This window comes from Microcoleus sp. N9_A1 (assembly GCF_036701795.1).
Classification (GTDB): Bacteria; Cyanobacteriota; Cyanobacteriia; order Cyanobacteriales; family Microcoleaceae; genus Microcoleus.
Genome location: NZ_JAUBRI010000005.1, coordinates 115,343 through 172,846, shown reverse-complemented (window position 1 = coordinate 172,846; position 57,504 = coordinate 115,343). Strand labels below are relative to the sequence as shown.

The following is a 57,504-nucleotide window of genomic DNA, read 5'->3' as shown; positions in this document are numbered from 1 at the left end:
AACTAAAGCCAAGATTTCCTGTTCCCGCTTCGTCAGCGGATTGTCTAAAACTTCCGATTTCCCCCCGACTTTTACAGGTTCAACATGAGTAAAAACTGCCCTAATTTCCGCAGTTGCACCCTTATCCCACCAAGAAGCGCCCGACGCTACGGATCGAATTGCCAAAACCAAAGTTTCCGCCGCAATTCCCTTGAGACAATATCCGTGAGCTCCCGCAGCCATCAATCTTTCAATTAACGATTTTTGGGAATGGGATGTTAAAATTAAAATGGGAATTTCTGGATGTCGCTGTTTAATTTGGCGGCACGCTTCAATACCACCAATTCCCGGCAAACCTACATCCAAAACCACCACATCCGGCAAGTATTCTTGAGTCAATTCAACCGCAGTTTCGCCATCTTCCGCCTCGGCAATTATTTGCAAGCAACTTTCCTGCTGCAATCGAGTTTGCAGTCCCAACCGAAACAGTTCGTCGTCTTCAACTAGCAGAATTCGTAAGGGAGAATTAGGTTTCATTGGCGGAGATTGCTGGTAGTCGGAATCCAAACAAAGCACCGTGGGGTAATTTGTTTTCTGCCCAAATTATACCGCCGTGCGCGTCAATAATTTGGCGAGATAAGTATAATCCCAATCCCGATCCTTTAGCTTGTCGATCGCTATTTCCTTGATAAAAACGCTCGAATAGGTGCGAGAGTTCCCCTGCGGTAATTCCCAACCCGCTATCGCTCACTTTCACTACCTGATAATTTGAATGAGATGCCATCACAATTTCTACTTTGCCGCCTCGGGGAGAATGGTTGAGCGCGTTTGTTAGCAAATTAACAAAAACGCGCTGGAGTTGGACTGCATCGCCGTTTACCCACAAAGAGCGACGGAAATCTGACTCTCCGTAACTCGTACTAATATAAACTCGACGCGCCGCCGATAAATCTGCGAGTGTGGCAATTACCTCTGTTGCTAAAGCTACTAAATTTACAGGAGCAAGTTGCAGTTTCAAACCTTCAGTATCGTTGCGGTAAATATCTAACAGGGTTTCTACTAATTGTAGCGACATTTTGTGCGATCGCGCCATTGTTTCGAGAACCTTTTGCTGACTGGGAGTAACATCGCCAAATTTTGCCGATTTAAAAGCTTTAATTGTTTCTATCGCCCCCAGCATCGGCGTTTTCAAGTCGTGAGTCAAAGTAGAGACAAAATCCTCTCGGATGCTGGCTAGCTGCTGCTGCGACTGCAACTGAGCTTTAGCAAGAGCGATCGCTTCTTGGTACTGCTGGTTGCGATCGCTCAAATATCCCGTCACTCCCAAAGCCATAACTGCGATCGCTCTATTTGCAAAAGTTGCTAGGGCGATCGTTTCTCCAGGAGGGATAAACACATTCAACAGAGTCAAAGCTGCCGCTATCAGCGTAATTTGTAATTTCCCCAACCGACTCAAGCGCGAATTGGCCAGTATAATCGGCCCCGTGTATAAGTATCCAAACAGATACTCAGAGGGAGTGCTAAATTCCAGCGCGATCACAATAGCAAACAAAATGGCGATCGACCATCTTCCGCGCAAATACTTCTCTTGAAGTAGTACATTTTTGGGGATTTTTAATAAGCTTTTAAACATTCCTAATCAATCCATTTTAAAATGACCAGTCCCGAAAGAATTGACCCTCAAAAAACCTGGCTTTTTACGAAAAAACTCAATTTTAGCCTCTAATTGCGCTAAAAACCCGATTTTTTGAGTCGGAGTGCGTAATATCAATTCCGGTTGCACTCATACATGATGTTAACAGCCAACAGTCAACAGTCAACAGTCAACAGTCAACAGCCAACAGCCAACAGCCAACAGTTAACAGCCAACAGTCAACAGTCAACAGTGAATTTACTATTCCGATGAAGAGAGGATTTGATATAAATCCTGAAATATTCAATACATTGTCCCCCCAAAAATAGCGTTTACACAGCATCTATACCTGCAAGTATAGATTTCAAACATCATCTAAACATTCGCCTATTAGTAAAAGTATATAGCAGACCAGCATAAATCCTAAACAGTAACTTATATCTTAAGACTAATTATCAAATACCCCAAACTTCTGTAGAGTAATCAATATAAAGTAAACCTAACCTTGCGGCCTACGGGAGTCGTTCATGAGCTTTGCAGAACCAAAACTCATTCAAGTACCGATCCAATTCAACAGCAGTTATTGCGGCCTAGCACTAAGTGCCATACAATTGCCCGACAACTGCTATTGCTTGGGATTAACAAGAGAAAACCGATTAATTATAGCCAGCGAAATTCCAACGATTTTCTGCGGAGATCGTATTTTAGCAGTAGCAATTAATCGGGCGATAGGCTGCGAACTAGAAGTAACCTTAAAGAAAACTCACCCCGTTTTGTGGACTTCTTTCCGAAGCCATTTTCCGAGAAGTGAAGCGCATTTATTCAACAACGAGGATTTTTTAACTAAGTTATGCTGCAAGGATTAACTCAAATCGGATTAACCCTAATCATTTTAATAGCGATCACGCCCGTCTTCGGCAACTACATGGCGCGGGTGTACATGGGAGAACCAACCATCCTCGATCCCGCCATTAAACCAGTAGAACAACTCATCTATAAAGCCGGCAACATCCGTGTTGTAGATTCCATGACAGGCTGGCAATATGCGCGATCGCTATTATACAGCAATGTAGCAATGGGCATATTTGTTTTTCTAATCTTCATGCTTCAGGGAGTGCTGCCTTTAAATCCCACCAGCCTCAGCGCACCAACCTGGGATACCGCCCTGCATACAACAATTTCATTCCTCACAAATACTGACCAACAGCATTACTCCGGCGAGACAACATATAGTTATCTATCCCAATTAACGCTGGGTTTTTTAATGTTTACCTCAGCCGCCACAGGTTTAGCAGTAGGAATCGCCTTTATTCGGGGACTGACTGGCCGCCCGTTAGGTAACTTTTACATCGATTTAATTCAATCAATTACCAGAATTCTCCTGCCATTATCTTTAATAATCGCCTTGCTCTTGCTAATTTCAGGAGTACCCGAAACCCTAGCAGGGCCACAAGTTGCCACCACCTTAGAAGGCAGCACCCAAGTTATTGCCCGCGGCCCAGTAGCTCACTTTGAAAGCATCAAACAACTAGGAGAAAACGGCGGCGGATTTTTCGGGGTTAACTCTGCTCACCCCTTTGAAAATCCCAACCCTTTTACTAACCTGCTGGCAACCCTAGCAATGGTTTCAATTCCTGCAGCATTCATTCATACCTACGGCAGATTTGCCAACAACAAAAAACAGGGATGGCTGATTTTTTGGATGGTATTTATAATTTATGTTGCCTTAATTGGCATTGCAGCAGTTGGCGAATACCAAGGAAATCCTCAAGTCAATAATTTACTGGGTTCCGTACAACCAAATTTAGAAGGAAAAGAAGTTAGGTTTGGCTGGGCAGAAACTGCACTTTGGGCAGTGACTACAACTGGTACAATGTGCGGGGCTGTGAACGGAATGCACGATTCTTTAATGCCTCCCGCAGGTTTTGCTACTCTGTCTAACTTGTTTCTGCAAATCGTTTGGGGCGGACAAGGAACCGGAACAGCTTACTTATTTATTTACCTGATTTTGAGCGTGTTTCTCACCGGACTGATGGTGGGTAGAACACCAGAATTTTTGGGACGCAAAATTGAAAAACAGGAAATAGTTTTAGCCAGTGTAGTTTTGTTAGTTCACCCGATCGCAGTTTTAATCCCTGGCGCGATTACCCTCGCCTTTACCGACAGCTTGAGCGGCATCAGCAACCCCGGATTCCACGGCATTTCGCAAGTGATGTACGAATACGCTTCAGCCGCAGCTAACAACGGTTCAGGCTTTGAAGGATTAGGAGATTCTCAACCCGCAGCAACAGGACTTTGGTGGAATTTAAGCACCTGTTTTAGTTTACTTTTAGGGCGCTACGTTCCAATTGTTGCAATGCTGTTGCTAGCTGACAGCATGACAAACAAACAACTGGTTCCCGAAACAACCGGAACACTAAGAACCGATTCCATTTTATTCACCAGCGTAACCGCAGGAGTAATCATAATTCTGGGCGCGCTGACATTTTTCCCTGTCCTAGCTTTGGGGCCAATTGCAGAAGGATTTGAAATTAGCAGCGCTAAGTTGGAACCAGCACCGATAACTGCGCCACCTTTAGCAACGCCTTCGCCTTTCACAACGCCTTTAGCAACGCCTTCGCCTTGAGTAACACCAACACCAGAAGCGACAACACCCGAAGCAACACCAACTCCTCCACCTCAATAGCAAAAAATTGTCAATCTCACCCTCCTCTTTCTCCGTGTTCTCTGTGTCCTCTGCGGTTCATTAAAAATCCAAATTATGGCTTCTTCCAATACCCCTAATTCTCAAAAGAATTCCCGTTCCAGAGGCCCTCGCGAGTCTCGCAAACATACGCCCAAAGCAAATACAAAAGGGCTTTATCAAAGAGCTTTCAAAGAAGCTTTTGTCAAGCTAAACCCGCGGGTGATGCTGAAAAATCCAGTAATGTTTGTGGTGTGGGTAGGCACAATTGTGACTGCACTTTTGACGATCGACCCCACGCTGTTCGGCCCGGTTCCCGGCGAAAATCAGAGAGTTTTCAACGGTTTAGTCACATTTATTTTGTTCTTCACTTTGGTATTTGCTAATTTTGCCGAAGCGGTAGCAGAAGGGCGCGGCAAAGCGCAAGCAGACGCGCTGCGATCGACCAAAGCCGACACCACAGCCCGCAAACTCTTACCAGACGGTTCAATTCAAGAAGTAAGTTCGACAGCCCTGAGACGCGGCGATCAAATTAAAGTGATCGCAGGCGATGTCATTCCCGCTGACGGCGAAGTGATCGCAGGTGTCGCGTCGGTGGACGAATCTGCGATCACCGGCGAATCCGCCCCGGTGCTCAAGGAACCGGGTTCGGACATCGCCAGTTCCGTTACCGGCGGGACGCGCATCCTTTCCGACGAACTGACGCTGCGGGTGATGGCAGACCCCGGTAAGGGCTTTTTGGACAGGATGATCGCGCTGGTAGAGGGCGCAGAACGATCGAAAACACCGAACGAGATCGCGCTGACGGTGCTGCTAGCCGTGCTGACTCTGGTGTTTTTGATTGTGGTGTCAACGATTCCGCCGATCGGCAATTATGTGAAAACTCCTGTGGGCGTGGTGACGCTGATTTCGCTGCTGGTGGCGCTGATTCCAACAACCATTGGCGGTTTGTTGAGCGCGATCGGCATTGCGGGGATGGATCGCGTCGCTCAGTTTAACGTCATAGCGACCTCTGGACGCGCCGTTGAGGCTTGCGGTGACGTGAATACGCTGATTTTGGACAAAACGGGGACGATCACGCTGGGCAACCGTTTAGCCGAGGAATTCATTCCGGTCAACGGTCACTCGCTGGATCAGGTTGCGAGTGTGGCGCTGGCTGCTAGCGTGTTTGACGAGACTCCAGAGGGAAAGTCGATCGTCCGTTTGGCGGAAAAATTGGGCGCTACAGCAAAATTCGATCGCACCAGCGCCACCGGCCTAGATTTTTCCGCCAAAACCCGGATGTCTGGCACGGATTTGCCCGACGGGACGGAGGTTCGCAAGGGTGCGGTGGATGCGGTGAAGGGTTTTGTGCGATCGCGCGGCGGCAATATCGGCGCGGATCTCGATGAAGCTTACGAGCGAGTTTCGCGCTTGGGAGGCACGCCGTTAGCTGTTTGTCAAGGCAGCGACACCTACGGAATTATCTATTTGAAAGATGTGATTAAACCGGGAATTCGCGATCGGTTTGACCAACTCCGAAAAATGGGAATTCGCACCATCATGCTCACCGGAGATAACCGAATTACCGCCTCAGTAATTGCCGACGAAGCCGGCGTTGACGACTTCATTGCCGAAGCAACTCCAGAGGACAAAATCGAAGTAATTCGCAAGCAACAAGCAGAAGGCAAATTAGTAGCAATGACGGGAGACGGAACCAACGACGCACCCGCCCTAGCCCAAGCAAACGTTGGACTCGCGATGAATTCTGGAACCCAAGCCGCCAAAGAAGCCGCAAACATGGTGGACTTAGATTCTGACCCCACAAAACTCATTGACTTAGTGACAATTGGCAAACAATTGCTAATTACTCGCGGCGCGCTGACTACATTTTCCCTGGCCAACGACATCGCCAAATATTTTGCCATTATTCCGGCAATGTTTGCCCCAGTTGGCGCTTTAAATATCATGGGTTTAGCGAGCGGTCAATCAGCAATTTTATCCGCATTAGTTTACAATGCTTTAATTATTCCCGCATTAATTCCCCTAGCATTAACCGGGGTAAAGTTTCGACCGCTGACAGCAAATCAACTATTGCAGCGGAACATTTTAATCTACGGATTGGGCGGAGCAGTTGCGCCGTTTATCGCCATCAAAATAATCGATGTGTTGATTACCGCAGTCGGGCTAGCATAGAGGTTCGGTAGCGAGCAGAGTACGAGATTTAATGGATAGAATAGATTTAGAGGTTCTGCCTCGACGCTCATCTGAAAACCACTCATTGCAAAATGACCTATGAATCCTCAACTTTTGGATAAACCAGTCAGTGAAAGCAACCAGTGCCTCACGCTTTATGATGTTAGCTGGGAGAAATTGGAAGCAATAGAAGCAGCTTTAGAAGATTTTCCAAATGTGCGGCTAGCCTACCTCTATGGAACCTTAGATATTATGTCTCCTCTTTCAGAAGAACATGAAGATTGTAAAAGCACTATCAGTCTCTTACTGCTGGCTTATTTTCAACACGCAAACATCCGATTTTACAAGCGTGGTAGCAAGACTCTCGGCAGTATCCAACTAGGAGGAAGGAAAGAGCCTGATGAATCATTCAATCTGGAAACTAAGAAAGAGATTCCCGACATTGTAATAGAAGTAGTTGTCACCAGCGGCGGAGTAAATACTCTGGAAATCTACAGGCGAGTCAAGGTTCCCGAAGTGTGGTTTTGGAGAAAAGGCAAGCTAGCCCTGTACCGTTTGCAAGACGAAGAATACAAACAAGTCGATCGCAGTGAATTGCTACCTGATTTGGATTTAACATTGTTCGTTCGTTGTGCAAATATCCCCGATCAATACGATGCTGTAGTTGAGTTTCGCAATGCACTGCGCGATCGACCAGAGCAAGCTTAACAGACTCGTTCCCAGGCTCTGCCTCGTCGATGCTCATTTCAAATTGTCAAGCAATTTAATGTAAAAAAAAGGAAAAATCATGAAACGAAACGCTTTGCTGAATGATGTTTTGCCTAGAGATTTTCAAGACACCGTTGAGTTAGGAGAAATGCTGTGTAAACGCCACCCAATCCCGGTGCAGCTATTTCTAGTAATGTGCTTTAACTTGATAATAGCTCCCGCTGTGTATGCCGCTACGGATGAAGGTTTAACTAAAAAAGCTGCATGGGGTTTAAGCCTTTTGGGTTTAGTAATCATCGGACTCGCAGTTTATTTGTTTACTGTAATTTTCCAACCGGAAAGATTTTAAGCAAACATCCATTACACCCCTTACAAAATCCGTTACATCCGTTACATCCGTTACATCCGTTACATAATCCGTTGCCGAACTTCCTTCTTCCTTCATTGAGGTAATTTATGAGAGAATTAATCAGAGCGATTCGCGTAACCTTAGTCTTGTGGGGAATCACGGCTATTATTTATCCCTTGATAATGCTAGCAATCGGTCAACTCGCTTTCAACTCGCAGGCAAACGGGAGCTTAATTACTAAGCAGGGAGTTGTAGTCGGTTCATCCTTAATCGGTCAATCATTCAGTTCGGATAAATATTTTTGGAGCCGCCCCACCACCACCAATTACAGCAGCTTTGCACCTACTGATTTCGATCCTACCAAGGCAGATAATTTAGCTCAAAGAACGGGGGTTTCGGGAGCTAGCAACCTTGCTCCCAGTAACTCGGATTTGCTGAATCGAGGCAATGAAAAAGATGGTTTTCAAGGCGTGCAAGTAGAATTAGCCCGCCTCAACCAAGCTGGCATCAAACCGACTGCTGATTTAGTCTACACCTCCGGTTCTAGCCTCGATCCGCACATTAGTGTAGAATCAGCTAGGGCGCAAATTGAGCGGATAGCACAAGTGCGATCGCTCAATCTCAATCAAGTAGAAATTTTGGTGTCTAAAAATACAGACGGCAGATTTCTCGGAATTTTCGGCGAACCGGGAGTTAACGTCCTCAAACTAAATTTAGCTCTCGACAGTTTACAATAATTTAGAGTCAGTAGTCAGTAGTCAGTAGTCATTGGTCATCAGTCATCAGTCATTAGTCATTAGGGAATTGTTAGCTGTTGACTGTTAACTGTTGACTGTTGACTGTTAACTACTGGCAACTGCCAACTGGCAACTGCCAACTGCCAACTGGCAACTGCCAACTGCCAACTGGCAACTGCCAACTGCCAACTGGCAACTGCCAACTGCCAACTGTCAACTGCCAACTGTCAACTGCCAACTGGCAACTGCCAACTGCCAACTTATCTATTAAGCTATGATTCACTCTAGCGAACTCACAAACAATTCAGATGAGGTTTACGCCCAACCTAACCGCACTTACGATCGGACCCGCCGCCGGGGAAAGCACAAAATATTTATCGGGATGGCCCCCGGTGTCGGCAAAACTTTCCGAATGGTGGAAGAAGGCCACAGACTCAAATCTGAAGGCATAGATGTCGCCGTCGGACTGTTAGAAACCCACGGGCGGAAAGAGACAGCAGCTAAAGCTGAAGGACTGGAAATAGTGCCGCGCAAACAAATGCTGCGCGGCGAAAAAATGCTCGCAGAAATGGATACTGAGGCGGTGATAGCACGCCGCCCTCAACTAGCATTGGTAGACGAACTGGCTCATACAAATATTCCCGGTTCTCTGCGAGAAAAACGATATCAAGATGTCGAAGAAATTCTCAATGCTGGAATTGATGTTTTTTCCACACTCAACATTCAGCACATAGAAAGTCTCAACGATTTAGTAGCTCGAATTACCGGAGTTGTCGTGCGAGAGCGAGTGCCCGATAGCGTCCTCGAAGCTGCTGACGAAATACTCGTTGTCGATGTCACGCCGGAAACTTTAGAAGAACGATTGCTAGAAGGCAAAATTTATGCTCCCGAAAAAATTGAACAATCATTAAAAAACTTTTTTCAGCGCCGTCATTTAATTGCTTTGCGAGAACTCGCCCTGCGAGAAGTCGCAGACAGTGTTGAAGACGATGCAGCAACTTTAAAAGGTCAAGTTTGCAACATTCACGAACGAGTTTTAGTATGCGTTTCGACTTATCCTAATTCCTTGCAATTGCTGCGGCGCGGCGCGAGGCTTGCTAACTACATGAGTGCCCCGTTTTATGCTGTGTTTGTCCACGATCCAGACCGATTTTTGACAAAAGTAGAAAGCTTGCACGTTGAAACTTGTGAGAAATTATGTAAAGAATTTAACGGGCATTTTTTGCGGGTAAACGGCACAAAAATAGCCAAAGCGATTTCGGACGTAGCGAAACAGTATCGGATTACTCAAATTGTGATCGGCGAAAGCCAGCAATCCCGCTGGACATTGCTGCTGCGCGGTTCTTTGACTCAACATTTAGTGCGATCGCTCAAACACGTAGATTTGCATATCATCGCTACTGACAAAAGTGGGGTTTCTAATTAGTCAGTTGACAGTTGACAGTTGTCAGTTGGTAGTTGTATCAGTAAGTCCACCTAATTAAACGTAAACGTAAAATACGGATCGCTCTCCAGCTTGCTGTGTATATCTTCTTCCTTCTACTTAACAACTGTAACTTTCGGAGGAGAGCAGACTCTAGCTGGCGGCGGATGCGCCCGAAGCTTTTACCTGTCAAGATCGCACGTGTTAAACCTGATTAAAAGTGCGATCGTCATGGTAGATCCTTACATTCTCAACTTGCTAGCAATTGGCATCCTCCTGCTGACAGTCACCTTGGGTTCGGGATGGATTTCGCGATTGCCACTGTCTTATGCCTTAATTTATTTAATTGTCGGTATCGGATTGGGGCCCTACGGTGTCAAGCTGATTGAATTGCGCCCGGAAGCTATATTTTTAGAAAGACTTACAGAATTTGTAGTGATTGTTTCTCTGTTCAGTTGCGGCTTAAAAATGAATCGCCCGCTGCAACTTTGGGCTTGGAATTCCACAGCACGGCTGATCGGTTTTTTAATGCCAATTTCGATTTTTGCTGTGGCTGCGATCGCTCATTGGTTTGTGAAATTAGATTGGGGGCCGGCTATTTTATTAGGAGCAATTCTCGCTCCCACTGACCCTGTTTTAGCCTCAGAAGTTCAATTAGCTAATATAGACGATAGCGATGAATTGCGTTTTGGTTTAACATCGGAAGGTGGTTTAAACGATGCTTTAGCTTTTCCCTTTGTTTACTTCGGCATTTATGCGATGAAAGATGACAATTTGTCGAACTGGTTTTCGCAATGGGCAGCAGTTGACTTAATTTGGGCGATCGCAGCAGGTATCGTTATGGGCATTTTAGTAGCTAAAGCCGTCACCTGGATCGATCGCAAACTCCAACGCTACAGACCGGCCGACGAATTAATGGAAGATTTCATCGCTCTGAGCACAATTCTGCTCACCTATTCCCTCACAGAAGTAATCAACGGCTACGGATTCCTCGGAGTTTTTGTAGCAGGAATTGTGGTGCAGCGGAGTTACCGAAACCCAGAAAAGCCGCTTTCCCAACTGCACTTTACCGAGCGCATTGAAAAGTTAACGGAAGTAGCAACTCTTTTACTATTAGGTTCGCTCCTGCGCCTAGAACCCATGCTCACATTTGGAGGCTACTCGCTCTTAGTAGGTGGATTGTTAATTTTTTTAATTCGGCCTGTGGGAGCTTGGATTAGTACGATCGGCAGTCCTTTGCATCCCGCCAGCCGATTGCTGTGCGGTTGGTTCGGCATTCGCGGCGTCGGTTCTATCTATTATCTTACCTATGCTTTAGGTCAAGGTTTGAAAGGCGAAACCGCTGAAAAAATAGCGTGGATAACCTTTACAACTATCGTAATTTCTGTGATAGCGCACGGCATTAGTGCCACCCCGTTAATGAACTGGTACGAGCGCCGAATTAAACCTCAAGTACCGGATTTAATTTAATTTATTCACGCACCCTATACAGATTGTATGTGATATTGGTAGGGACACGGCAGTGCCTTGTCCTTACCCGGATATACGAATTTCACGAAACGATCTAAACTGGTTTCACCCCAACTAACAAAGCGAGTTCCCGCCACTTCCAATAACAATCTACATCTGTAAAACCAATTTCTCTAAACCAGCGCAATTGCGTTTCCACATCGAGCAATTTATTAGACGGATCGTCCGGCGAATCGCTAATACCCAGCGCCTCTCGAAACTTCTCGTGTAAAGCCTTTGTTGGGGACGCTACGTGTTCCAAATTGCCAAAAATGCCTCCGGGTTCCAAAAGCTCGAAAATCTCGGTGTAGAGGGCAAATTTGCGATCGTCCTTTACGTGATGAATCGCAAAACTAGAAACGATCGCATCAAACTTGCCCAAATCCGGCAGCGGTTCGTCAAAATTGTGCTCGATTACCGTGACATTCTGGTCATCAGCAAAGCGAATTCTGGCTTTTTCCAGCATTGTCGGCGAAAAGTCGATCGCCACACACTCAACATTCGGGCGATCGCACTTAAGCAGGCCCAACAACCGTCCATCACCCGTACCCACATCCAGAATACGGCGCACAGTTTTCGGCACCTCCTCCAACAAAACCGCCTCACCTTCCGTGCGGTGAGGAATACCATCAGCCTTAGCCAGATACCACAAAGCGTGTTCCGCCGAACCCCAAAGATTGACTTGACTCATAAACTTTCAACCCTGATAAATTTCGCCATTTTTGCGAGTAAAAATCCAGCTATTACCGTCAGCTTTAGCAATTAGATCATCATCCGGATAATTTGCTGAATCTCCCGGAGTGCGATCACCAACTTCCAGATAAACAACAACAGCATTCGTGCGGTTAACCAAACGATGCCCATCAGCATCACCCGCCCGAAAACCCGCCGCCATACCCGGTTGCAGCACTTCCTCACCCGCATTAGAAATCAGAGTAATCTCCCCTTCCAGAACATACACTAACTCATCTTGACGAGAGTGCCAATGTCTCAGAGCAGAACAACTTCCCGGCGCAAGTCTCACCAAATTTACCCCAAAATTCTGCAATCCGGCAGCATCGCCCAAGCGTTTTTTCACCCTTCCCGCCACCGCAGATTGAAATTGCAGGGGATATTTAGAGCCTGTAATATCCGGCACATTTTCAGGATTCACAATCATAAAATACTCCTTTCAGTATTTGTGACATCTCTTTCTTTTCTTGCTTCGCGTACTTCGCGTCTTCGCGGTTAATTATTCCAAAAATTTCAAAGTAGTAGAATTTTCCCGAATTAGTCCGCACAAAACAATTACCCCGATCCGTTAAAATCCGCAGCCAAGGCTTACCCGGAAAATCAGCAATCATAATTTGCTCGGCATGATTTCCCGTCACCGCTTGCAGGCCTTCTCCCCTGCGAAAAGTAATCACCACAGGCCACTGAAAAACCTTATTTTTGTTTCTTTCAAACAAATCAGCAGGCGCATCAACGCCATCTACAGAAACCGATCGAAATCCCTGAGCCATAAAGCTAAATTAGCCCCCAATCCTCAAACCAAAACCACAGCCAGAGAGACAATTCTAATTTCTGCTTTCATCGATCGCAAAAAGTCCTTAAATCCAGGCTCATCACAATTTTATACCCGCTTGCAGTCGCTCCTCACCCTAACATCCCACCTCCGACAGTTTCCGCAACCCATTAAGAATGTGTTATATAATATTTAGATTCATTAAGAAATATTGCAAAAATGCTTCTTTCACCCTCTGGCGCCAGCAAACTCAAAGAATCTTTAAAAGAAAAAGTATTCTTTGGGAATGAGCCAACCCCCGAACTCATAGCCATCTTACTGATTTACTTCGTCCAAGGCATTCTCGGACTAGCTCGCTTAGCCGTCAGCTTCTTCCTGAAAGACGATCTTGGCATGACTCCGGCCGAAGTATCAGCAATGATGGGTGTTGTCGCCCTACCTTGGATTATCAAACCCTTGTTCGGCTTCATGTCGGACGGTTTGCCCATATTCGGCTACCGCAGACGACCTTACATCGTCCTCTCCGGGCTCTTGGGCACGTCAGCATGGGTGAGCCTCGCAACAATTGTACACACGCCACTGGCCGCCACAGGGGCGATCGCCCTAAGTTCCCTCTCCCTCGCCGTCAGCGACGTAATCGCCGACTCCCTAATAGTCGAAAGAGCTAGAAAAGAATCCGTCGCCGACGCAGGTTCCCTACAATCCTTATCCTGGGGCGCATCAGCCCTCGGCGGACTAATCACCGCCTACCTCAGCGGTTCTTTGCTGCAACACTTCAGCACCCATACCATATTTTTAATCACCGCATCTTTCCCCCTAATCGTATCAGCAACAGCTTGGTTAATTGCCGAAGAAAAAGTCAACAAAAAAACCGACTTTGCCACAGTCAAAGACCAACTAAAACAATTGCGGCAAGCTGTTACCCAAAAAACAATTTGGTTGCCCACCGCCTTTCTCTTCCTGTGGCAAGCCACCCCAAGCTCGGACTCAGCCTTCTTCTTCTTTACCACAAACGAACTAGGCTTTCAACCAGAATTTCTCGGTCGAGTACGCCTCGTCACCAGCATTGCCTCCCTCCTCGGCATTTGGCTGTTTCAGCGATTCCTCAAAACAGTTCCATTTCGAGTAATTTTCGGCTGGTCAACCGTCATTGCGGCTGCATTGGGCATGACTACATTATTATTAGTAACTCATGCCAACCGAGCTTTAGGAATTGACGATCAATGGTTCAGCATCGGAGACAGCCTGATCCTGACAGTAATCGGACAAATTGCCTATATGCCAGTGCTGGTACTCTCAGCGCGATTGTGTCCTCCCGGTGTCGAAGCTACATTATTTGCCGTGTTAATGTCAGTCACCAACTTAGCCGGACTTTTGTCCCACGAAGGCGGTGCACTTTTGACCCACTTACTCGGAATTACCGATCGCAATTTCGACAACCTCTGGCTGCTAATAGTCATCACCAACCTCTCCACACTGCTACCCCTGCCATTCCTAAGTTGGCTTCCCGCAGAAAATGCAGAAATCAGCGACGAAAACAATCAACAATCACTCCCCCTATTACAACCAGAACTAGGAGGTGCCAAACAAAGCGGACAGAACTTCATACCCGAATACTTTCCCGACTTAGTACCGACAGTAAGGTCAGAAAGTCGCCGATCCGACTAACGCAAATGAAGGAAGAAGGAAGAAGGAAGAAGGAACAAAATTGACTGCGAATATCTTTCTAGTTTGATTTAATCTCCTTTCATCTCCTTTTTTCTTACTTTCTTTCTTTCTCTCTGCGCCCTCTGCGCCCTCTGCGGTTAAATCAATAAAAACTTATTCTACCCATGCAAAACTTACAAACTTCCCAACCCCAAACACCCGCCCAAAAACCATCATACACGCGCAAAGACTGGCAGCGCGGCTACGAATCCCAACCCAGCGAATCCGACTACTGGATTGACGACATCGAAGGCGAAATCCCAGAAGGCTTGCAAGGCACATTCTTTCGCAACGGGCCCGGTTTGCTAGATGTCAACGGCCAGCGCATCCATCACCCGTTTGACGGCGACGGGATGGTTTGTGCGATCGCAATATCCGAAGGCCGCGCCCACTTCCGCAACAGATTCGTCCGCACCGAAGGCTACCTCGCCGAACAAAAATCCGGAAAAATCCTGCACCGAGGCGTTTTCGGCACACAGAAACCGGGTGGCTGGCTAGCCAACATCTTTGATGTCAAAATCAAAAACATAGCCAACACCAACATCATTTATTGGGGCGACAAACTGCTAGCACTCTGGGAAGCAGCACAGCCCTACAGACTAGACCCCCACAGCCTAGAAACACTCGGATTAGACACCCTAGACGGCATCTTAGAACCAGGTGAAGCCTTCGCAGCCCACCCCAGAATTGAAAAAGGCAAAAATGGAGCCGGAGACAGATTAGTCAACTTTTCCGTCAAGCCCGGTTTGTCAAGTACAATTACCATTTACGAACTCGATGCAAGCGGCAAATTATTGCAGAAACACGCCCATGCAATACCGGGTTTTGCCTTCCTGCACGACATGGTAATTACCCCGAATTACTGCATATTCTTCCAAAATCCCGTCAGCTTTAATCCCCTACTTTTCCTGTTAGGATTTCGGAGTGCGGCCCAGTGCATTCAATTTTCCCCAAACAAGCCAACCCAAGCAATTTTAATTCCCCGCAACGGCACTGACGAGGTGAAGATATTAGAAACCGAACCTTGTTTTGTCTTCCACCACTGCAACGCCTGGGAAGAAAACGGCGAAATTTTTGTTGACTCAGTTTGCTACGACTCATTCCCAACCGTAGAAGCGGACGGCGATTTTCGCGAGCTTGATTTTGACAGTATTCCAGCGGGGGAATTGTGGCGGTTTAAGTTAAATTTGAACGAAAAAACTGTCAACCATCAAGTAATTGAAACTCGGTGCTGTGAGTTTCCGACATTGCATCCCAACAACGTCGGACAGCCTTATCGATATCTTTATATCGGCGCTGCGGATGCTCCGACAGGAAATGCTCCTTTGCAAGCTATTCTTAAAATGGATTTCCAGACAGGAGAGCAGCAAATTTGGAGTGCTGCGCCGCGCGGTTTTGCGGGGGAACCTGTGTTTGTTCCCCGTCCCGATGCTATGGCGGAGGATGACGGCTGGCTGCTAGTTTTGATGTATGATGCGGCTAATCATCGATCGACCTTAGCGATTCTAGATGCTAGTGACATCACCAAAGGGCCAGTAGCGCGCCTGCATTTAAAACAGCACATTCCCTACGGTTTGCACGGAAGTTTTACACCCAACGTACTGCTTCCTATCGGTTCCTAGTAGGTTCATAATAGTAGTCGGCGATTGAATTTGCTGCTAGACAAACCAAGTCCGTCAACGCGGACTAACAGTCGCCGATTGAAATCGCTGCTAGACAAACCAAGTCCGCCGACGCGGACTAAGAAATAAACGGGTATTTAAGCCGGATTTGGTATAACTCCCGATTGATTATTTATCAAGTTTCTTCAGTCGGTTTTAACCGACTTTAGCTATGAGACAGGGGTTTAAACCCCTGCCGGACTTGCGAACTACTGGACTGCGGGGAAGGCTAACAACAATTCAAAATCTAAAATATCCATCATAAATGCAAACTGTCAACAAATTCAATCTCAAAAAAATACTTATTTTAATTTGCAGCATCGCCGTAAGCTTGGCAATTATCTTATCTATTTACTCTCACAATGCTAATGCCCAAGAACCTTACAAACCCGCTCCAAAAAGCACTGTAGCCCCCAAAGGCTTGGTTGAGGTGAAAATGACGGTAATTGGGGTAGACCCGATTAAAAACGAATTAGAAACCCGCTTGCAGTTTGAACTCAAAGGTATCTATAAAAAAGGGCCGACTTACCCGGCTCAAGACTTGTTAATGACAGTTAACGGCGCAAATGTAGAGGGTTCGGAAATTACCTTTAAAGAAGGCAAACCGATGATTGTCCCTGCATTAAAGTTTAACTTAGTCAAGGGAAAAATTAATAATTATCCGTTTGATACGCACATTGCTAAAGTGGCTATTTCAATCGACCCGCTGGCTTCGATTGGCAAAAAATTTGCTCCCTTTGAACTGAATCCCGTGCCGCTGGAATTTAAGTTTAATGCCGATGTTCCCGGTTTTGACATCAGTTATAAGCCGATGGAAGAGAATTCGTCAATCTTTATTTATATTGATGTTTCTGCAACTCGCTCGATTCCGGTGAAATTTTTTGCTTTAGTGATTATTGTGATCATGTGGGTGCTGTCAAGTATGGCGCTGTTGCTAGCATTAAAAGTGATGAAATCTGGGAAGTTGCCGGAAGTGGGAATGCTGAGTTGGACTGCTGTGATGCTGTTTGCTTTTCCCGCTATTCGCAACGCCCAACCGGGAGTGCCACCTGTGGGAACTGCTAGTGATTTCCTGTCGTTTTTTTGGACGGAAATTATTGTGGTGGTGGCATTGGTAATTATTGGTAGCTGTTGGTTGAAGCGGTATCATCCGCCGATTGAGTGATAACGGCAATTGGGAATAAGTAATTGGTAATTGGTAATTGCTAATTGCTAATTGGGAAGAATCAACCGGGCATCACATCACAACGAATGACTAATGACTACTGACTAATGACTACTGACTACTGACTACTGACTAATGACTACTGACTACTGACTAATCTCAATTTTTCACCTGCAAATTTTCAATATCCTTAGCGGGGACACCCAAACCGCGCAAGATAGTAAAAGCAATAATTCGATATCCCGATGGATTGGGGTGAACTCCATCGGCTGCTAACAAATTTAAAGTTTTGCCGGCGTGTTTTTGATAGGTGCCGATCACTTCCCGAAAAGGTGCATTCAAATCGATAAATAAACACTGGTTTTGCTTGGCAATTTCTCGCATCGCTACTACGTATTCTTGCAGTCTGCGATTTTCTGGGCCGTCCAAAATTTCGCGGATGGGAGTAGGAGAAAGCAGGACGACTCTAATTCCTGCGGCTTTGGCTGCCTGCACCATTTGGGTTATTTTGTCTATGTATTCTGCCAGCGGTACTCCTGATGCTAAGTTGCCTTGCGGATTAAACTGGAGGTTTTGGAAGTCGAAGAAAGCGTGCCAAACGTCGTTAACTCCGGCGTTAATCATGACTAAATCTGGCTTTTTGTCGATCGCATCTTTCTGAAAACGCGCCTGCATATCACTGGCTTTGTTACCGGAGATTCCGGCATTGACGATTTCGATTTTACGATCGGGATACAGGGCATTCAGATAGCGTTGCAGCAGCCAAACGTAACCTCCGGGGTATTTCCCGGCTTCGGTGATGCTGTCGCCTACTGTGACAATTCTGCCCTTGCCGGCGAGGAGGTTTTGGATTTCTGGCGGCGGGGTTGCTTGGGATAGGGATTCTGTAAACACGGGAAGTAAGGAGTGAGGAATGTTGAAGATGATAACAGCCGCAATTATGGCGAGGGCTAGTCTGATTAATGCTTGCTGTTTCGGGGGTTTGGGATGGGGCGATTCCCTACGGAATAGCTTCGCCGCGCGTACATTTTGAGACATTACGCAGTTTGTATTAAATTGATGCTTGAGGAAATTGTATGATGAAACTACAACAGTTATTACAATCCAAGCGCGAGGATATCCTGCAGGTGGCGCTGCGACATGGGACGTTTAATGTACGGGTGTTTGGTTCGGTGGCGCGGGGTGTTGTCGATGAGATTGGTGATATTGACCTTTTGGTGGATTATGATTTACAGAAAATTTCGCCTTGGTTCCCAGGCGATGCTCTTGATGGATTTGCAAGATCTACTAGGTTGTAAGGTAGATATTATGACGGAAAAAGGATTAAGCCGTTTGATTAAGGATCGGGTTTTGGCGGTGGCGAAATATTTCGTTGATTTTAGTTTATAGGAGATTGTATGATGACTTTACAGGAAATTATCGCTCAGGTCGAAAGTTTATCAATAGAAGATCAGGATCAGTTGTTTGAGTTAATCCGTAAGCGACGGATCGAGAATCGGCGGGCTGAAATTTTGGCGAATGCTCAGGAAGTGATGGAAGCTTTTAAGAATGGGACAGCAAAGAGGGGAAGCGTTGATGATTTGATCGCAGATTTACTAGGAGATGATGATGGAAGTTGTCTGGAGTAGTGGATTTAATCGGTCTTTTAACAAGATTACAAAGAAAAATCCACAATTAAAGGATCAAATTGCTAAGGTGTTAAGGCTATTGGTAGATGATCCATTTACGCCATCTTTGAAGTCTCACAAGTTAGGAGGGGAGTTGGCCGGATTATGGTCTTGTTCTGTTGCATATGATTGCAGAATAATTTTTAATTTCTCGGAAAATGAGGAATTATTAGAAATGGTGATTCTATTGGTTGATATTGGAAGCCATGATGAGGTTTATTAATATGTAGCTGCGCCTTGATCCTATGCATTACGGCTCCAAGCCCCTTGATTTCGATTACGATAGAAACAGGACTTACGCATTTCAAAGTAATTCTTTTTTGGCCCATGAGTTCCGACTTAGTTCCCTTGCTTCCGAAAGTATCGATCGGCCGCCGCGCTGCTGCCTTCTGCATCGACGTGAGTGCAGTTGGGTTGCCCAGCTTGCTTCTTGGCACTAATTTTATCGTTAAAGCAATAATTTTTGTCCTGCTGTGGATGATAATGCGCGTAGCCATCGTCAGGAAAAACCAAGGTCAAAGTCTCGGGCGCTGGCTATTGGGGATGAGAGTTGTTGATACCAAATACCAACGGACTCCTGCAGTGCAACAACTCTGCAAGCGTGAGGCATTGCTGGGCCTTTGCACGGCATCATGCTTGGTAGGTTTGTGGGCAAACTCACATTACAACGAATATATCGATCGCCCGGTTATGCTGCTAATGCCCTTGCAGTTTGATGCTATGTTTGCCTCCGTCTCCCAAAGCAAAAGGTTTCCCCGAGCTTTGCACGATCGACTCGGCGGGACGATTGTAGTCGGAACCCGCCGCGGCTACTGTCTCCACCTCAAAGTTAGAAGATTGCTTAACCAACAGCAGAGTAATATAAGCAAATAAGAGATTGTGTTCAAATTAGTCTTAGTCAAAATTTATTGAGAATTATGGCTAAAGGTGTCCGCATCATCATTACTTTATAGTTTACTGAGTGCTTAGCAAACACTCAAAAAGCGTGTCTTGCTACAACACAAAAAGTCTAATTATTTTTGAGGTAAAGCAATTATATCCGTTTTTTATGGTCTTTTTTACTTGATTAAAAATTGCGAAAAACCAGATTTTTCAGAGAAACAAGAAGTTTGGCATTCTATCTATAGGCTGCAGACTCCGCACCTTGGACATCTAAGTCGCGCGTCCAACCATTTTTTCGTAATTCCTGAGTAAAAGCGGGTTTTGACGTTGATTTAGACCGATCGACCGGCTCCACAGTTTAAGATTGAAAAGTAGCTAATGGCGATCGCGCTTTTGACCCATGAGTTCCGACCTAGTTCCTCTCCTGCCCAAAGTATCGATCGGCCGTCGCGCTGCTGCTTTCTGCATCGACGCGATCGCAGTTGGGCTGCCCAGTTTGCTTCTCGGCGCAAATCCGATCGTCCAAACCATCTTTTTTTTCCTGCTGTGGATAATCCTGCGCGTACCCATTGTCAGGAAAAACCACGGTCAAAGTCTTGGGCGCTGGGCGTTGGACATGAAAATTATCGATGTTAGACTCGAACGGATTCCCGGAGTGCAGAAACTTTGCAAGCGCGAGGGATTGCTGGGCATTTGCGCCGCCCTAGCCTTTGCGGGTGTAGGCGGGCTCACATCTACCAACGCGGCCGTCTTGCTGCTGATTCTGCCGCTGGCGATCGACTGTAGCACTGCCTTCATCGACACCGCCCGCTTTCCCCAAGCTTTTCACGATCGACTCAGCGGGACGATGGTCATCGGAACCAAGCGCGGCTACTCCCTCGACATCAAAGTTAGAAGATTGCTTGACCAAGTGCAGAGCAATGTGAGAAGATAATAAATTGTGTTTAAATTAGTCGAAATTTATTTAGAATTATGGCTAAAGGCGTCCGCATCATAATTACCCTAGAGTGTACTGAGTGCCGAACCAACGCGAGCAAACGCTCCAAAGGCGTGTCTCGGTACACCACGACCAAGAACCGTCGCAACACGACGGCGCGGCTGGAACTCAAAAAGTTCTGCCCGCATTGCAACAAGCACACTGGCCACAAAGAGATCAAATAGTCATTAGTCATTAGTCATTAGTCATCAGTCATCAGTAGTTGGCAATTGATATTGACCCGCGAACAGCAGATAACTAACAAATGCTTTCCTGACGGCTAGCAACTAACGGCTAATAACTAGGAACTAACAGTTAACAGTAGTCAACAGTCAACAAAGAACAAACCATGACTTACTTTCGCCGGCGCGTTTCGCCAATCAAACCAGGAGACCCGATCGACTACAAAGATGTCGATTTGCTCAAAAAATACGTCACAGAACGCGGTAAAATTTTGCCCCGCCGGATTACCGGTTTGACGGCAAGACAGCAACGCGACCTGACTCGTAGCATCAAAAGAGCAAGAATTGTAGCTTTGATGCCCTTCGTAAACCAAGAAGGTTAACTGGATTTTGGATTTTAGATTTTAGATTTTGGACTGGAAATAAGACTTACGCGAAAACAACGTCTTTTTGTCGCCAGCGATGGTCGCTAATCGATCGCAATATTTTGTATTTAGTCGCTGCTGCGTAAGTCTTAGTCAAAATCTCAAAAGTTAAAGATTAAAGGATGAAAAGCATAACTTTTTAGATGTTATTTTTAACAATTGATGTAAAAAATGTCAACATCCAAAATCTAAAATCCCACATCGTAACCAGATAAATGGTAATAGTAAAAATATCAAATATAAAATAATAAAGCTGCCAAGTGGAGAAGGGAACGTTAGTAGAATTTAGAGTGCACGGCGACCGTCGTCTGGCAGTTGCCGATCGCCCCGACGGCAAGAAAAACTGGGTTGTCGTAGACGAAAACGGTCAACCGCACAGCATACCGCCCAAACAAATCAGCTACGAAACAGTCGGAGAAACTTACAAACCCTCCGACATTTCCAAATTTCTTAAAGAAGTAGAAGGTTACTCAGATCCATCGAGTCTTGAAGTGGCTTGGGAACTGCTAGTGGATGACGGAGAAAATACAGACCCCGAAGCCCTGGCAATGTTACTATTTTCAGATCGCACTCCGGCGCAATGTTATGCAGCTTACTGTTTGCTGTCAACTGATAAACTGTATTTCAAACAAAAGGGCGATCGCTACGAACCGCGATCGGCAGCCCAAGTAGCCGAAATCCAACACCAGCAAGAAGTAGAACAGCAGCGACACCAAGAATCCCAAGGATTTTGGGATCGAGTCAAACAGCGACTGGCTGGGGAAAATAATGTAGATTGGCTTCCTAGCGATCGAACTCGCCTCGATGCCCTAGAACGCTTTGCCACCCTCGGAGAAGAAGCAACCCATCGCACGCCGGCATTAGAAACTTTAGCCAGCTTACAACGTCCCGAAAACCCCGAAGCAGCATTTGGACTCCTAGTCGATCTCGGCCTGTGGAGTCACCACGAAAACCTGTTTTTGCGACGCAGCCAAATTCCCCTACAGTTACCTGCCAAGGTATTAGAAGAAGTTCAACGCTGTCTAGAAAATCTCCCAAGCGACTCCGACAAAAATCGTCTAGATTTGACTCACCTCAAGGTTTACACGATCGACGATGAAAGCACTACCGAAATAGACGACGGACTCAGCTTAGAATTCCTCGAAAACGGCCAGCAGCGCCTCTGGATACACATCGCCGATCCCACCCGCTTGCTTTCCCCCGGAGACGAACTCGACCTGGAAGCTAGAAAGCGCACCACCACAGTTTACCTACCCACGGGGATGATACCGATGTTTCCCCCGGAGTTGGCAACTGGGCCGATGAGCTTGATTCAAGGTAAAGAGTGCAGCGCTCTCAGCTTTAGCATTATTTTAGATGAGACTGGTGCAGTCCAAGATTACAGCATTCACATCAGCACGGTGAAACCTACCTACCGCTTAACCTACGATGACGTAGACGAGATGTTGGAGTTGGGAATTGAAGCAGAACCGGAAATAAGTGCGATCGCCACACTCGCAAAACTCCGGCAAAAATGGCGGGAAACCCAAGGTGCAATCAGCATTTTCATGCCCGAATCCGTCATCAAAGTCCAGGGCGACGAAATCAAAATTCACGTCATCGACGACTCGACAGCCCGAATGCTAGTAGCTGAAATGATGATCCTAGCCGGGGAAGTCGCCGCCCGCTACGGTCAAACACACGGTCTAGCCATACCCTACCGCCATCAGCCCCAGCCGGAACTCCCACCAGAAGAAGAACTCCTGGCTGTACCCGCAGGCCCCGCCCGCGCTTGCGCTGTGCGTCGCTGTATGCCTCGTAGTGAGATGAATTTGACTCCTGGAAGGCACTCTAGTTTGGGTTTGGAAGCATACACTCAAGTGACTTCTCCGATTCGTCGTTATACTGATTTGCTGACTCATTTCCAAATCAAAGCTCATTTGCGCGATGAACCGCAGCCTTTTTCTCCTGAAGAAATGCAGGACATTGTGATGTGTCTCGGTACAGCAGTCAGAGAGGCTTCTAGTGTCGAACGTCAAACCAATCGCTATTGGGGATTGGAGTATTTGCGTCGCAACCCGGAGGAAGTCTGGGAGGCTTTGATGTTGCGCTGGCTACGGGAAGATAGCAATCTGGGATTAATTTTGTTGGAAGAGTTGGGTTTGGAATTGGCGATGCGGTTTGGTCGATCAGTCGAAATAGGCGATCGGCTAGAAGTCAAAGTCACTCACTGCGATCCGCGATCGGATGTGATTAACTTCCAAGAAGTGATTCTGGAAGCCGCACAATAGGATTTTAGATTTTAGATTTTAGATTTTGGATTGCAAAAATCTGTGTTGAAGGCTGAAACTGAGGATAAATCTCGTTTTTAGTCGAGTTCCTGACCCCCTCGCATCCCCCTTGTCAAGGGCAGGGGGGTAAAAAATATCATGGTTTCATATCTAGTCCTGTAAAATAATCGTAATTCTTGTCAGGGCTAGTTCAGCCCCGATCTGTAATATAAGCCAGAAATCCCGTAAACCCGCCCCGACCAAAATATTGTGGTCGATCGACTGGACATGATATCCGATCCAAGACGGGTAATACTTTTGACATTAAGTTGACACGCTTTGCTATCTCCTCTGTGTCCTCTGTGTCCTCTGCGGTTAATAAAAAAAACTTCAGCATTGTAAAAAAAATTGGAAGTTTTTACCGCAGCCTAGTAATCTAAAATTTAAAATCGCAAAATGCCCAATTCAATTAGCCAAGTTCAGCCGCCGCTGGAATTCATCCCCCCAGCCTACAACCCGCTAGTCGTCCAGGGTTGTCAGCAAATACTCCCTTGGTGGCTGCGATTTAAGACGAGTATCAGCCACGTTCAAGCCGAAAATGTCGAAACCCTCGCCGAACTATTCCACCAATTTCAAAATCAGAAAGTTCGCTTCTTGCTAGCCTTCCGCCACCCCAACTCAGACGATCCCTACTGTTTGGGACAACTAATTTGGAAACTCGTTCCCCAGGCAGCGCGCGTCAAAGGCATTCCCCTGCAATTCCCCGTACATTCCCACTTTATTTACGATCGCGGAATTCCCCTGTGGGCCGGTTCTGGCGTCGGCTGGCTGTATTCTCGCCTCGGTGGTACTCCGATTGTGCGCGGTAAGATCGATCGCGCCGGATTGCGATCGGCCCGCAATTTATTTGCCAACAGCCAATTCCCGATCGCCGCCGCCCCAGAAGGCGCTACCAACGGTCACAATGAAATAGTTAGTCCCCTCGAACCGGGAATTGCTCAAATGGGCTTCTGGTGCGTTGAAGACTTGCTCAAAGCCGGACGTACTGAGGAAAAAGTGTTAATTGTGCCGATCGGCATTCAATACCGCTATGTCAACCCACCTTGGCAACCCCTAGAAAAACTTTTAACTCAATTAGAAATTGATTGCGGACTGCCACCTTTAGAACGCACCGAGATCGCTAATTTAGAGACTGCAAATCCCGATTCCGAAAACCAAAATCACAAATTCCAATATCTGCGCCTGATTCGACTGGGCAGCCATTTGCTAGCAGTAATGGAAGAGTTTTACAGCCGTTTTTATCATAAAAATTTACCCCAAAAGATATCTATTTTACCATCATCAGTTTCCGAAAAAACGACAAATAATTTTGACAATGAAGTAATGATAGCTCGACTGAAAGCACTGTTAGATGTGGGCTTGCAAGTAGCAGAAGAATATTTTAACTTAAAGCCCAAAGGCAGTTTAATAGACCGCTGCCGCCGTCTGGAACAAGCAGGCTGGGACTATATTTATCGAGAAGATATCAAAGATATTGCAGCACTTTCTCCCTTAGAAAGAGGATTAGCCGATCGCCTCGCTGAAGAAGCAAGTCTTCGGATGTGGCACATGAGACTTGTAGAAAGTTTCGTGTCCGTCACAGGCAGGTATGTCGCAGAACAACTGACAGCAGAACGTTTGGCAGAAACAACTTTGCTGCTGTGGGACGTACTGGCTCGCATCAAAGGGGGAAATCCTTTCGGCAGACCGAAGTTGGGCAAACAGCAGGTACAAATGACCGTGGGCGAACCCATATCAGTGAGCGATCGTTGGGATCGATATCAAACCAGTCGCAGGTTAGCAGTTGCCGAACTCACTCAAGACTTGCAATCAGCTTTAGAAGCAATGATTAAATCTTAATTACTCAGATAAACAAGAGCTTCTAGGGAAGAAGGAATATATATTTTTCTTGATTACTTTTTTTGTGGTGAATTATAAACAGATTGTTATAGACTTTTGGAATAGGTCTAATGAACCGCCAACCCTCGCTCGACAATGAACCCATAAAAATTAGCGATGACTAACAAACCTATCGATTTGTCTACTAACTCAATTAAGGTAAAACTGCTGAATTATTTAGCGCAGGAATTGCTCACACCGCTCACTTCTGTCCTCGGCATGGCAAGCGTGTTGAAACAAGAAATTTATGGCCCCTTAACGAGCAAGCAAAAAGAATATATTGACGTAATCCAAGACAGCAGCCGCTCTTTGCGATCGCTAGTTGAAGAAATTTTGGAACTCGCAGAACTAGATAATTCCGCTTTCACCTTGAAGCGAACCGCAGTCGATATAGAAACTTTGTGCCAGCAGGTGGTGACAATCCTGTCGTCGGCAGCAAGTAGACGAGAGCAAGAAATTAATTTATCGATGGGGCCCGGGTCGCGCATCTGGTTGGTGGATAAAGATAAGGTTCAGCAAATGCTGCACCACTTAATTTTTAGCATTATTCAATCTGCTGGGGCAGGCAGCGTGATTCGAGTCCACGTTTCTCGGAAAGAAGACGGTATCAACATCGCAGTTTGGGTTTTTCATCCTTGGTTAGGGGAAAGTTTGCCCCATGCTAAACTCTACACCGACTACTTGTTGAAGGCCGGATCTGTTAGCGGTTCGCCATCGAACTCCGAAACCGACTCCCTCGGAGTCGAAGCGCAACTCCCGACACAGGGTTCGCAGCGATTAACGCTGGCGTTTTCGGAGTTGGCGGCTTTGGTGGCCGAGAATGCCGAGGATACCGCACCGGTGTTAGCTGGTTACGGGGCGCGGGAACGCTTGGGGCTGCTGCTTTGCTGCCAATTGGTGGAAATTCAAGGCGGTCAACTCTCAATTCAAGGCGCCCCGGAACCTGGATATCGCTACGTGCTCTGGCTGCCCTGCACAAATGCTACGGAATTGTTGGAAGGATGAAGTTAGTTGACGGTTGACTGTTGACGGTTGACTGTTGACGGTTGACTGTTGACGGTTGACTGTTGACGGTTGTTGGTTGTTAAGGGATGAAGTTAGTTGACTGTTGACTGTTGTTATTAGTTGTTAGTTGTTAGTTGTTTTATAATAAAATAACTAACAACTAACAAATTTCCAATAACTAATAACCAATGCCAAATTCACAATAATAACTAATAACCAATAACCAATAACCAATGCCCAATGCCCGATTACTAAGTACAAATCTAAAATAGCAATGAATTCAGTTTGGCAACAGTTAACTCTGGCAAATTTGCCGCTCTCTCAGTGGCAAAGTAGAAGTTATTTATTCAATTTGGCGATCGGCTCTTTACGCAGTTGGCGGCAGAGTAGCTGGCTGATGCAGTGGGCGGAACCCTTGGGTTTTGTTTTGCTGGCCTTGACTTTCGGTTTGGCGCCGTTTGTAAACAATGCCTTGGTGGGGGTGTTGATGGCGGCTAGCGCTGCATTTTGGGTGCTGCTGACTGTTTCGGACGATCGCGAGATCCCCTTGACGCCCATTCACTTGCTGGTTCTGCTGTACTGGGGCATTGCCACCGTCGCAACCGCCATGTCGCCGGTGAAAGTCGCCGCTGCTACTGGTTGGAGCAAGCTAACGCTGTATTTGCTGTTTTTTGCGCTGATGGCGCGGATCTTGCGATCGCCCCGTTGGCGATCGTGGTTAATTGCCGTATTTTTGAACGTCGCTCTAGTTGTCAGTTTCTACGGCGTGCGGCAGTGGATTGACAAAGTGCCACCATTAGCTACTTGGAACGATCCGACTTCTACTCAAGCCAATGTCACGCGAGTTTACAGCTTTTTGGGGAATCCAAACTTGCTTGGTTCCTATTTACTGCCGGCCATTGCATTGAGCGCTGCCGCGCTTTTTGTGTGGAAGGGATGGGGAACAAAACTTTTAGCGCTGACGATGTTGGTGGTGAATTTAGCGTGTTTGCGCTACACAGACAGCCGGGGTGCTTGGATCGGTTTTGTGGCTCTGCTTGTGGTATTTTTAGTGCTGCTGTGGTACTGGTACAGCCCTTTGATGCCTCGGTTATGGCGAACTTGGGCCCTGCCGTTAGGGTTAGGAGGTTTGGCTGGAGCCTTAATTTTGGGAGTGGCTTTAGTGGAGCCGCTGCGCGATCGAGTTTCGAGTATGTTTATCGGCCGAGGTGACAGCAGCAACAATTTTCGGATTAATGTTTGGACGGCGGTGATTGACATGATTCGCGATCGGCCAATTCTCGGAATTGGGCCGGGAAACACTGCTTTTAATAAAGTTTATCCACTTTATATGAAGCCGAAATTCACTGCTTTGAGCGCTTATTCCGTGCTCCTGGAAATTGCGGTGGAAACCGGTTTTATCGGTTTAATGTGTTTCCTGTGGCTGATGACTGTCACCGTCAATCAAGGTTTGTTGCGGATAAAAAATCTGCGGGATTTACAATCTAACATCTCTAATTTAGAGGAAGAATCCCGAAATCCAAAATCTAAAATCCAAAATCTAAAATCGAATCAGGGGTTTTGGTTGATTGGGGCGATCGCAACTTTAGCCGGCATGATGGCCCACGGTTTTGTCGATACAGTTTGGTACCGGCCAGAAGTTAATATGCTGTGGTGGTTGATGGTGGCGATTATTGCTAGTTTTTACAGCAACTCGCACCACCAGCAAGATTCAGCTTTGACCGAGGGCGAGTAGATAGAATTGGTGGCGGGGATTTTCTCCCCGCCCAGTGCGGATTCCAGCAATAGTCCATACAGCAATGATTAGGAGTTATACCAGTGCAAAAAAAGAATGCAGCTTGTATAAAGCTGCAAACCATTATAGCCATAAGTTATTTCCAATTGTTCAAATCTTAATCTCAAATCTCAAATGCTATAAGGTGCGGACGGCGCACATTGCATACTACTGTTACTACTACACACTACATACCTGTTGCTGTAAAGTGGTGATGGTACACTCTACAAAATTTATTGAAAATAACTCTTATTGTTCGCTCTCAGAAGGCATGACGAATCCCGGACACTGATAAGAACGACCTCTATCTGTGCACCGCGACCGCGACCGCGACCTCTTCGCTTGATTGGAGTCGAACGGCGTTTCGACTGATTGATTAACTGTAATTTTAACAGTCGCAGGAGTTGGCAGTGCTGTTGAGGCTTGACTTAGCTCCAGTACCGTGATAATTGCCAGTATGGTTGATGAAAGCAAAACTGTGCGTTTCATTTATTTGTTTTTTCCTCTTTTACTCGTTGACGTGCCATTCCTATCCATATATCCTCATCGAATTCTTGAGAATCCGCATACTTTTGACAAATTGTCCACTGCGGTAGCGCTTCCTTCGTCTTTTTCATCCCTTCTAGGGCTTGCGCTTTTAAGCAGTAACTTGCTGGTATTTCACTATCAAGTTTAATCGCTGCATCCAAATGTTGCAATGCTTCTGAATATCGACCCTGTTCTAGGCGAGCCCATCCCAAATTTTTGAGTAAAGAATATTTTACTGGCTCGTCCTTAGCAAATTTCAGGCCTTGCAACAGCAAGTGAACGGCAGCAGGATAGTTTTTCTTCTCAACTATATACAATCGAGCCAGATTGCTGTAAGCAGCCGGCATACCTAGTTTGGCAGCTTGCAGATATTTTCCTTTGGCGCATTCTAAATCTTGCACCTCTTCGCAAAGCCATCCCAAATTGTAAAGAGCTGTTCGGCTTTTGGGGTCTATGGAGAGCGCTAAATCATAGGCTTGTTGAGCATCAGCCAATCGATTGGCTTTGTAGTTTTCAAAGCCCTTATTGTTAAAAAGTGATGCGAGTTCCGGTAGCCCAAATTGCCAGCCGGCAAAGCCTACTGCTAGCATCAGCAAGAAGGCTCCCCACTTGGAGTTCTGATGCTTTTTTACTGGCTCTTTCATGGCATTGAAAATGTTAGCTAATGGTGTGATTTTTAGCATTTTTGAACTTGAGAGTTTGGCGATATATTGTTTGCCAGATTTAATTGCCACCCTAATGGCATCATAATCTTACGAAATGACTCAGATTTGAACCCATTTCTCATAAGAGTTTGTTAGTCCACAGCCGAATGCTTGGGTAATGCTCCCACTACCCAGATGTATTCGAGCATAGGTTAATCATTCATGAGGCTCCACAAGCAATCCGGATATTTTCAGAAAAAAGGAAGCGGGAAGCAGCAAGAAGGTAGAACTGTTGCTTTTTCTAAGTAATAATACTTAGTCAGCGGTCAGTTGATCGACTGTATGCGACTGCATGAGGAGATACAGCGTATTCCAGGTTTATGAAGTGTAGGGACTTACCCTGGGCTCTTTCCCTACGGGGATGGAACGAGCTGGGGTTTAGTTCCTCAACATAGAATCTGCTGTAAGATGGGCTCCGGTGAAATAACTCTCATTAAGTTTGTAGTGACGATGGAATTCCTCAAAATCCTCAAAGGAGGATTTTGAAAAATCTTATGATGAGTAATTAACCCAACTCGATTTAAAATAGCCAATCATTAATGAGCAATCACCAATCATGAATCACTAATGACTCCTGACTAATAAACATCTCCATAAATTAACTTTCAACCTTCGAGTAGCAAAGGTTTTAGTTTATTGTTCGGAGATGTTTAATGACTAATGACTCTGACTAAAATTGCTTCATCGCTCTTTCCATATCCCGCTTGTCTTCGCGTTTCTTCAAATCTTCGCGCTTGTCGTACAGTTTTTTCCCTTTACCCAAACCGATATCAAGTTTTACCCAGCCACCTTTCAAATACATTTTTAATGGCACTAAAGTCAAACCTTTTTCTTCGACTTTGCCTATCAACTTACGAATTTCCTGCTTGTGCATCAGCAATTTACGGGTGCGGCGGGGTTCGTGATTAAAATAGTTGCTAGCACTTCTCCAGGGCGAAATGTGAACGTTGATCAGCCACAGTTCCCCGTTCCGAACTAAACCATATCCGTCCCGCAAATTGGCTTTTCCTTCCCGAATTGATTTGACTTCGGTGCCCTTCAACTCGATTCCCACTTGGTATGTCTCTATAATTTCATAGAGATGGCGCGCTTGTCGGTTATCGCTAACAATTTTGTATCCTGGGCTTTTTTCGCTCATTTTTACCTCCGATAAAATTAATTATTATAACGCTAGCTTTTCTGTAGAGAAAATCGAAGCTTGACAAAACTTAAATAATCGGTCTGGACATTACCAATTTGGCTGAGCTAAGATGTCACCAACGTGAATGTCAAGCGGTATCATGCAGCGCACCAATATCACTGATTCTGCAATTCCAGATTCTGTTACTCCTCATCCTGCGGTTAATTTGGTTTGGCTGGCTCCTTTTTTGCTGGCGCTTGCTTGGTTTTGGGCCAATATCTCGGCTGTTAAGTGGCTGTTATCCTCGTTTGTTGAGATACCCACACTGTACAAGATACTAATTGGCTTTCTGATTGTAGCATTAGTAGTGCGATCGACTGGGAAGTGCGTTAGCGCAGCCTTCGAAGAGGATCGCCCGCCGGGATTTTCGCCAAATTTCGTTTTGAGGCGATATCCGCTGCTGTTGATGTTGGGTGCGGGTATTTGCTCGATCGCCCTTCAGTGCATAATTGATATCAAACAAATTACTGTCCTGCTGTTTATCCTCGGAACTTACGGGCTGTGCGGCTTATTAGTGGAGCCGAACTTTTGGCGAAAAAACTTACCAGTTGCGGGCTTGCTGGCTTGTATTTTACCATTTAACAGTCAGTTGAATAGCGGCTTAGGTTTGCCGGCGCGAGTGCTCACTGCTCAGGTAGTAGAACAGTTGCTCTCTCTGCTGCACATTGGGGCTATTTCTTCTTACGATATTATCGTTTTGGAAAACGGCATCGCTCACGTTGACGTGCCTTGTAGCGGCATTAAAACCCTCTTAGTCGGAACGCTATTTTTGCTTGCCGCTACCTGGCTAGAATGCCGCAAATTGAGTTTAAAATGGCTGGCAGTATGCGCTGCTAACTTCTTAATGTTAGTGTCTGCTAACGCTTTGCGAGTTGCCGTGCTAGTGCTGGTTGCCCAAGTTTTTCAACAGCCAACTTATGCAGCAATGCTGCACGTACCCCTAGGAATTGTGGGTTTAATCGGCGCTTGCTTTTTAAGTTGGTTAATGCTGCAAAAAGTTCCGAAATTTAAAGAAACAAAACAAATTGATTTTAACTCGCAACGGGATTTAGAAATACTCAAAAATCAGCCTTTTGCCAAACCGGGACTAATTATGGCGGTGGCTGTTTTGGCCCTAATTTCTCAATTGTATCATGTAGAAAGTGAAAAATTAGCGATCGCCCCCCTGAAATTTCCCGAACCGATTGTGTCCGAATCAATCCCGCTGAATCCCAGCGAACAAAAATTCTTTGGCAATTACCCAAGCACGCAAACAGAAAAAAAGAGATTTGTGTCAGGCAACTTGCGCGGTTCCATGCTCACAGTAGCCAGCACATCTTGGCAGACTTATCACGCCCCAGAGTTGTGTTTTGTAGCCAGCGGCATTCCCGTCAATCGCATAGAAAAAAAACAACTAACTCCTGAAATAACAGCGCGCTGGCTGTCTCTCAAAGACAACCAATTATCAGCAGTATACTGGCTGCAATCTGCACAGCTAACTACAGATAACTTCATGTCCCGTATCGGCAGCGACCTCACCAACAAAAACCATACTTGGGTGCTAGTTTCCATTTTATTTGACAGTTCGCTACAAGCAGAAAATCATGAAGTAAAAGAGTTTGCTGGTAACGTCTACGATACCGTTAAACAAAGCTTACAAGGAGAAATCAATGAAAATTAAACAGGTATTTGATGGAATTTTTCAAACAATTTTTTGGGTCTGGAATTTGACATTCTTATCGATTGTTTACTTGGGAATTTTGCCAATTATAGGAGTGCCATTAGTTATGGCGACAATCGATGGCATCATCCCGCTAGAGTTTTCTTTGACGATGGCAGCTACGATCGCAGTACCCACGGTATGTACAGTAATAGGAGCTAGGCGTTTTAGCAAGCAACCCCTAGAGCTAATGCGTTGGTTTTACGGCGTAGAAGCACCGCTATTTTTGCTGTGTTTGCTCCGCTTGTTCCTGCTGCGAGAACTCACCCCAGCTAGTTATCAAATCATCGCTACTATTGCTTTGTGCATTGCAGCATTTTCAGTGGAAATGCTGTACGGCTATCTGGGTAAAAAAGAAAATGTTCAAAATATCTCAGGTTCTCAAACTTCCCATAATAAACAGCATCGTTTTTTAAGCTTAATCCGAGAAAAACGAAGTCCGTGGCTGCAATTAGGATGCCACAGTTTAATGCTAGTAGTTGGCATTTGGGCGGCAACATTGCTGATGTATTACGCTGTACCTGTGGCATTGTTTACACTTTATGGATTCTTTACTATAGTCATTGAATTTGTCAAGTTTACATGGGTATCAGGATTTTGGGAGATATTTAGATACGGGGAGTGGGTCTGGGGTTTAATTTGGATACCGCTATCCTTTATATTGTTTGGTTTAACCTGTAGCTTGTTCGTTGTCATGCCTTCGCTGTACGGCTTTCTCTACATTCATTCCGGGCGGAAAATATGGCAGAGTTTTGCTGCACAATACGGGAAAAATAAAGCGCTAATTGGAAGTTTGGGAGTCATAGCAGCTTGGCTGGCTATTTTCTCGGCTTTGCAGCAGCAGCCACAAGTTGCAGCACTGAAAATGCTGGCGACTCCGCCCCCAAATGACACGGTTCGCCAAACTTTATTAGCCAAGTCTGATATGATTCGCTCCGGCTTAGTCAATGCTTATTTGTCCCCTTACCGATACCTCAGCACTGTGGGAGAAAATAACCACATTTATGAGATATACAAAAATAGTTTGAATTTGCCTGACGGAGCGGCTCAAACTGTGCAGAACAGCTATAATTTTTTAATGTCGCCGTTTTTGTATCAAGGCTCTAGTGCTGATGTAGAAAAAGCCGAAAAACTCTACGGCGAATTCTTCGATACGGAACTGCAAAAAGGCGACACAGAAGCAGTAAAACACGCGGTACAGTCAACATCAAATCGCGAAGAAGCAAAAGCCGGTTTGCTGAATGTCAATCAGGAAAAAGTATGGTTGCAGTCGCAAGAAGTGACAGTCAAAGAAAACGGCGACTGGGCTGACGTTCAGCTCTACGAAGTTTACAAAAATCAAACGCCGAACTTGCAAGAAGTATTCTACTACTTTTCGCTGCCGGAAAGCGCCGCAGTTACAGGAGTTTGGCTGGGAGATACTGGGGATTTAAACAAACGTTTTGTATTTACGGTATCGCCTAGAGGTGCCGCCCAGCAAGTCTACAATCAACAGGTAGCAGAAAGAGTAGATCCGGCTTTGCTAGAACAAATTGGCCCCAAACAATACCGCTTGCGGGCTTTTCCCATCCCGGCTAAACGAGAATTCACCCAAACTGACGGGCCAAAGGAAATGCACCTGTGGCTTACTTACAAAGTCATGCGTCAGCCACAGGGTTGGGCGATGCCTGTTTTGGCTGAGAAACGCAACATTTTTTGGAACCAAAATACTCGTCGCACGATCGCCGGAAAAGAGGTCAAATACAGCGGTAAAGAAGCAAGAGAAACTTGGCTGCCACCGTTTTTGCCCGCAGCCGCACAGCAACCGCTAACAGCGCAGCAGGCGGTTCTACCGGGAGGAAATATCATTTCTGCTAAGCCGTTGGCTGATGCAAATTACTCGCTACCGCAAGGCAAGAAGTTTGCAGTAATTCTCGATACTTCCCGCAGCATGGTTGCCCAAAATAAGCAAGTAAAAGAGACTTTTGAATGGTTGAAAGCTAATGCAGCAAGCAAAAATGCTGTTGATTTGTATGTAGCCAGCGCTGCGGGAATGCCACCTAAGTTTGTGGAAGATGTACGCAATTTCGATGAGGCAAAGGTGACATTTTACGGTACGATCCAGCTCAAAGATATGCTGCAACAGTTTGCACAGTTGCGGGGCGATAAAAGTTACGATACTGTATTTTTGGTGAGCGATCGCCACAGTTACGAATTATCGGACGATCGCAAACCTAAACTTTCCATCTCTGCACCCCTATGGACAGTGCATTTGGGTGCTTTGCCCCCCGGCTACGACGACGCAACTTTGAAGGTAATTCAAGATAGCGGCGGCGGAGTTGCTACGGATATGAAAGAGGCGATGCAGCGAGTAGCAACGACAGCAGCTTCCGGCAAATCTACAGTTAGCGTTGTTGACGGCTATGCTTGGAGTTATGCCCAAACGCCGCAGCCGAAAAAAACCGCAAAATCGGCGGCAGTCGCAGAGTCTAAAAATGCCGAAAATCAAGGCTTTAAACCGATAGCGGCGCGGCAGTTGATAACTGCACTTAGCAAGCAGAAAAGTTCAAATCAATTGACGCAACTGGATGCGATGCACGCAGTCGCTAAAAATTTCAAAGTGGTGACGCCGTATTCTTCGATGATTGTGTTAGTTAATGACGCGCAAAGGGAGCAACTAAAACAAGCGGAAGCTAAAAACGATCGATTTGAACGCGAGGTAGAATCGGGTAAGGAGGAGTTAACTAAGCCGAGCAATCCTTTGAATGTTTCGGGGGTTCCTGAACCGGAAGAATGGCTGCTTTTGACGGTTGGGGCGATCGGGCTTTTGGCGATTTTCCTCCACCAGCGGCGCGCGAAAATGGTAGGTTGAAAGTTAAAAGTGCGATCGCGCAAAGACTCAGAAACCGGGTTTCTTAACCCAATCTCGGTAAGGATGCCCAAATTCTCGCAGAAACCCGGTTTCTTGCCATCGCGCCAAGACTCAGAAACCGGGTTTCTTAACCAAATCTCGGTAAGGATGCCCAAATTCTCGCAGAAACCCGGTTTCTTGCCATCGCGCCAAGACTCAGAAAATAAGTAAATTATGACTAATCTATGTCCACAAAAACGCGATCGCCCTCAATCTTTACCGGATAAGATTCCAGGGAATCGCTGGGTGCATTCAAGCATTTACCAGTATCTAACTTGTACTGATATTTGTGAAAGGGACAGGTAATGATGCCGTTATTTACCTTACCCATGTCGATCGGATATTCTAAATGAGTGCAAGCATTGCGGTAACAAGTTACATTCATGCCTTGACGATTCAAAATCACTGAAGTTTCGTCAACTTTTACCTTCAACACACCCCATTCGGGAACTTGATTGAGCCCTGTTATCTCTACCCACATAAAATATTTTTCCTCTGAAAAAACCTGAGCGGGACTTACGCAGAACCTAATTATGTAGGGCGCGCATTGCACACTTTACTGCTATTCGTAGCGTCTCCAACCACTCACTTTTTGCGTAAGTGCAGATTATCTTATTCCAGCTTTTCCCTACGGATGAATCTGACTCAAAATCAACCGCAACCTGTCGTAATCATCCTTCAACAAAACACTCAAATTCCTGCCCGCTTCCACCAACCAAGCTCGATCGCGCATCCGCAACTGATAAATCTCCCGAATCGCGGCCGCCGTCAGCGCATCCACCGGCGCATTAGTCACCCCCAGCAGCGTCCTCAAAAAATCCAACTGCACCGTAAAATCAATCACCTCATCCGGTTCGCAGCGATAAACCGCCTGATGAATTTGCGGCGGGCGCGGCGGCAAATACTGATAAATTTTACCCCTCGATGGGCCGTGACCGTTCAACCTTTCCGGCGCAGCCTCAAACCCCACAATCGCCACTCGAAACTCGGTTTTTAGCATCGCAAAAATCTGCGGTTGTTCCTCCCGCAACTCTTCCAGCGACAAACCCAAAGCGCGAGCTCTGTGCACCGAGTCGATCGGGCTAGTCGTAGCGTAATAAACCACGCCGTAAATTTGATTTTTTGACTCTTCATCCTCGGCCTTCACCCAACTCCCAAAAGGTGGCATCACGGGAAAGCTTAAGTCTTCCGGTTCCAAACATTGAGCCAAAAACTCCGAAGTTGCCGTCTCGATTACCTCAGCAATGCGATCGGGATGGCGCTCTTTTGTAGCAAATTGGGGTAAAGGTAAACGCATATTAGTCAGTTGACAGTTGACAGTTGGCAGTTGACAGTTGGTTATTTATTATTTGTTATTTGTTATTTGTTAGTGGGTACTAATAACCAATAACAAATAACCCTTCGGCTCCGCTCAGGGCGACGCAACTGACTAATGACCCATGACTAATGACTACTTGGCGCGGCCAGCAGTAGCATCCACAAGTTCCAACTGCGATAGCCGGAAAGTGATTAACTTGTCCCAATTGCCGCCTTCAAACAATACCGCGACTTTCCCGTCGGTAACTCGCTGAACTTGTCCTTGAAAAGCGTAGTAAATCTCGCCCTTATCTTTAACTCGAACTGCCGATCCAGGAAAAATCATAATTTTTTGAATGTGATGTTTGCTGTTTATAGTTTACCGTTTCTTGGCGATCGAGTTCGGAGACGGCAATGCCGTCTCCCTACCTCAAAATAATCAGGTAGGGACACGGCACTGCCGTCTCCTGATTTCAGGTAATGTTAATTTCAATGTAATTTAGGCTAAGGCTGCTACGGAAACTTTACCCGCAATGCGGCCCGCGATCGCCCGCAACTCCCTAGCTGAAGCAGAACCCGGTTGTCCCACCACGATCGGCACCCCCGAATCGCCACCTTCCCGCAACGGAATTTCCAGCGGAATGCGGCCTAACAGCGGCACTCCCAACTCAGCAGCAGTCTTTTCCCCGCCACCAGAACCGAAAATATCGTATTGCTTGTCAGGCATATCCGGTGGCACAAAATAGCTCATGTTTTCCACAATTCCCAATACCGACACTCCCAACTGCTGGAACATCTTTAACCCCTTGCGAGAGTCCAACAAAGCCACAGTCTGCGGCGTCGTCACGATTACCACACCAGCCATCGGCACCGCCTGCGCCATCGTCAACTGCGCGTCTCCTGTACCCGGAGGCATATCGACAATCAGATAGTCTAAATCGCCCCAATTCACCTGATAGAGGAACTGCCGAATGATCCCGTTTAACATCGGGCCGCGCCAAATCACGGGTTGGTCTTTGTCAATTAAAAACGCCATCGACACTAATTTGACGCCGTAATTGAAGGCGGGTTCTAAGCTTTCCCCGCTTTTTCCATCCCTAACCATCACTTTCGCGTCCCCCAAACCCAACATTGTCGGGTCGTTGGGCCCATAGATATCCGCATCCAGCAAACCCACCTTAGCGCCGGTTTGCGCCAGCGCTACTGCCACATTTACCGCCACCGTGCTTTTGCCGACGCCACCTTTGCCGCTGGAAATTGCGATAATATTTTTCACGCCTTCAATGCCTTGGCGATCGACCACCCCCTTCTGCTGGGGCGTCTCGGCTGTCACCTCCACCGCCACTTTTTCGACTCCTGGCAACTGTTTGACCGCTTTTTGGCAATCTTCGACAATAAATTCTCGCAGCGGGCAAGCAGGCGTTGTCAGCACTAAAGTAAAACTGACTGTACCGCCGTCGATTTTGATGTTACGAATCATGTTCAATTCCACCAAACTTTTTTGAATTTCGGGGTCTTGCACAGGTCGCAGGATTTCTAAGACTGAACTAACATCGAGTGTATTGGGCATTGTGTTCTCCACCATAGCTCTGCAATTGGGTTAGCGAATTTTCGATCGCAGGTTTAAGTATATTTTTATTGCTATTTTTTAATGTAACTTCATAGCGATCATTTGCAGACCTACGGTGGCATAATTACATGGCAACTGGATTTGGGAATCATTGCCCATCTAAGACTAAAATCTGACAACAGAAAATTTTATGACAGTTTCTACCACACTTAAAACCGCCACTTCCCCGTTTTTGCCACCGGCTGACTCTAGAGCTAGAGTCAGCCAATTTATGAAAAGCCTACAAGACGAAATTTGTCAATCCCTCGAACAGCTCGATGGCGGTGGCAAATTTAAGGAGGACTCTTGGGAACGCTCCGAAGGCGGCGGCGGACGTTCTCGCGTGATGCGCGAAGGCAATGTGTTTGAACAAGGGGGAGTCAATTTTTCCCAAGTCTGGGGCGAAAGTTTGCCGGCCTTGATTCTGGCAAAGCACCCAGAAGCCGCCGGTCACGATTTCTATGCAACAGGCACTTCGATGGTGCTGCACCCCCGCAATCCCTATTTGCCTACGGTTCACCTGAATTACCGCTATTTTGAGGCAGGCCCGATCTGGTGGTTTGGCGGCGGTGTGGATTTGACTCCTTATTACCCGTTGGCTGAGGATGCAGCTCATTTTCACAAAACTCTGAAAGCAGCTTGCGATCGCCACCATCCCGGATATTATCCGACATTTAAACTTTGGTGCGACGAATATTTCTACCTGCCTCACCGCCAAGAAACCCGCGGCGTGGGCGGCCTGTTTTTTGACTACCAAAGCGCTCAAGGCGCGCTTTACCGCGACCATCATGTCAAAGGCAAGGCCGCTGAGTGCAGCAACAACATCGGGGTGCCCGAACCTAGAACTTGGGAGTCGCTGTTCGCCTTCGTACAGGACTGCGGCCGGGCATTTTTGCCGGCTTACACCCCCATTATTGAAAAGCACCGATCGAAAGAATACGGCGAACACGAGCGTAATTTCCAACTTTACCGCCGCGGCCGTTACGTTGAATTTAACTTAGTGTACGATCGAGGCACAACCTTTGGCTTGCAGACCAACGGACGCACCGAATCGATTTTAATGTCCCTGCCACCTTTGGTACGCTGGGAATACTGCTACGAGCCAGAACCCAACTCTCCAGAAGCCGAACTCTACTCCAAGTTCCTAAAACCGCAAGATTGGGCGAATTGGATGCCTCAGCAGTCACCGACCTGAGTTAAACTACTGGGACAGTAACCACCGCGATAGATAATAAATTTGAGGGAAGGGTCAGTGATTCATATTGATCAAAAAACCCACACGCTTCAAGACGGTACAACAGTTATCGTCTTAGCACCGACAGGACGGTTGGACATCACTACAGCTTGGCAATTCCGCCTCAAGTTGCAAGAGTGTATTTCCAAACTCAGCCGCCATGTCGTCGTGAATCTTGGTCAGGTTAACTTTATAGATAGCTCTGGTCTGACTTCATTGGTAGCAGGTATGCGCGATGCGGATAAAGTTAAGGGAAGTTTCCGCATTTGCAATGTTCATCCCGAAGCCAAACTGGTGTTTGAAGTCACCATGATGGATTCTGTGTTTGAAATCTTTGAGACGGAAGAAGAAGCTCTAGAGGGGGTGCCGCGCGCAAGTTGAGCACTCCCGCTTGCATCGGTTGCGGTGTAAGCGCAATTTAAGCTTGAGGCTCACAAAACGCGCAGAAACCCTGCACAAGAACAGGAAGCAGGTAAATTATTTCCGGCTTCCTTCTGCCTTCTTCCTTTCTTGAGAGGTTGAGAGGTTCACCAAAACACTAAAGTAGAAGAATAGGTCAAGGTAAAGTCTTGCCTTCTATCCTAGATAGCTAAATCTTTCTTCCTTGTTTCTTGTTGCTTGTTGCTTCTTGCTTCAAACCAATATCTCAGCAGCAAAATCCTGACGCTTGACAAATCTAAAAGGGCCCATTAAAGCTCCCCAGATAGCCTTGCCTGTCGTGGGGCTTATTCCTTTGTCGTAGCTAAGAAATTCCTCGCCTGCGGCTTCAAATCCCAAGTCTACTTGGTAATTTTGCCCCCCGTAGGCAAAGCCGCAGCGAGTGCCCTCCGGCAAAGATGCCCGAAACCGATAGCTGTTTGAGGCTAAATTTTGCACTGCAACCGACAGGGTGCAGCCGGGGAGGAGTTGGATTTGCTCCTTCGTTAGCTTTCCAAGCAAGTCGGGGTTGCAACCGGCTCCTTTGACGGCTGCGATATCCTTGAACATATAATACTGAGCTTCGATAAGTCCCGGCGCTATCTGTGAGTGCCTCAGTTGCACGATGCGGGGGCGGTATGGCTTGTCTAATTCCAGAATGTTGGCTTGTTCGGCAAACAGGGCAATGCTGGGTTCGGAAAATAAAGGAACCGGTAGTGGTCTTTGCCACAAACGAAGGTGGACGTACCACGCCGGCTCTGCTAGCGCTTGTTCCCGGTTGTCAAATTCGCCCGCCATGTACTGAGCTAAAGCTATTAATTCAGGAGAAATTGTCATGTTTGTTTGATTTTTGACGATTAGGGTTGACAAAAACAAGTTATCGTGATATGTAAGGCCATGTCTAGGCTGGGCAAGTCAGAAGATTAGATTTTTGACATCCACCCTGACCTAAAGGTACAGGGATTCCCAATCGTCACCGATTAGGTTTCTGCTTCATAGCACCCGCCCTAACAGATTTGCTCTGTTCGGGTCTTACGGTCGCTCCACAGACTGACACGGCTAGCCCAGCCGCCAAAATGTTTTTTGCTGCGTTAATGTCACGATCGTGGTTTGCGCCACACTTAGGGCATTCCCATTCTCGAATATTCAACGGCAATTTTTCAACAATGTGACCGCAGTTTCCACAGCGTTTAGAGCTGGGAAACCAGCGGTCTATTTTTACAAACTCTCGCCCATACCACTGGCACTTGTAACTTAGCTGGCGAATTAACTCGCCCCAACTAGCGTCACTAATAGCAAGAGCTAATTTATGGTTTTTCACCATATTCTTGATAGCCAAGTCCTCAACGACAATCGTTTGATTTTCACGAATGATTTGAGTTGTTAGTTTGTGCAAGAAATCTTTGCGGACATCGACTATTTGTGCGTGGACTCTAGCCAGTTGCACCCGCGCTTTTTCACGGTTACGACTTCCTTTTTGCTTTTTGGCTAGAGCTTTTTGCTTCCTTTTTAACTTCTTACGAAGCTGCTTGAAATGCTTGGGGTTGGCAATCTTATTGCCGTCGCTAGTAGCAATCAGGCTACTAATTCCCACGTCCAAGCCGATTGTTTTATTTGTTTTGGGAAGTGGTTTGAGCGTGTAGTCGTCTACAAGTATAGAGACATACCAGCGTCCAGCCGGTGTTAGTTTTACCGTAATAGTAGAAGGAACACAGCTTGCTGGAATTTGTTTGCTCCAGCGAATAGGTAGCGGGTCATTGCACTTTGCCAGAAACACTTGCCCGTTTTTCCAACGGAAAGCTGACTTGGTGAACTCAGCGCTACCACCGTTGTGTTTTTTTTTGAAATTAGGGTACTTGGCTCGTCCCCCAAAGAAATTGGTAAAAGCTGTTTGAAGGTGTCTGAGTCCCTGTTGAAGAGGTACGCAACTAACTTCGTTGAGGAAGTCGAGTTCCTCTTCTTTTTTCCAATTCGTCAGCATCGAGGAAGTTTCTCTGTAGCCAACCCTCTCTTGACGCTCGTACCAAGCTTCCGTGCGGGCCGCCAAAGCCTTGTTATACACTAACCGGGTACAACCCATTGTCCGTCGCAAGAGATTTTCTTGCTCGACGGTCGGGTAGAATCGGTAGCGGTAGGCTTTTTCCATCTTCACGCTCTAGCACGTCTTTTGTGAGTTAGTCGCTTTGGTTTTGTGTCTTTTTGTGAAGCCGTCCTATAAGGACGGGGTTTCTACCCATTTTTCTGATGAGCGATCCCAGAAGAGCTATGATTGTAAAGATACTGGGGTTTTGCCCCTCCTATTGCGACATATTAATGGTTGCTGCCGATCGCGCGTAAAATTTTTTTGATAAAATTTTGTCTCGCAAGGAGGCGGCAACGCTTAAAAAACTGGCAATCTTTGTCAGCCCGATCGCAGAATTGACTCCCCCGACTTTACTCACGCCGCGCTGGCACGCCCGCTACGGCAAAATTATTTATCTATAAGACTCAGGTGAACAATAACCGTACTGTTTCAGATACTAAGCGAAGTTTCTATACGATTCACACTCGACCGATCAACTCAATTTACCGTCGAGTGGTGGAAGAGTTGATGGTAGAAATGCACTTGCTTTCGGCGAATGCCGATTTTCAATACGACCCGATTTATGCTTTGGGTGTAGTGACAGCTTTTGATCGATTCATGCTTGGGTACGCCCCAGAAGCCGACAGACTTTCGATTTTTAACGCTTTGTGCAAGTCCCTAGAAGACGATCCCGAACGCTACAAGCAAGACGCTCAGCGCTTGGAAAGCTTGGCAGATAGACTTTCCGGGTCAGAGTTGCTCTCGTGGCTCGATCGCTCCACCAGCTTTCAAGATACAGGAGATTTGCAAGCATCTTTAGGGGCGATCGCCAGCAACGCTCAATTTAAGTACAGTCGCTTGTTCGCGATCGGCTTGTTCTCGCTGTTAGAAAAAGCTGACCCCGACATGGTAAAAGACCAAGAAACGCGAAACGACGCGATCGCCAAAGTCTGTGTGGCATTGCACCTGCCTGAAGACAAAGTTAGTAAAGATTTAGATTTGTACCGCAGCAATTTGGAAAAAATGGCCCAAGCACGAATAGTGCTTCAAGATGTCATCCAAGCGGAACGGAAAAAACGCGAAAAACGCGAAACAAAAGTTACCGTCGGCCCCTCGGCTGACTCTTCTGACACCAACAATTAATCGTTTGAAGGAAGAAGGAAGGAAGGAAGAAGAAGGAAGAAGAAAGAAAGAAGGAAGAAGAAAGAAGGAAGAAGGAAGGAAGGAAGAAGGAAGAAGAAATTTTTTATTTGATTTAACAAATAAAGAAAGCTCTTAAATTTTAAGTTTTTTTCTTGAATTCTGGCTTCGGTCTTGTGCCTTCTGGCTTCTGCCTTCAGATGAATGTTAGAGGACTAAGGTGAAATGTCACACCCTCATCTACTTGTAGGGCGCGTTAGACTCCTTTATTGAACGACTATCGAGGATTTCGGGATAATAGAGCACCTTACTATATATGATGCCAGTTGCCTACGTCCTGTGTTAGTGGCTCATATCAAATCCGGTAGCATCATCAGGCGTAAAATCCAGTCAACAGTCAACAATCACGGACAGTACAACCGGAATTGATCTAATTTATCTGCGTTAATCTGTGTTGCATCTGCCCTCATCTGCGGTTAAAAAAAGAGAATGTATTAACCGCAGATGACAATCGATTAACGCTGATTCACACAGAGGTCGAGAATAGATATATGAATAATTCCGATGCTAACAGATTTGAGATCAGAAACTAAAAATCCCGCTTTCTGAATTGAGCGGGATCGACTTAATCAAAATAGAGCCGTTGGGAGTGGTACTACGGCTACTGCTCAAAATTAGTGGCGTTAGCTTGCAGCCAAGTGCTTAGCTGTGAAAGAACTTCGTTTCCAGAAGACTTGCCCAAAGCTGTAGGGTTTGGAGTGTCGGGCCTGTCCAAGTTGCGGGCGATCGCTGCGTTGACTTCTTTGGAAATCAAATCGTGAAGTTGCTCTTTAGCCCTAGCCCTTTGAAAGTGAGCGCCCTCTTCCGTCGTAGCGTACAGAGGTGGCAGCCTATTTAAAGCATAAGCGGCAATATCTCCCACATCCAGACTTAGGTCGCTCGTCGCTTCAATTTCGGCCACCCTAGCGATCGCATCGCTGAGTACCAACTCTTCCATCACGTTGATGAACTGTTTGCGTGGCAGAACCACAACTTCGCCAGTCAACAAAGAGCCCATCAGACGATCGAGAGCCATGTACTCTTCGATCGACAATTCCGAAGCCGTATTGCAGATCCGTCCCACCTCAGCTTCCATAGACGGCGTTAAATAACCGTCCTGCAAAGCTTGTTCAACAATTTTTTCAATACTCATATATGCGTCCCCACTCAACGGCATCATTAATAGAGTTTTTTTTGAAGACGCGATTGTTAGCGTCTTGAGATTCGAGTTTTGAGGGTTGAGTTGAGAAATTTTATACAAATCCTAACTCAATACGGATAACCCCTGAACAGTTATCTGCACACCCCAGCCACAAACTTACCCCATAATTGACGGCTTTATTCGTCAAAATCCGTAAAAATTCCTACTCAACTCCCTGAAGGCGCCAAGGTACAGGATCGACGGACTGCCCATGCACGTAAAGTCCCCAATGCAGGTGAGGGCCTGTCGAAGCCCCCGTTGACCCCAGAGCACCAATTACTTGACCGGCTTTCACGACATCGCCTTCCTTGACATCAATCCGGCTGAGGTGCATCAAAATACTTGCTACCCCTTGACCGTGGTCGATACCAACGACATTCCCGTGGATTTTGAACCCTTGGGATTCGCGTCCCACTAGAGACACCCGACCTGCTGCTGGTGCGACTACAGGGGAACCGTAAGCACCCGCGTAATCAACGCCGCGGTGGTAGTAGTCCTGAGCAAATACCCCATTATAATACCGCCGCACCCCGTAAATACTGGTGATTTCGCCGGAGTTGGGGCGCAACAATTTGCCGTCCCAAAATTTTTCGGGTGTCACCAGTGCTTTAAATGCGTCTACGCGATCAAACTCCGCATCTGTACCTTCCTCGTCTTTCCCAGGCGGTAGCCAGATGGATTGAGTGGGAAAATTTCGATCGCGCACTTGCACGCTCAATTTTTGCACTTGTCCGTCACCTGTGACTTGAAGAAGGCGGGCACCGGCTTTCTCAACCGGCGTCGTCGGCAGCAGGGCCCGAAAGCGTCCGTTGCCGATCGGAAACGCGGGGTAGTTTTTTTGCTGGAGAGAAACTTTGGGAGTTTCGCCACCGTTACCGTCAACCTGAATCATTACTGACAGCGTATCTCCCAGTTCGGGATTTTTCGGGGTCACAACTACCTGCAAAGCTTGCACCGGCAGGGCAAAACTTAGAATGCCAGCAACAATTCCCCCGATTGAACTGGCGGTTAGCTTGTTTGCTTTCAACTGCCGCCACCGCAAAATCAGACTTGTAATTATTTCCGTACTTAGCCCGCACTTGTCTCGATTCACAGTCATTACCATCACTAGCTGTCCTTAACGTTTCTCTCGCGGAGATATTTTCAACTATCTAGACTCACTATAGCAATCCTCAATCGGTCGATAGAAACAGCCGTAGTTCTGTTGACTGTTGACTGTTGATAGTTGATAGCTACCCCTACCTGGAAGGAAGAGGATTGGAGTAATGAATAGTCTTCTTTTAATTTCTCCCGATCGGGCTTTGGGCTTTAAACCAATTCTTTCTGGTAAAAAGCTTGGGAAACTCAAAAATTTGGAGATGAGAGACTAACTTAAATAAATACTTAACTTGAGGTGATAAGAATAATAAAAATTACCGTAGTGCGGGGAGGAAAACCCGCTTGAGGCAGACTGTCACCCTACCGTTTCCACCACAAATCCAGGAAAGCCGAAGTTTTAACCGAAACACTCTTCATCTATAGCCGGATGGGATTATATTTTATAATCCATAGCTACTCTTGCATAACTTTCCACAATTAGTATTAGTTATAGTTGACGGCGCTGCGACATAATTATTATTGTTAACTCGTCGGCTGTTAAATTAATTCTTTCTTGGCAGTTTACTTTCTTAGAACCTTCCTCAAAATTTCTAGTTGTAGCCTACTTTTTAGGAAAATACTACTGATTCCCAAATCTGAGATCTCCTAGCTAAAAGGGTATGAGATAAAAATCGAGAATTCCTCTAGTCTTATTACCGAGATTTATAGAGATTCAAAGGTAGCGGTGAAGCCATTTAAGGTTAAGCATTCTTCCATAAACTCTTCTACATCATTGACATCCTCAAGCTGATACTCCATGATGCGTTGAGCATCGCCTTTCATCTTTTTGGAAGAAAGAGGTGTAGCCGGATATTTATCTGCGATCGCTTTGAAAGCTTTAGAATGGGTATCCCAGCTTGCAGCAGAACATTTTATGATTAAAAGCCACATGATTAAATTCCTCATTAGGTTTGGTTAACTAATAGTCTGACCAAAGAAAAAGTTAGCTCGATAGTGCCGACAAATCAAGGGATTCTGTGGTTTGGAAAAAAGCTAAAAGCCGAGCCACTATGCGAGCGACACCACCCTTAACATTCGACTCAACATTCAAAGGCATCACTGGATCGTGGAGTGATAAGCGTAACAGAAACCAGCCGGATTCGCTAGCTGAGGTGCAGGAAATTCTCAGACCTTCGTAGTTATTGGGAACTATTTTCCAGTCTGCTTGCGTTGAGACAAATTCTTGCAGTTGCTCAATAACACGATCGCCGTGAGCCTTGAAATCATCTACACCAAGTTTAATCCGAAATTCTGCACTTTCTTCCGGTTCTTTTAAATTCGCAATTAAATCTGGCAAAGATTGGTTTGCTAGCTTTGACTTAGCCAATTCAATCAATAATTTGCTGACCAAATAAGCGCCATCATCCAAAAAGTAATTTTCTTTCAAAGCTCCATGTCCAGAGGTTTCAATCGCCAGCCATGATTCCTGTCCGGCTTCATTGAGGCGAACCGACTCGTCAATCACATTTTTGTAGCCGCGTTTAAAGCGATGGTGAATCCCTTTTATATCCTGTTCGATGAATTGTGTCAAGCCATCGGAGGTGATAGAATCGGTAACAATGGTAGAGCCTGGGTGTTCTTGTAATACGATCGCAGAAATCAAGGCAATTAAGCGATTGCGATTGAGTTCCTTGCCAACTTGATCGACGGCCGCACTGCGATCGACATCGGTATCAAAAATAATCCCAAAATCAGCTTGATGTTCAATTACCGCTTGACAAATCGACTGCATTGCCTGTTTATCTTCGGGATTTGGCACATGATTCGGGAAAGTACCATCGGGTTCTAAAAACTGACTGCCCGTGGTGTCTGCACCTAAAGGTTTTAAGACTTTATCAACATAAAAACCGCCAGCACCATTGCCTGCATCTACAACAATTTTTAATCCTGTCAGCGGCTGCTCAAAATTATCGGGATGATTGACTGATTCCCTAATCTTGGTGACAAATTGGTTAGCATAAACGGAGATAAAATCATGCTTTGTAATCTTACCTGGCGATGAGGCTGGCTGAAAGTAATTGCTTTGGGCTAGTGTTAAGATATCTGTAATATCCTGCTTTTGTAAGCCACCTTTGGCGGTGAAAAACTTTAAGCCATTTCGATTAAATGGCAAATGGCTAGCAGTGAGCATAATCGCGCCGTCGCAATCAAAACCAGGGGTAATTGTACTCATAAACATGGCGGGGGTTGAGGCCATGTCAAAGTCGTACACTGTTGCACCAACTGAGGTGATTCCCTCCATGACTGCTTGCATTAAGGTTGGCCCTGATAGGCGGCTGTCACGCCCGATCGCGATCGTTAATTCGGCCGCTGGCTTATTGACTTTTTGCACCAGCCAACTGACAAAGGATTTACCTAAGATTGTCGCAATTTCGGGCGTTAGGTTGACTGTTTCATTGGGAACGCCTTCGAGGGCGATACCGCGAATGTCTGATCCATTTTGAAGTTTTGTCCAGTTGAAGATTTGCATAATAATTGATGGTAAGTAAAAAGATCGGAGTCGGCGGTTAAAACCGATCGTACAAACTTTCGTTTGCCGCTAGACGGTTCGACTCAGCTTCGCCGAAATTCTTTCACGGACTAAGAAATAAAGACGGGAGAAATCTAGGATTTGGTATTATTAGTCATTACGGTGACAGAGTTTTTCAATTCAATCAGCTAAGCGGCATTTAAGTTGTATTTAAAGAAACAATCCCCGTCTTGTGGGTGGGATTTGAGCAACGCCCAAAATATCCAATTGAAATGTTGACCCGCTTACTGAGACTTTTGACCCCATCACCGCTAAGCTTAAGCTCTAATTCCTTAGTCGCGTTCAACGCTGTAAATGGCCTGCAAGCGGAACTCACCATGAGCGGGAACTTCCACAATATCTGTAGCTGCATTGGTAGTTTCTACGCAGAGTAAACGCTGATAATCTGCATCATCAAGGTCGGCCATACTTGCAGAAATTGTCACCCAGGGATTCCATACTACGACGGATTTACTACCCGATGATTTAATGCGAATCTGACGATTGAGGGCGCTATCGTCAATGACTAATTCCTTGGTGACATCAAGATAAATGCGATCGACTTCACCTGTAATTGCTACTGCACCCACTTGAGTTTTTTCGACACCACCATCAGCTTTATCAAGATACTGGCTATTTTCTAAACCCAAAACCTGCACCCGGTTGATATCGCCGACTTGGAAATAGGTGTGGAAAGCTTGGGTGAGGGGAAATGCTTTGTCGCCCTTATTGCGGGTGATTAATTCTACAGTGAGGCTGGTGCCGATCGTAATTGCGATCGCCAATTCAAAGGCTTGCGGCCAAATTGCTCTAGTTTCATCGGTATCCTTGAGTCCTAGAGTGACTTTGGTTGCGCCGTCTGGGGTTGTGGCGGTTTCCAGCACATTCCAGAGGCGATTCCGCACAAACCCATGACTCGGACGCCCCAAGGCTTCGGGATCTGGGCCAAACCAGGGCCAACAGATGGGTATACCGCCTTTGATGGCTTTCCCTTCGGCGTAGTAGGCTTTGTCGCTGACGAACATCAAGTCTGTGGTTTCGGTGGCTGGTTGAAAGGAGAGCACTTGACCGGAATACACAGAAATTAAGGCTTTGGCTTGACCGTTGTCGATGTGAATCATCGGGAAACCACCGTTTCCCGTGGCGAAGGTGAGGTGGCCGGCAATGCCGTAGTCTGTGTTTAATTGGTCAATACTCATGCTGTTAGCTTGGTGAATTGCTTTACAATTATCCGATATTATGGTTGCGAGATTGATTAGATTGTTGAGTTTGACCTGGGAGGGTGCGATCGACACAACGATGCCCTCAGAGAAACGAATTGGAGTGCCAACCGATCGCGAGGGGATGTGCGATCGAACCCACCGACGCACCTTGCTGATATCTGGGTAAGCAAGCTAATGCAGCAGTTGATCAAAAGACGGCGCAGCCGCAAAACCCCGCATCTTTTCGAGGGTGATTATCCGGCGACAATTGCCAGGGATGCGCCGCAAACACGGCTGTTTGCGCTGTCCGACTGACTGCATCGGCTAGCGTTGGGATCGAAACTTCACTTGTTAGCGACGGAGTTTCGCCGAAACCCGGTAAGTCCAGTGCGATCGCTTCCGGTTCGGCGTTAGTGAATCAAGCTATGGACGATCCAGGAACAGTTCAGCCTTTGAGCCGTATTCAATTGAGAATCGATCGACTCTGAGGCGCGCCACTTCACAACTCCTGACGAGTCGGGCGGATGATCATTTCGTTGACATCCACATCACCGGGCTGCTCAATGGCATAGGCAATCGCCCGGGCGATCGCATCAGCATCAATGGCGACTGAATACAACTGATTTATCCCTGATGCCGTCTCACCATGAGTGATGGTACTGGTTAACTCAGTGGCAACTGCACCGGGGGAAATGTTGGTAGAACGAATTTCACCGTTTGACTCCAGCCGCAGCCCTTCGGAAATCGCTCGCACGGCATACTTGGTAGCACAGTAAACTGCCGCCGCCGGAAATACTTTGTGTCCTGCAACGGACGACAAGTTGATTACATGGCCGGACTTCTGTTGGCGCATAGTCGGCAGCACCGCAGCGATGCCGTAAAGCACGCCTTTAATGTTGACATCAATCATTTGATCCCACTCATCGACCTTAATCTGGTCGAGGGGAGACAGGGGCATTAAACCCGCATTGTTGACCAGCACATCAATCCGTCCATAGGTTTCCAGCGTTGCGTCCGCCAATGCTTGCACCTGAGCGCGATCGGCAACATCGGTGACTCGATAGGCAACGGTGCCACCTGTTTTTTTGATCGAAGCCACCAAGTCTTTGAGCCTATCTTCGCGGCGGGCAGCAAGCATCAGTTTGGCTCCGCTGGCGGCTAAACGATGAGCGGTGGCTTCACCTAAACCGCTACTTGCTCCTGTAATGATGACAACCTTGTTTTGAATCTCAGACATATTCACTCCTGTTTGTTGATTAAATCGGCTCACCTAAAACCGATCGCAAATCCGCTTAATTACCAAGCGCGATCGTATTGAATTGGAGCAGGCACTGATTGACGTAGTTGCTTCGCAGCCCGCATCGGCCAATAAGGATCGCGCAGCATTTCTCTGGCAAGTAATACCATATCTGCTTGACCTGTACGGATGATGTGGTCGGCCTGCGCGGCTGCAGTAATCATACCAACGGCTCCGGTGGCGATGTTCGCTTCGCGTCGAATGCGATCGGCAAAAATAGTTTGATAACCTGCACCCGTCGGAATTTTTTCACCCGGTACAATTGCGCCTGAGGAACAATCGATTAAATCAACGCCCAGTGACTTTAATTTATCGCTGAGTGCAATACTTTGTTCAATGTCCCAACCATTTGGAAGCCAATCGGTTGCAGAGATGCGAACCCAAAGCGGTGTTCGATCGGGCAAAACATTTCGCACCGCTTGTACAACTTCACATAAAAACCGGATGCGATGCTCAAAACTGCCACCATAGTCATCAGTCCGTTGATTGCTCAAGGGAGACATAAATTCATGCAGTAGATAGCCATGAGCCGCATGAATCTCGATTACGTCAAATCCGGCTGCGAGGGCGCGTTGGGCTGCGCTGACAAAGAGTGTCGTCTGCTTCTGAATGTCTTCGATACTCAGAGCGGTCGGGGCGGGGCTATTGGGTTCAAAAGGAATGGCGCTAGGGGCGATCGAAGTCCATCCTCCTTGAGATTCTGAAAGCACATCGCCGCCATCCCACGGAGGCGCTGTACTGGCTTTTCGACCTGCATGAGCCAGTTGAATTCCAGCAACCGCACCGTTGCGGTGAATTAACTCGACGATTCGCGCCAACATTTCAATGTGAGCATCTTGCCAGATTCCCAAATCTTGTGGCGTAATTCGTCCTTCAGGCTCGACTGCCGCTGCTTCCGTCATCACCAGCCCTGCCCCTCCTACCGCTCGACTGACAAGATGAACCAAATGCCAATCATTCGCGAATCCATCCACGCTTGAATATTGACACATGGGAGAAACTGCAATGCGATTTCGGAAGCTAACGCCACGTTGATCCAATGGCTCAAATAAATGCGACATGGTTGTAAACCCGTGAGTTATATAAATGCACAGATGTCAAGTACAGACTTTCTTGACACTGGGAAGTTGACTGACTTCATTCCACCAAGTCTGCAGCGAAGAACTTTGCGCGATCGTTGCTTCGTACTCTGGGGTCTGCGAGAGGTAGGTGAAGACTGGAATTAGGTAGAAATCGGCAACGCTCAGTTCGTGACCGAGCAAATACGGACTGCCTAAATAAAGTTAGGGACTCCCTACTTTAGCGCCGTCTTTACAGGTGCGACGGCAGCTTTGTCCAACCTACATCCCTAATGGACTGGTCATTTTGAGGTATCAAGAGCAACGACACAATTACTTGTCTAAAACCTAAATCTTTAGTGTTAGCAAAACCGGGAATTACTAGAAAAAAACACCAAAGTGTCAGAGTAATTATCCAGTATATCGGGTAAATCCGCAAGTATGGCTTGACTAAAAACGATTTTAACTAATTATTTTTACCAAAAAAAATGGTTTAAAGCCGGAACCCATAAGCGGGAGAAATTAAAAGAAGACTATTCATTACTCCAATCCTCTTCCTTCCAGGTAGAGGTCGCTATCTTGCGGTCAACTGTCAACTGTCAACTGTCAACTGAACGATCGCCAATCTGTGAACGTACACCATGATCAAACCGCTCACTACAAAAAAGTAATCAACATAACTCCACCCAGCCTCAAATTGATTAAAAAAAGTAACTTGATTTAATCTGTCCGCCCTCATCAGGTTGAGGTGAAACATTACCCCCAATAAAGCCCCAATGCGTCGATCAACTTGCAAGAGGTTAAGCTTTTTGTGAGGAGTGAAACTCTTTAGCCTCAAAAAATACCGGGTTATATAGTTGCAGTTGCCCTGGCTCACCAACTACAGTCAACCCACTAAACATAGTCAACACATTAGATACTATAATATAACTTTATACTTTTTTCATAAAGTTGTGCAAGAAGACTTCCGACTGATCGTTGACTTAGTTCTAGTTCTCGCTGCTGCCGCTGCAGGAGGACTCTTTGCATCGCTATTGCGACAGCCGGTAATTCTCGGGTATCTCCTGGGAGGGATCGTAGTTGGGCCGGCCGGTTTGGGGCTGATTAAAGAATTAATTCAGGTAGACACCCTGGCTGAATTCGGGGTTGCTTTTCTGTTATTTGCCTTGGGAGTGGAATTTTCTTTCGCCGAACTCCAGAAAGTAAAAGCCATTAGTTTGGGCGGGGGGGGCTTGCAAATTGTGCTGACGATCGCCATTACTACTGCAATTTCCTTGGCTGTAGGTTGGGTAGAATCGCCCGCCCAAGGCGTGTTTTTAGGGTCGATTCTGTCGCTTTCCTCTACAGCAGTTGTACTCAAGTGCTTGATGGAACGCAACGAAAGCGGTACTTCCCACGGTCAAGTCATGCTGGGAATATTAGTAGTTCAAGATTTGGCCTTGGGGCTAATGCTAGCAGTTTTGCCGGCACTCAATCAGCCAGCAGAAGCGATCGGCATGACGGTAGCTTGGGCTCTGCTGCGGATCGGCTTATTTGCTGCAGGTGCTGTAATTGCAGGCATTTGGATTGTCCCGCAGTTGCTGCGCTATCTCGCGAAAACAGAAAGCCGCGAACTATTTTTGCTGGGAGTTGTGGTTCTGGCTTTAGGTATTGCGCTGCTGACAGAATATTTGGGTTTCTCGATCGAGATGGGCGCATTTGTGGCGGGTTTAATGATTTCGGAGGTGGAATATGCCGACCAAACTCTAACTTACGTTGAGCCTTTGCGAGATATTTTTGCATCCTTATTTTTTGTCACCATCGGTATGTTAATCGACCCGATGTTTCTCTGGAGCCATCTAGAAGTAATTCTGGGACTGGTATTTATAGTATTTGTCGGCAAATTCTTGATCATCGCGCCACTCGTTAGGCTATTTGGTTATCCACTAAAAACAGCATTGATCGTAGGTTTGGGCTTAGCTCAAATCGGAGAATTCTCCTTTGTACTCGCTAGTGCCGGTCAAATGATGGGGCTGGTTTCGCGGGACGTTTACCTGTTAATTTTAGGAACGACAGCAGTCACCCTCGTGCTAACTCCGTTTGTATTGAGAAGCGTGCCGCAGTTATTGAAATGGGCGGAAAATTTCGGGCCTTTGCAGCGCTATTTTGACGAAACATCTCAACCTGTGGCAATAGCTGAAACTTTGCCGGAACAAAATTATGTTGTGGTTTGTGGCTACGGGCGAGTCGGCAGAATTTTAGTCAAAATGCTGCAAAGTCGCAACTGTTCAGTTGTGGTGATCGACGAGTCAGAAAGTAGAATTCAAGAGTGCAGAATGCAAGGAATTCCTTACATTTACGGGAATGCTGCCAGCTTGCACGTATTGGAAGCTGCGCGGGTGGAACGGGCAAAAGCCATGGCGATCGCCCTTCCCGATCCCATGAGCACTCGCTTGTGTCTGAAGCGGGCTTTAGAATTAGTCCCGGATTTGGATATTGTGGTGCGGGCAAACCAAGATAAAGACATCGAACTGCTTTACCAACTGGGTGCCTGGGAAGTAGTGCAGCCGGAGTTTGAGGCCAGTTTAGAACTGTCTTCCCACTTGCTGGCTAGTATTGGGATCTCGGCAATGGCGATCGGGCGGGAAGTGCAGCAAATTCGCAGCAGCCGCTATCTGGAATTGCGGCCACCGCGCGAACCTTTGGCGATTTCGCGGGATTTGAAAGTGGCGGTTCGAGATATGAACAGCGAGTGGTACAGTTTGCCGCAGGGTTCTCCCATCACCAGCATGACTCTGGAAGAAACTAACTTGCGACAGTTGACAGGGGTCAGCGTGATGGCGATCGTCCGCGAGAATGGCGAGGAAATTGATTATCCTAACGGGAAGACAGCTTTGCAGCCGGGCGATCGGCTTTTTGTAGTGGGAGAACCGGAAGAACTCATCAGTTTTGAGTTGCTGGCGAAGGGGGAAGTTGCAGTGCCGCAGGGCGACAGTTCTTGCCAGTGGCTGAGGCTGCCAGCAAACAGCCCTTGGGCGGGCAAAAAACTGTCAGAGGTAGATGTACTCGCCCAGTACGGCGTGCAGGTGCGGGCGATCCGCCGGGAAGGGAAATTTACTCGCTGGCCGGACGGAACTAGCAATTTGCAAGAAGGCGATCGTTTGCTGCTGTGCGGCGGCTTCTACGAGCTCGGCTTGATGCAGCGGACGGCCTCACCGCCGGTGCCGCAACCTGCTTTAAAGCTGCCTTTGGTCAAGGCCCAAGTCATCGAAAAGCTGTTTAGCGATTAGTCAGCGGGCAGTTGGCAGTTGGCGGTTGTCAGTTGGCAGTTGGCAGTTGCCAATTGGCAATTGGCAGTTGTCAGTTGGCAGTTGACTGTGGTGAGCTTTCCAGCGAACAGTCAACAGTCAACAGCGAACAGTCAACAGCGAACAGTCAACAGTCAACTGCCCCATTCACCATTCCCCACTCTCAGCCGTTGGGTTTGAGATAAGCAATTGCTGGTCGCGAGATCAGAATTTGTGTTTCTGAGGGATCGAGGAGGCAAATGCAGCTATTATCCTGCCAAAAAATTCTGCCAGCTATTAAGTCGCCGGTCAGGAGTTTGATCTCCACCTGTTGTTTGTCTTTGATGTAGCTTTGTATTAAGCGAATGCTGGGCAATCCGGTTTCAAATTCAGACATAGTTCAGAAAAATATAGTCAAATATTACCTTAAACCATATTCTTCTGTTTATACCGTTTAACCCTTACTGCCGCAATTACAAGTGCCTGTACCCGATGAGAGAGAAACCAGTTGGCGGTTACTTTTCGACTGATATTCATTGAGCCATTGACATCAGCATTAATTAGATATCCCTGTAGAGTTATAAAAATTATATTTGTTTATATTTGACTAGAAAGGACTATAAATTGCATAAAGTTTTATAATACTGGGAAATGGGTAATTTGGTAATCAAATTATCTAATCAGTTTTAACCAAAAGAGGTTTGTTTTTTATGCCGATCGAGTTTGCGAAGTATCACGGACTGGGCAATGATTTTATTCTGATTGACAACCGCCACTCCTCGGAACCGGTGATAACACCAGAACAAGCTGTCGAAATGTGCGATCGACATTTTGGCATTGGCGCAGACGGCGTGATTTTTGCTCTTCCGGGTCAAAATGGCACTGACTATACGATGCGGATTTTTAATTCCGACGGTTCGGAACCGGAAATGTGCGGCAACGGGATTCGCTGTTTGGCTAAGTTTATCGCCGATTTGGAATCGAAAGAAGTTCACCCCCCCCAACCCCCCCTTGCTAAGGGGGGGAGTGAATCTAAGAGTGAGTACCGGATTCACACCGGTGCGGGCGTTATTATCACCGAATTGCGATCGGACGGTCAAGTTAAGGTGGATATGGGAGTTCCCCGGCTGCTGGCTGCGGAAATTCCGACAACTTTGGCCGCACCGGATGCTAAAGCTATTGATGTGCCGATCGAAGTAGACGGTAAATCTTGGTCTGTTACCTGTGTCAGCATGGGTAATCCTCACTGCATTACTTTTGTAGACGATGTTGCTGCTGTTGCTTTAGAAACTGTCGGGCCTGTGTTCGAGCACCACCCAGCCTTCCCGCAGCGCACAAATACCGAATTCATTCAAGTAATACGATCGGACTACGTAAAAATGCGGGTGTGGGAAAGAGGCGCAGGTGTTACTCTAGCTTGTGGGACTGGTGCTTGTGCTGCTGTGGTAGCTGGAGTGTTGGTCGCTAAGTGCGATCGGGCAACTGCTGTTGAGCTCCCCGGTGGCGTTTTGGAAATCGAATGGGCAGAAGTTTCTGGGCGGATTTACATGACCGGGCCGGCACAGCAAGTATTTACTGGCTTTATTGCTAATTAGTGTGTTAACAGTCAACAGTCAACAGCGAACAGTTAACAGTTAACAGTTAACTGTTCAAACAATGAAAATCTCAAATTGAGTAGGTGGACTTGCATGGCTGGAGGTATTTATCTGATTCAGGACGACGACAGGCTGGTTGAAATGATGGAACAGCCCTACGACTCGGAAGACCAGTTACAAGACTTGCTAGTAACTTATCCTAACTTGATCGCCGGAGACCAAATCGATCGGGCGACGGCGCGCAGGTGGCTGTTAATTTCGCGGGAAGCAGCAGCGCCCACCGATGAGGAAACAGCCGTCCAGTGGTCGCTGGATCATTTATTTCTCGACCAAAATGCAGTTCCTACTTTGGTGGATGTCAGGCGCACTCCTAATGCCGAACTGCGGCAAAAAGTTTTGGGTCAGTCGATCGACTATGCTGCGAATGCGGTAGTTCACTGGCCAGTCGATTCAATTATTGCTCTGTTTGAAGCTAATTGTCGCGATCGGGGCCGCGATCCCGAACAGATTTTTGAAGAGTTTCTGGGCGCGGATGCTAATGAAGATAGGTTTTGGCAGAAGGTTAAAACTAATTTGCAAGCGGGTAAAATTCGCTTAGTGTTTGTCGCTGACGAGATTTCCGCTGAAATGCGCCGAGTTGTGGAATTTCTCAACGAACAAATGGACCCGGTTGAAGTTTTTGCACTGGAAATTAAGCAGTATGTAAGTGAAGACGGTTTGAAAACATTGGTTCCCAGAGTCATCGGCCAGACAGCCGAAGCACAGCAGAAAAAATCCAGCGCAACGCGCGAAAGAAGGCGCTGGGATGAATCGTCATTTTTTGCGGAAATCAAGGCTAGACGGGGCGCGGACGAGGCGCAAATGGCAAGAGAAATTTACCTTTGGGCGAAAAGTCAAGAACCCGAAGTTCAAATCCAGTGGGGAACGGGGGACGCCTACGGCGGTTTTGCCGCCCAATTGCCTCAAAAGGGAAGAAAACCCTATCAGTTATTCACTGTAGATATTGCTGGCAGAATGGAGATTTCTGCTGATAATTACGGTTCCAGGCCACCGTTTAATGTGGAACAAAATTGGCTGGAATTGAGAAGTAAGCTGAGTTCGATCGGTCTG

The 57,504-nt window shown here is 46.6% G+C and carries 58 protein-coding genes (2 of these 58 only partly in view); 32 read left to right on the top strand and 26 right to left on the bottom strand.

The window, feature by feature from the left end; genetic code table 11:
- Together QUA58_RS04070 and QUA58_RS04065 are read right to left on the bottom strand one after the other, a co-directional pair.
- Positions 1-516, bottom strand: the 5' portion of a protein-coding gene (locus tag QUA58_RS04070; RefSeq protein ID WP_333393117.1) for a response regulator transcription factor. The gene continues 177 nt to the left of window position 1, outside the view; 516 of the gene's 693 nt are visible here — the first part of the coding sequence; its start codon is at positions 514-516; its stop codon lies beyond the left edge, outside the window.
- A complete protein-coding gene (locus tag QUA58_RS04065; RefSeq protein WP_333248378.1) occupies positions 506-1,612 on the bottom strand; it encodes a HAMP domain-containing sensor histidine kinase in 1,107 nt (368 codons plus the stop codon). Before QUA58_RS04065 ends, QUA58_RS04070 begins: the two co-directional genes overlap by 11 nt.
- A gap of 850 nt (positions 1,613-2,462) precedes the next feature.
- Between QUA58_RS04065 and kdpA the strand changes: the two genes are divergently transcribed.
- The 5 genes from kdpA to kdpC all read left to right on the top strand — a co-directional run bounded on the left by kdpA (position 2,463) and on the right by kdpC (position 8,264).
- Entirely contained in the window at positions 2,463-4,238 is a 1,776-nt protein-coding gene (gene kdpA / locus QUA58_RS04060) for a potassium-transporting ATPase subunit KdpA (RefSeq protein ID WP_333393116.1), read from the top strand.
- A gap of 135 nt (positions 4,239-4,373) precedes the next feature.
- On the top strand, positions 4,374-6,470 hold the full coding sequence (gene kdpB / locus QUA58_RS04055; protein WP_333393114.1) for a potassium-transporting ATPase subunit KdpB: 2,097 nt from the start codon (positions 4,374-4,376) through the stop codon (positions 6,468-6,470).
- A 99-nt stretch (positions 6,471-6,569) separates the two neighbouring features.
- Positions 6,570-7,178: a Uma2 family endonuclease gene (locus tag QUA58_RS04050; RefSeq protein ID WP_333393113.1), complete on the top strand. Its 609-nt coding sequence runs from the start codon at positions 6,570-6,572 to the stop codon at positions 7,176-7,178.
- 79 nt (positions 7,179-7,257) lie between these two features.
- Positions 7,258-7,527: a K(+)-transporting ATPase subunit F gene (kdpF, locus tag QUA58_RS04045; RefSeq protein WP_194066090.1), complete on the top strand. Its 270-nt coding sequence runs from the start codon at positions 7,258-7,260 to the stop codon at positions 7,525-7,527.
- Between the two features lie 107 nt (positions 7,528-7,634).
- Positions 7,635-8,264, top strand: a complete 630-nt coding sequence (kdpC, locus tag QUA58_RS04040; RefSeq protein WP_333393112.1) for a K(+)-transporting ATPase subunit C — start codon at positions 7,635-7,637, stop codon at positions 8,262-8,264.
- 59 nt (positions 8,265-8,323) lie between these two features.
- On the opposite strand, the gene QUA58_RS04035 is transcribed toward kdpC, so the two are convergent.
- Complete coding sequence (locus QUA58_RS04035; RefSeq protein ID WP_333393111.1) at positions 8,324-8,488, bottom strand: hypothetical protein; 165 nt, start codon at positions 8,486-8,488, stop codon at positions 8,324-8,326.
- Between the two features lie 50 nt (positions 8,489-8,538).
- Here QUA58_RS04035 and QUA58_RS04030 point away from each other — a divergent pair, with 50 nt between their 5' ends.
- Complete coding sequence (locus QUA58_RS04030; protein ID WP_333393110.1) at positions 8,539-9,690, top strand: universal stress protein; 1,152 nt, start codon at positions 8,539-8,541, stop codon at positions 9,688-9,690.
- A gap of 198 nt (positions 9,691-9,888) precedes the next feature.
- Positions 9,889-11,157 (top strand): sodium:proton antiporter, encoded by a 1,269-nt coding sequence (locus QUA58_RS04025; protein WP_333393109.1) that lies wholly within the window; start codon positions 9,889-9,891, stop codon positions 11,155-11,157.
- 94 nt (positions 11,158-11,251) lie between these two features.
- On the opposite strand, the gene QUA58_RS04020 is transcribed toward QUA58_RS04025, so the two are convergent.
- The 3 genes from QUA58_RS04020 to QUA58_RS04010 are packed head-to-tail and all read right to left on the bottom strand — an operon-like array spanning position 11,252 to position 12,698.
- A complete protein-coding gene (locus QUA58_RS04020) occupies positions 11,252-11,887 on the bottom strand; it encodes a class I SAM-dependent methyltransferase (RefSeq protein ID WP_333393108.1) in 636 nt (211 codons plus the stop codon).
- A gap of 6 nt (positions 11,888-11,893) precedes the next feature.
- On the bottom strand, positions 11,894-12,355 hold the full coding sequence (locus QUA58_RS04015) for a cupin domain-containing protein (RefSeq protein ID WP_333393107.1): 462 nt from the start codon (positions 12,353-12,355) through the stop codon (positions 11,894-11,896).
- The gene (locus QUA58_RS04010; RefSeq protein WP_333248398.1) at positions 12,339-12,698 is read right to left on the bottom strand and encodes a hypothetical protein; all 360 of its coding nucleotides are present in this window, start codon (positions 12,696-12,698) and stop codon (positions 12,339-12,341) included. Before QUA58_RS04010 ends, QUA58_RS04015 begins: the two co-directional genes overlap by 17 nt.
- Positions 12,699-12,919: 221 nt before the next feature.
- Here QUA58_RS04010 and QUA58_RS04005 point away from each other — a divergent pair, with 221 nt between their 5' ends.
- The 3 genes from QUA58_RS04005 (at position 12,920) to QUA58_RS03995 (ending at position 17,233) form a co-directional block, all read left to right on the top strand.
- The gene (locus tag QUA58_RS04005; RefSeq protein WP_333248399.1) at positions 12,920-14,368 is read left to right on the top strand and encodes a folate/biopterin family MFS transporter; all 1,449 of its coding nucleotides are present in this window, start codon (positions 12,920-12,922) and stop codon (positions 14,366-14,368) included.
- 164 nt (positions 14,369-14,532) lie between these two features.
- A complete protein-coding gene (locus QUA58_RS04000) occupies positions 14,533-16,029 on the top strand; it encodes a carotenoid oxygenase family protein (RefSeq protein ID WP_333248401.1) in 1,497 nt (498 codons plus the stop codon).
- A 304-nt stretch (positions 16,030-16,333) separates the two neighbouring features.
- The gene (locus QUA58_RS03995; RefSeq protein ID WP_333248403.1) at positions 16,334-17,233 is read left to right on the top strand and encodes a DUF4436 family protein; all 900 of its coding nucleotides are present in this window, start codon (positions 16,334-16,336) and stop codon (positions 17,231-17,233) included.
- A gap of 159 nt (positions 17,234-17,392) precedes the next feature.
- Here QUA58_RS03995 and QUA58_RS03990 read toward each other — a convergent pair whose 3' ends face one another.
- The gene (locus QUA58_RS03990; RefSeq protein ID WP_333248405.1) at positions 17,393-18,271 is read right to left on the bottom strand and encodes an SGNH/GDSL hydrolase family protein; all 879 of its coding nucleotides are present in this window, start codon (positions 18,269-18,271) and stop codon (positions 17,393-17,395) included.
- Positions 18,272-18,309: 38 nt separating this feature from the next.
- Between QUA58_RS03990 and QUA58_RS03985 the strand changes: the two genes are divergently transcribed.
- The 11 genes from QUA58_RS03985 to QUA58_RS03935 all read left to right on the top strand — a co-directional run bounded on the left by QUA58_RS03985 (position 18,310) and on the right by QUA58_RS03935 (position 28,292).
- Complete coding sequence (locus QUA58_RS03985) at positions 18,310-18,531, top strand: nucleotidyltransferase domain-containing protein (protein ID WP_333393106.1); 222 nt, start codon at positions 18,310-18,312, stop codon at positions 18,529-18,531.
- Positions 18,532-18,630: 99 nt separating this feature from the next.
- Positions 18,631-18,861 carry a hypothetical protein gene (locus tag QUA58_RS03980; protein WP_333248409.1) on the top strand — a complete coding sequence of 77 codons (231 nt, stop codon included), beginning with the start codon at positions 18,631-18,633 and terminating at the stop codon, positions 18,859-18,861.
- Positions 18,842-19,123, top strand: a complete 282-nt coding sequence (locus tag QUA58_RS03975; protein WP_333393105.1) for a type II toxin-antitoxin system YafQ family toxin — start codon at positions 18,842-18,844, stop codon at positions 19,121-19,123. Before QUA58_RS03980 ends, QUA58_RS03975 begins: the two co-directional genes overlap by 20 nt.
- 104 nt (positions 19,124-19,227) lie before the next feature.
- Positions 19,228-19,773 (top strand): RDD family protein, encoded by a 546-nt coding sequence (locus tag QUA58_RS03970; RefSeq protein WP_333248412.1) that lies wholly within the window; start codon positions 19,228-19,230, stop codon positions 19,771-19,773.
- 409 nt (positions 19,774-20,182) lie between these two features.
- Entirely contained in the window at positions 20,183-20,716 is a 534-nt protein-coding gene (locus QUA58_RS03965; RefSeq protein WP_333393103.1) for an RDD family protein, read from the top strand.
- A 38-nt stretch (positions 20,717-20,754) separates the two neighbouring features.
- Positions 20,755-20,943: a 50S ribosomal protein L33 gene (gene rpmG, locus QUA58_RS03960; protein WP_265238844.1), complete on the top strand. Its 189-nt coding sequence runs from the start codon at positions 20,755-20,757 to the stop codon at positions 20,941-20,943.
- Between the two features lie 164 nt (positions 20,944-21,107).
- On the top strand, positions 21,108-21,323 hold the full coding sequence (gene rpsR / locus QUA58_RS03955; RefSeq protein WP_265238843.1) for a 30S ribosomal protein S18: 216 nt from the start codon (positions 21,108-21,110) through the stop codon (positions 21,321-21,323).
- A gap of 302 nt (positions 21,324-21,625) precedes the next feature.
- Complete coding sequence (locus QUA58_RS03950) at positions 21,626-23,635, top strand: ribonuclease R family protein (RefSeq protein ID WP_333248417.1); 2,010 nt, start codon at positions 21,626-21,628, stop codon at positions 23,633-23,635.
- A 435-nt stretch (positions 23,636-24,070) separates the two neighbouring features.
- Positions 24,071-25,513, top strand: coding sequence for a 1-acyl-sn-glycerol-3-phosphate acyltransferase (locus QUA58_RS03945; protein ID WP_333248418.1), 1,443 nt, complete (start codon positions 24,071-24,073; stop codon positions 25,511-25,513).
- A 156-nt stretch (positions 25,514-25,669) separates the two neighbouring features.
- Positions 25,670-26,557, top strand: coding sequence for a histidine kinase dimerization/phospho-acceptor domain-containing protein (locus QUA58_RS03940; protein WP_333248420.1), 888 nt, complete (start codon positions 25,670-25,672; stop codon positions 26,555-26,557).
- 274 nt (positions 26,558-26,831) lie between these two features.
- Entirely contained in the window at positions 26,832-28,292 is a 1,461-nt protein-coding gene (locus QUA58_RS03935; RefSeq protein WP_333393102.1) for an IctB family putative bicarbonate transporter, read from the top strand.
- A 288-nt stretch (positions 28,293-28,580) separates the two neighbouring features.
- Here QUA58_RS03935 and QUA58_RS03930 read toward each other — a convergent pair whose 3' ends face one another.
- The 3 genes from QUA58_RS03930 to smpB form a co-directional block, all read right to left on the bottom strand.
- Positions 28,581-28,820, bottom strand: coding sequence for an Osc7112_2153 family protein (locus QUA58_RS03930; RefSeq protein ID WP_333248424.1), 240 nt, complete (start codon positions 28,818-28,820; stop codon positions 28,581-28,583).
- Positions 28,817-29,542, bottom strand: a complete 726-nt coding sequence (locus tag QUA58_RS03925; RefSeq protein WP_333248425.1) for a tetratricopeptide repeat protein — start codon at positions 29,540-29,542, stop codon at positions 28,817-28,819. Before QUA58_RS03925 ends, QUA58_RS03930 begins: the two co-directional genes overlap by 4 nt.
- A 691-nt stretch (positions 29,543-30,233) precedes the next feature.
- Positions 30,234-30,701, bottom strand: a complete 468-nt coding sequence (gene smpB / locus QUA58_RS03920; protein WP_006631384.1) for an SsrA-binding protein SmpB — start codon at positions 30,699-30,701, stop codon at positions 30,234-30,236.
- A 127-nt stretch (positions 30,702-30,828) separates the two neighbouring features.
- Between smpB and xrtO the strand changes: the two genes are divergently transcribed.
- On the top strand, positions 30,829-32,403 hold the full coding sequence (xrtO, locus tag QUA58_RS03915; RefSeq protein WP_333393101.1) for an exosortase O: 1,575 nt from the start codon (positions 30,829-30,831) through the stop codon (positions 32,401-32,403).
- Positions 32,393-35,293: a TIGR02921 family PEP-CTERM protein gene (locus tag QUA58_RS03910; RefSeq protein WP_333393100.1), complete on the top strand. Its 2,901-nt coding sequence runs from the start codon at positions 32,393-32,395 to the stop codon at positions 35,291-35,293. The genes xrtO and QUA58_RS03910 overlap by 11 nt, the downstream gene beginning before the upstream one ends.
- Before the next feature lie 217 nt (positions 35,294-35,510).
- Here QUA58_RS03910 and QUA58_RS03905 read toward each other — a convergent pair whose 3' ends face one another.
- The 4 genes from QUA58_RS03905 to QUA58_RS03890 form a co-directional block, all read right to left on the bottom strand.
- On the bottom strand, positions 35,511-35,813 hold the full coding sequence (locus tag QUA58_RS03905; protein WP_333393098.1) for a Rieske (2Fe-2S) protein: 303 nt from the start codon (positions 35,811-35,813) through the stop codon (positions 35,511-35,513).
- 147 nt (positions 35,814-35,960) lie between these two features.
- Positions 35,961-36,629, bottom strand: a complete 669-nt coding sequence (locus tag QUA58_RS03900; protein WP_333393097.1) for an HAS-barrel domain-containing protein — start codon at positions 36,627-36,629, stop codon at positions 35,961-35,963.
- 153 nt (positions 36,630-36,782) lie between these two features.
- Positions 36,783-36,974, bottom strand: coding sequence for an NAD(P)H dehydrogenase subunit NdhS (locus QUA58_RS03895; protein WP_293145052.1), 192 nt, complete (start codon positions 36,972-36,974; stop codon positions 36,783-36,785).
- Positions 36,975-37,127: 153 nt separating this feature from the next.
- Positions 37,128-38,198, bottom strand: a complete 1,071-nt coding sequence (locus QUA58_RS03890) for an Mrp/NBP35 family ATP-binding protein (protein ID WP_333393096.1) — start codon at positions 38,196-38,198, stop codon at positions 37,128-37,130.
- A gap of 190 nt (positions 38,199-38,388) precedes the next feature.
- Between QUA58_RS03890 and hemF the strand changes: the two genes are divergently transcribed.
- A complete protein-coding gene (gene hemF / locus QUA58_RS03885) occupies positions 38,389-39,432 on the top strand; it encodes an oxygen-dependent coproporphyrinogen oxidase (protein WP_333248448.1) in 1,044 nt (347 codons plus the stop codon).
- A 57-nt stretch (positions 39,433-39,489) separates the two neighbouring features.
- On the top strand, positions 39,490-39,852 hold the full coding sequence (locus QUA58_RS03880) for an STAS domain-containing protein (RefSeq protein WP_006631392.1): 363 nt from the start codon (positions 39,490-39,492) through the stop codon (positions 39,850-39,852).
- Between the two features lie 252 nt (positions 39,853-40,104).
- Here the strand turns inward: QUA58_RS03880 and QUA58_RS03875 are convergent, their stop codons facing one another.
- The gene (locus tag QUA58_RS03875; protein WP_333248450.1) at positions 40,105-40,725 is read right to left on the bottom strand and encodes a chromophore lyase CpcT/CpeT; all 621 of its coding nucleotides are present in this window, start codon (positions 40,723-40,725) and stop codon (positions 40,105-40,107) included.
- A gap of 136 nt (positions 40,726-40,861) precedes the next feature.
- Positions 40,862-42,034 (bottom strand): RNA-guided endonuclease TnpB family protein, encoded by a 1,173-nt coding sequence (locus QUA58_RS03870; protein ID WP_333393094.1) that lies wholly within the window; start codon positions 42,032-42,034, stop codon positions 40,862-40,864.
- A gap of 209 nt (positions 42,035-42,243) precedes the next feature.
- On the opposite strand from QUA58_RS03870, the gene QUA58_RS03865 reads away from it, so the two are divergent.
- Genes QUA58_RS03865 through QUA58_RS03855 form a run of 3 tightly spaced genes read left to right on the top strand, consistent with a single transcriptional unit; the run spans position 42,244 to position 43,229 of the window.
- Positions 42,244-42,372 carry a hypothetical protein gene (locus QUA58_RS03865; protein WP_333248452.1) on the top strand — a complete coding sequence of 43 codons (129 nt, stop codon included), beginning with the start codon at positions 42,244-42,246 and terminating at the stop codon, positions 42,370-42,372.
- A gap of 7 nt (positions 42,373-42,379) precedes the next feature.
- The gene (gene psb29 / locus QUA58_RS03860) at positions 42,380-43,093 is read left to right on the top strand and encodes a photosystem II biogenesis protein Psp29 (protein ID WP_333393093.1); all 714 of its coding nucleotides are present in this window, start codon (positions 42,380-42,382) and stop codon (positions 43,091-43,093) included.
- A gap of 4 nt (positions 43,094-43,097) precedes the next feature.
- Positions 43,098-43,229 carry a hypothetical protein gene (locus QUA58_RS03855; RefSeq protein WP_333393092.1) on the top strand — a complete coding sequence of 44 codons (132 nt, stop codon included), beginning with the start codon at positions 43,098-43,100 and terminating at the stop codon, positions 43,227-43,229.
- Positions 43,230-43,751: 522 nt separating this feature from the next.
- On the opposite strand, the gene QUA58_RS03850 is transcribed toward QUA58_RS03855, so the two are convergent.
- The 5 genes from QUA58_RS03850 to QUA58_RS03830 form a co-directional block, all read right to left on the bottom strand.
- Positions 43,752-44,282 (bottom strand): late competence development ComFB family protein, encoded by a 531-nt coding sequence (locus tag QUA58_RS03850; RefSeq protein ID WP_333248458.1) that lies wholly within the window; start codon positions 44,280-44,282, stop codon positions 43,752-43,754.
- A 211-nt stretch (positions 44,283-44,493) separates the two neighbouring features.
- Entirely contained in the window at positions 44,494-45,435 is a 942-nt protein-coding gene (locus QUA58_RS03845) for a M23 family metallopeptidase (RefSeq protein ID WP_333248545.1), read from the bottom strand.
- 695 nt (positions 45,436-46,130) lie between these two features.
- A complete protein-coding gene (locus QUA58_RS03840) occupies positions 46,131-46,358 on the bottom strand; it encodes a hypothetical protein (RefSeq protein ID WP_333248460.1) in 228 nt (75 codons plus the stop codon).
- Between the two features lie 52 nt (positions 46,359-46,410).
- Positions 46,411-47,937: a phosphomannomutase/phosphoglucomutase gene (locus tag QUA58_RS03835; protein ID WP_333248462.1), complete on the bottom strand. Its 1,527-nt coding sequence runs from the start codon at positions 47,935-47,937 to the stop codon at positions 46,411-46,413.
- Between the two features lie 332 nt (positions 47,938-48,269).
- Positions 48,270-49,175: a D-hexose-6-phosphate mutarotase gene (locus QUA58_RS03830; protein WP_333393091.1), complete on the bottom strand. Its 906-nt coding sequence runs from the start codon at positions 49,173-49,175 to the stop codon at positions 48,270-48,272.
- A 40-nt stretch (positions 49,176-49,215) separates the two neighbouring features.
- Between QUA58_RS03830 and QUA58_RS03825 the strand changes: the two genes are divergently transcribed.
- Positions 49,216-49,365, top strand: a complete 150-nt coding sequence (locus QUA58_RS03825; protein ID WP_333248465.1) for a hypothetical protein — start codon at positions 49,216-49,218, stop codon at positions 49,363-49,365.
- A gap of 312 nt (positions 49,366-49,677) precedes the next feature.
- On the opposite strand, the gene QUA58_RS03820 is transcribed toward QUA58_RS03825, so the two are convergent.
- The 4 genes from QUA58_RS03820 to QUA58_RS03805 form a co-directional block, all read right to left on the bottom strand.
- A complete protein-coding gene (locus QUA58_RS03820) occupies positions 49,678-50,415 on the bottom strand; it encodes an SDR family oxidoreductase (RefSeq protein ID WP_333248467.1) in 738 nt (245 codons plus the stop codon).
- A 59-nt stretch (positions 50,416-50,474) separates the two neighbouring features.
- Complete coding sequence (locus QUA58_RS03815) at positions 50,475-51,536, bottom strand: NADH:flavin oxidoreductase/NADH oxidase (RefSeq protein WP_333393090.1); 1,062 nt, start codon at positions 51,534-51,536, stop codon at positions 50,475-50,477.
- A gap of 36 nt (positions 51,537-51,572) precedes the next feature.
- Entirely contained in the window at positions 51,573-51,737 is a 165-nt protein-coding gene (locus QUA58_RS03810) for a glutathione S-transferase family protein (protein ID WP_333248471.1), read from the bottom strand.
- Between the two features lie 388 nt (positions 51,738-52,125).
- Complete coding sequence (locus QUA58_RS03805) at positions 52,126-52,290, bottom strand: hypothetical protein (RefSeq protein ID WP_333309491.1); 165 nt, start codon at positions 52,288-52,290, stop codon at positions 52,126-52,128.
- Positions 52,291-52,486: 196 nt separating this feature from the next.
- Here QUA58_RS03805 and QUA58_RS03800 point away from each other — a divergent pair, with 196 nt between their 5' ends.
- Positions 52,487-54,802 (top strand): cation:proton antiporter domain-containing protein, encoded by a 2,316-nt coding sequence (locus QUA58_RS03800; protein WP_333248475.1) that lies wholly within the window; start codon positions 52,487-52,489, stop codon positions 54,800-54,802.
- A gap of 181 nt (positions 54,803-54,983) precedes the next feature.
- Here QUA58_RS03800 and QUA58_RS03795 read toward each other — a convergent pair whose 3' ends face one another.
- Positions 54,984-55,196 carry an Hfq-related RNA-binding protein gene (locus tag QUA58_RS03795; protein ID WP_333248478.1) on the bottom strand — a complete coding sequence of 71 codons (213 nt, stop codon included), beginning with the start codon at positions 55,194-55,196 and terminating at the stop codon, positions 54,984-54,986.
- 313 nt (positions 55,197-55,509) lie between these two features.
- Between QUA58_RS03795 and dapF the strand changes: the two genes are divergently transcribed.
- Complete coding sequence (gene dapF, locus QUA58_RS03790; protein ID WP_333393089.1) at positions 55,510-56,394, top strand: diaminopimelate epimerase; 885 nt, start codon at positions 55,510-55,512, stop codon at positions 56,392-56,394.
- Positions 56,395-56,487: 93 nt separating this feature from the next.
- Positions 56,488-57,504, top strand: the 5' portion of a protein-coding gene (locus QUA58_RS03785) for a hypothetical protein (RefSeq protein WP_333393088.1). Its footprint extends 129 nt past the window's final position; only the first 1,017 of its 1,146 coding nucleotides appear in the window; the start codon lies at positions 56,488-56,490; its stop codon lies beyond the right edge, outside the window.

Coding starts and splice junctions, on each gene's coding strand:
- QUA58_RS04065 (WP_333248378.1), bottom strand. CDS start 1,612: ATGTTTAAAAGCTTATTAAAAATCCCCAAAAATGTACTACTTCAAGAG.
- kdpA (WP_333393116.1), top strand. CDS start 2,463: ATGCTGCAAGGATTAACTCAAATCGGATTAACCCTAATCATTTTAATA.
- kdpB (WP_333393114.1), top strand. CDS start 4,374: ATGGCTTCTTCCAATACCCCTAATTCTCAAAAGAATTCCCGTTCCAGA.
- QUA58_RS04050 (WP_333393113.1), top strand. CDS start 6,570: ATGAATCCTCAACTTTTGGATAAACCAGTCAGTGAAAGCAACCAGTGC.
- kdpF (WP_194066090.1), top strand. CDS start 7,258: ATGAAACGAAACGCTTTGCTGAATGATGTTTTGCCTAGAGATTTTCAA.
- kdpC (WP_333393112.1), top strand. CDS start 7,635: ATGAGAGAATTAATCAGAGCGATTCGCGTAACCTTAGTCTTGTGGGGA.
- QUA58_RS04030 (WP_333393110.1), top strand. CDS start 8,539: ATGATTCACTCTAGCGAACTCACAAACAATTCAGATGAGGTTTACGCC.
- QUA58_RS04020 (WP_333393108.1), bottom strand. CDS start 11,887: ATGAGTCAAGTCAATCTTTGGGGTTCGGCGGAACACGCTTTGTGGTAT.
- QUA58_RS04015 (WP_333393107.1), bottom strand. CDS start 12,355: ATGATTGTGAATCCTGAAAATGTGCCGGATATTACAGGCTCTAAATAT.
- QUA58_RS04010 (WP_333248398.1), bottom strand. CDS start 12,698: ATGGCTCAGGGATTTCGATCGGTTTCTGTAGATGGCGTTGATGCGCCT.
- QUA58_RS04005 (WP_333248399.1), top strand. CDS start 12,920: ATGCTTCTTTCACCCTCTGGCGCCAGCAAACTCAAAGAATCTTTAAAA.
- QUA58_RS04000 (WP_333248401.1), top strand. CDS start 14,533: ATGCAAAACTTACAAACTTCCCAACCCCAAACACCCGCCCAAAAACCA.
- QUA58_RS03995 (WP_333248403.1), top strand. CDS start 16,334: ATGCAAACTGTCAACAAATTCAATCTCAAAAAAATACTTATTTTAATT.
- QUA58_RS03990 (WP_333248405.1), bottom strand. CDS start 18,271: ATGTCTCAAAATGTACGCGCGGCGAAGCTATTCCGTAGGGAATCGCCC.
- QUA58_RS03985 (WP_333393106.1), top strand. CDS start 18,310: ATGATGAAACTACAACAGTTATTACAATCCAAGCGCGAGGATATCCTG.
- QUA58_RS03980 (WP_333248409.1), top strand. CDS start 18,631: ATGATGACTTTACAGGAAATTATCGCTCAGGTCGAAAGTTTATCAATA.
- QUA58_RS03975 (WP_333393105.1), top strand. CDS start 18,842: ATGGAAGTTGTCTGGAGTAGTGGATTTAATCGGTCTTTTAACAAGATT.
- QUA58_RS03970 (WP_333248412.1), top strand. CDS start 19,228: ATGAGTTCCGACTTAGTTCCCTTGCTTCCGAAAGTATCGATCGGCCGC.
- QUA58_RS03965 (WP_333393103.1), top strand. CDS start 20,183: ATGAGTTCCGACCTAGTTCCTCTCCTGCCCAAAGTATCGATCGGCCGT.
- rpmG (WP_265238844.1), top strand. CDS start 20,755: ATGGCTAAAGGCGTCCGCATCATAATTACCCTAGAGTGTACTGAGTGC.
- rpsR (WP_265238843.1), top strand. CDS start 21,108: ATGACTTACTTTCGCCGGCGCGTTTCGCCAATCAAACCAGGAGACCCG.
- QUA58_RS03945 (WP_333248418.1), top strand. CDS start 24,071: ATGCCCAATTCAATTAGCCAAGTTCAGCCGCCGCTGGAATTCATCCCC.
- QUA58_RS03940 (WP_333248420.1), top strand. CDS start 25,670: ATGACTAACAAACCTATCGATTTGTCTACTAACTCAATTAAGGTAAAA.
- QUA58_RS03935 (WP_333393102.1), top strand. CDS start 26,832: ATGAATTCAGTTTGGCAACAGTTAACTCTGGCAAATTTGCCGCTCTCT.
- QUA58_RS03930 (WP_333248424.1), bottom strand. CDS start 28,820: ATGAAACGCACAGTTTTGCTTTCATCAACCATACTGGCAATTATCACG.
- QUA58_RS03925 (WP_333248425.1), bottom strand. CDS start 29,542: ATGCTAAAAATCACACCATTAGCTAACATTTTCAATGCCATGAAAGAG.
- smpB (WP_006631384.1), bottom strand. CDS start 30,701: ATGAGCGAAAAAAGCCCAGGATACAAAATTGTTAGCGATAACCGACAA.
- xrtO (WP_333393101.1), top strand. CDS start 30,829: ATGTCAAGCGGTATCATGCAGCGCACCAATATCACTGATTCTGCAATT.
- QUA58_RS03910 (WP_333393100.1), top strand. CDS start 32,393: ATGAAAATTAAACAGGTATTTGATGGAATTTTTCAAACAATTTTTTGG.
- QUA58_RS03905 (WP_333393098.1), bottom strand. CDS start 35,813: ATGTGGGTAGAGATAACAGGGCTCAATCAAGTTCCCGAATGGGGTGTG.
- QUA58_RS03900 (WP_333393097.1), bottom strand. CDS start 36,629: ATGCGTTTACCTTTACCCCAATTTGCTACAAAAGAGCGCCATCCCGAT.
- QUA58_RS03895 (WP_293145052.1), bottom strand. CDS start 36,974: ATGATTTTTCCTGGATCGGCAGTTCGAGTTAAAGATAAGGGCGAGATT.
- QUA58_RS03890 (WP_333393096.1), bottom strand. CDS start 38,198: ATGCCCAATACACTCGATGTTAGTTCAGTCTTAGAAATCCTGCGACCT.
- hemF (WP_333248448.1), top strand. CDS start 38,389: ATGACAGTTTCTACCACACTTAAAACCGCCACTTCCCCGTTTTTGCCA.
- QUA58_RS03875 (WP_333248450.1), bottom strand. CDS start 40,725: ATGACAATTTCTCCTGAATTAATAGCTTTAGCTCAGTACATGGCGGGC.
- QUA58_RS03870 (WP_333393094.1), bottom strand. CDS start 42,034: ATGGAAAAAGCCTACCGCTACCGATTCTACCCGACCGTCGAGCAAGAA.
- QUA58_RS03850 (WP_333248458.1), bottom strand. CDS start 44,282: ATGAGTATTGAAAAAATTGTTGAACAAGCTTTGCAGGACGGTTATTTA.
- QUA58_RS03845 (WP_333248545.1), bottom strand. CDS start 45,435: ATGGTAATGACTGTGAATCGAGACAAGTGCGGGCTAAGTACGGAAATA.
- QUA58_RS03840 (WP_333248460.1), bottom strand. CDS start 46,358: ATGTGGCTTTTAATCATAAAATGTTCTGCTGCAAGCTGGGATACCCAT.
- QUA58_RS03835 (WP_333248462.1), bottom strand. CDS start 47,937: ATGCAAATCTTCAACTGGACAAAACTTCAAAATGGATCAGACATTCGC.
- QUA58_RS03830 (WP_333393091.1), bottom strand. CDS start 49,175: ATGAGTATTGACCAATTAAACACAGACTACGGCATTGCCGGCCACCTC.
- QUA58_RS03825 (WP_333248465.1), top strand. CDS start 49,216: ATGGTTGCGAGATTGATTAGATTGTTGAGTTTGACCTGGGAGGGTGCG.
- QUA58_RS03820 (WP_333248467.1), bottom strand. CDS start 50,415: ATGTCTGAGATTCAAAACAAGGTTGTCATCATTACAGGAGCAAGTAGC.
- QUA58_RS03815 (WP_333393090.1), bottom strand. CDS start 51,536: ATGTCGCATTTATTTGAGCCATTGGATCAACGTGGCGTTAGCTTCCGA.
- QUA58_RS03805 (WP_333309491.1), bottom strand. CDS start 52,290: ATGTTTCACCTCAACCTGATGAGGGCGGACAGATTAAATCAAGTTACT.
- QUA58_RS03795 (WP_333248478.1), bottom strand. CDS start 55,196: ATGTCTGAATTTGAAACCGGATTGCCCAGCATTCGCTTAATACAAAGC.
- dapF (WP_333393089.1), top strand. CDS start 55,510: ATGCCGATCGAGTTTGCGAAGTATCACGGACTGGGCAATGATTTTATT.